We start from the raw sequence: 56,470 nt of genomic DNA, 5'->3' as shown, positions 1-56,470 counted from the left end.
GGCGCCAGGTCTCGGTCACCTCCATGGAGTGCCTCGGCGCGCAAAAATGCCCGCTCGCGGCCGAATGCTTCAGCGAGCTGGCACGGCAGAACGCCGCCGATGCCGACGTCGTGGTCACCAACCACGCCATGCTCGCCGTCAGTGCCTTCGAAGGCCTGGCGGTGCTGCCCGAGTACGACGTCGTCGTGGTGGATGAAGCACACGAACTTCAGGACCGCGTCACGGGCGCGGTCTCGGGCCAGCTCTCCGTGGCGATGGTGCACGCCGCCGCGTCCGGGGCCCGGAAGCACACGGGCATCACCGTGGATGCGCTGAACAATGCCGCCGCCCACCTGGAGCTCGCCATCGATGGCGTCCCCAGCGGGCTGATGCCCAACGGCCTGAACAGCGAGCAGCTGGACTGCATCGACCAGCTGCGCGACGCCTGCCGCGCCGCCCTTTCCGATTCCAAGGGGGACAGCTCCGTGTCGGCGGACGGCGGACGGCAGCTGGCCCGCTCGCGCCTCATGGTCATCCTGGAGCTCTGTGAACGCCTCCTGGCCGCGCGCGAAAACCGCGAAGTCGTGTGGTTCTCCCGCAACAGCAGCTTCGACCCGGCGCAGGGCTACTCCCAGCCGGACGAGAGCGCGCCGGCGTTGATCAATGTTGCCCCGCTGAGCGTCGCAGGGCGCTTGCGCGAGGGCCTGTTCGCGGACCACACCGTCATCCTGACCTCGGCCACACTGGCCATTGGCGCTGCCTTCGAACCCGCCGCCGGCGGCCTGGGCCTGGTTGGCAACGGCGCCCCGAGCTGGACCGGCGTCGACGTCGGCTCCCCGTTCGACTACCCGAAGCAGGGCATCCTCTACGTAGCCCGGCACCTGCCCAAACCCGGCCGCGGAACGTCCCCCGAGGCCCTGGACGAACTCGAGAAGCTGATCCGCGCCTCCGGCGGAGGCGCCCTGTGCCTGTTCTCCTCGCGGCGCGCCGCAGAGGAAGCAGCCGAGGCCATGCGGCCCCGGGTGGGCCTCAGCATCCTGTGCCAGGGGGAGTCGACCATGACGGCGCTCGTGCGGCAGTTTGCCGACGAACCTGACACGTGTTTGTTCGGAACCATGTCCCTCTGGCAGGGCGTCGACGTCCCTGGCGTGTCCTGCCGGCTGGTGGTCATCGACCGGATTCCCTTCCCGCGGCCGGACGACCCGCTGATGACGGCACGTTCGCGGGCCGTGGCCCAGGCCGGCGGCAATGGCTTCATGGCCGTCTCGGCCACGCACGCCGCCATCCGCCTCGCGCAGGGCGCCGGACGGCTGATCCGCTCGACCTCGGATAAGGGCGTGGTGGCAGTGCTGGATTCGCGGCTCTCCACGGAGCGTTACGGCGGCTTCCTGCGCGCCGCGCTGCCGCCGTTCTGGCCCACCACCGATTCATCGATTGCCATGGCAGCCCTGAAGCGCCTGGCGAAAGACTCCGCGAAAGCTTAAGTCCCAAACCGGGGCCGTCACCCTGCGCCGGAAATCCGCCGCGGGGTGGCCGCTCCGAACTGGCAGCATGCCCCGCATGGCTAAGGGGAGCGCAGTTTAGAGCGAGCGCAGTTTAGAGGGAGCGCAGTACCGATACGACCTTGCCCATGATGACGGCGTGGTCGCCCAGGATGGGCTCGTACTGGGTGTTTTGCGGCAACAGCCACGTGTGGCCGTCCCGCTGGCGGAAGGTCTTGACCGTGGCTTCGTCGTCCAGCAGGGCGGCGACGATATCGCCGTTCACGGCATCACCCTGGCGGCGGACAACCACCCAGTCGCCGTCGCAGATGGCGGCGTCGATCATCGAGTCGCCGGCCACCTTGAGCATGAAGAGTTCGCCATGGCCCACGAGTTGGCGGGGCAGCGGCATGACGTCCTCCACCACCTGGTCCGCGAGGATCGGCCCGCCGGCGGCGATGCGTCCGACGAACGGCACCATTGCCGTGTCAGTGGCGCTGGCGAGCTCGGTTACCGACAGGCCGCCGACGGCCCGCAAGGGGCTGGACTTCTCGATACCAGATATCGGTGTGGCCCCCTCGTCCAGGGTCAGCGGCATGAGCACTTCCATGGCCCGGGGCCGCTTCGGATCACGCCGCAGGTAGCCAAGCTTTTCCAGTTGGGAGAGCTGGTGGGTCACGCTCGACAGGCTGGCGAGACCGACGGTGTCTCCGATTTCGCGCATGGACGGCGGGTAGCCCTTGTCCGTGACGGACCGCTGGATGGTCTCCAGGATTTTCTTTTGCCGGACGGTGAGGCTCTTGGGGGCCCGGGCGGGCTGCGGGCTCCGTGGGGTGGCCCTGCCGCCGGTGGCTTGTGCTGCCATGTTCGCCAACGCCTTTCCGTTCCGCCCGGCTGCCGTGGCTGCTGTCACCGGGAACTTCCGGCCTGAAATGTCAGACCCTGCTGATCAACTACGAATGAATTCCCACTGGTAGTTCGAAAGTGGGAGTTCGAAAGTGGTTGTCCTGTCCCTCAAAAATAGGCCAGCCGCAGACCTTTTTCAAACATTTGTTCTAGCGAGTCTCGACATCGTTCGTTAGTAAGTGCTAAAACAGAACTAGCAAGATTCGAATATGTGTTCGATTCCGACGATCTGGGTTCGCAGGCAATGTTCGGTTCTATGTTCGAAGGTTCGGCCGGTTGGCGGCGAGTACGTGAGTACGCCGGGCGGCAACTTATGGTCCAGGAGGGCTCAGTTCATGTCAGTTTCAAGCGCGTTTGACGGCACTAACATTCAGGGCGTCACGACCCGCCACCGTGGTGTTGGTCCGGGTGGCGCAGCGGATCGCCGCAGCATCGGACACGGCAGCATCGGACAAGGCGGCCTCGCCCAAAGTGGTTCCAGTCACGGCAACGTGTACCCGCTCAACGCCAGGCGCCGCGGCTCCGCGCCGTCGCGGGCGCAGCAAGGAGCCGCCGCCGCGGTTTCCGGCGGCCGGACCAAGCAGCCGCCGCTTCGGCTCACCCGGCGCGGACGCTTCGTCTTTTTCGGCGTCCCCCTGATTCTGCTGGCGGCGTTCATCCTGTCCTTCAGCGGATTCCTCAACGCTCCCGCGAAAGCGGCAGATTCCGCAGACCAGCTCTCGGTGACGCCGACCGTATCCGTCACAGTCCAACCGGGGGAGTCCCTCTGGGCCATTGCCGGGTCGGTGGCCCCGGAGCGCGATCCCCGCGATGTTGTGGCCGATATCGTGCAGTTGAACAATCTGGACGCCGCGCGTGTGATGCCGGGCCAGCAACTGTTTGTTCCGTCCAAGTAGCCACCCCCGGGTGCCGTCGCGGGCGTCACAGTTTCAGCGCCCGTCCCGCTACCACTTAAACTGGTCACGTGACTGACCAGCTTGAGCGCCTCAACCGACTGCCCCTCCGAACCAATCTGCGTGGCCTGCGTCCGTATGGCGCGCCGCAGCTGGACGTCCCCATCCTGCTCAACGTCAACGAGAACACCCATGGGGTCCCGGCCGATGTCCGCGCCGCGATTACCGAAGCCGTGAGCGCCGCCGCTGCCGGGCTGAACCGCTATCCGGACCGCGAATTCACCGAATTGCGCGAAGCCCTCGCCGAATACCTTGGCCATGGGCTGGACGCGGAGAACATCTGGGCCGCGAATGGTTCCAACGAAGTCCTTCAGCAAATCCTCCAGGCCTTCGGAGGCCCTGGCCGGACGGCCCTCGGGTTCCCTCCCACGTATTCGATGTACCCGCTGCTGGCCTCCGGCACGGATACGGAGTACGTCGTCGGGGTCCGCGCGTCCGACTATGGGCTCAGCGCGGAATCGGCGGCACAGCAAGTCCGCGAGCTTCAGCCCAACATTGTCTTCCTCTGTTCCCCGAACAACCCGACCGGCACGGGGCTGGGCCTTGATGTGGTCGAGGCCGTTTATGAGGCCGGCGAGGCCAGCCAGACCATCGTGATCGTTGACGAGGCCTATCACGAGTTCGCCCACGACGGCACGCCCAGTGCCCTCACCCTGCTGCCTGGCCGGGAGCGGCTCATCGTCTCGCGCACCATGAGCAAGGCCTTCGCCCTCGCGGGTGCGCGGCTCGGCTACATGGCCGCGGCCCCGGAGGTCGCGGATGCCCTGCGCCTGGTGCGTCTCCCGTACCACCTCTCCGCCATCACCCAGGCTGCGGCCCTGGCTGCCCTGCGCCACCGGGAGGCGCTCATGGCGGACGTCGAGGACATCAAGCGCCAGCGCGACCGGATCGTGTCGGAACTGACGCGGTTGGGCTTGACCCCGGCCGCGTCTGATTCCAACTACGTGTTCTTCGGCGGCCTCGAGAACCCCCATGAGGTTTGGCAGCGCATGCTGGACGCCGGTGTCCTCATCCGCGACGTCGGTATTCCGGGGCACCTGCGCGTCACCGCCGGCACTGAGACAGAAACCACAGCCTTCCTGGAGGCACTTGAACTCATCCTGGCCGGCTCCGCAAAGCCGCAGGCCTAGACTTGGTGGGGAGCCCAATCGTCCCCGCCAGATTGCCCAACACCCTGCCTTCTTCCAAAGGACACATCTACATGAGCACCACCGGATCCACCGCCGCCGAGGGCCGGACCGCACGCATGGAACGGACCACCAGCGAGTCCTCGGTCCTGGTCGAGATCAACCTGGACGGCACCGGCGTTTCAGACATCAGCACGTCGGTCCCGTTCTACGACCACATGCTGACGGCCCTCAGCAAGCACTCCTTGATCGACATGACCGTCAAGGCCACCGGCGACACCCACATCGATGTCCACCACACTGTCGAGGACGTGGCCATCACTTTCGGCGAGGTTCTGCGGACCGCTCTGGGCAACAAAGCCGGGATCCGCCGCTTTGGCGAGGCGACCGTTCCCCTCGATGAGGCCCTCGCGCAAGCTGTCGTGGACGTCTCCGGCCGTCCCTACCTGGTCCACGCCGGCGAGCCGGCAGGCCAGGAATACCACCTGATCGGCGGCCACTTTACGGGCTCCCTGACCCGCCACGTCTTCGAGGCGATCACCCTTCACGCCGGGATCTGCCTGCACATGAACGTCACTGCCGGGCGTGACCCCCACCACATCGTCGAGGCCCAGTTCAAGGCCTTTGCCCGTGCCCTGCGCGCAGCCGTCGAGCCGGATCCCCGCGTCGAGGGCATCCCGTCGACAAAGGGTGCTTTGTGACCGGCCCGGTGCTCCGCGACGGGGCCATCATCGACCCCGCCGCCGCGGCCAAGCCGGTCTCCCCGCAGGGAAAGCCCACAGTTACGGTGCTGGACTACGGCTCCGGGAATGTCCGGTCCGCCGTCCGCGCGCTGGAGCGGGCCGGCGCCGAAGTCATCCTCAGCTCCAAGCCTGAGGATGTCCTCAATGCCGACGGCCTCGTCGTCCCCGGTGTCGGCGCCTTCGAAACCGTCATGCGCGAACTCAAGGCCGTTGACGCCATCCGCATGATCGGCCGCCGTGTCGCCGGAGGCCGCCCCGTGCTGGCCATCTGCGTCGGGCTCCAAGTGCTGTTCGAGGCCGGCGTCGAACACGGCACCGAAGCCGAGGGCATGGGGGAGTGGCCCGGCAAGGTGGAACTGTTGCCTGCCGACGTCGTGCCCCACATGGGCTGGAACACCGTCGCCGTCCCCGAAGGGTCCAGGCTCTTCGCCGGGGTTGAGGACGAGCGCTTCTACTTCGTGCACTCCTACGGTGTCCAGAAGTGGGACTTCGACGTCATCCAGCCGCGGATGGCTGCGCCGCTGGTGACCTGGTCCGACCACGGTGCCCCGTTCATCGCGGCCGTGGAAAACGGCCCGCTGTGTGCCACCCAGTTCCACCCGGAGAAGTCCGGCGACGCCGGCGCCCGGCTGCTGCGCAACTGGGTCCAAAGCCTGCGCCCCGCAGCCCCGGACCGTACCGCAGCCCCGGAAGGGACCGCCTAGATGTGGTCCCTGGTGCTCATGGGCGTGGCCGGCCTGCTGGTTGGCGGCGGGATCTCCTTCCGCCAGCAGAAAAGTCCGCTCTGGGTGCAGATCGTTTTCTACATCCTCGCCGGCATGTCACTGCTGGCCGCCTACCTCCTGACCCTGCCGGCGTCCTGACCGCCCCTCCCCACCCCCATCCCCAAGCTGAGGACTCCACGATGACCACCGAAACCCCGCTGCCCGTACTCGAGCTCCTGCCCGCCGTCGACGTCGTCAACGGACAGGCCGTCCGGCTCGTACAGGGCGAAGCCGGCAGCGAGACGAGCTACGGCACCCCGCTGGAGGCCGCCCTCAACTGGCAGCAGCAGGGGGCTGAGTGGGTGCATCTGGTCGACCTGGACGCCGCGTTCGGGCGCGGCTCCAACGCCGAGCTCCTGCGCGAGGTCGTCGGCCGGCTCGATATCAAGGTGGAGCTCTCCGGCGGCCTTCGCGACGACGAATCCCTTGAGAAGGCCCTCGACCTCGGCGTCGCACGCGTCAACCTGGGCACGGCGGCACTGGAAAACCCGGAATGGACGGCCCGGGTGATCGAGCGCTTCGGCGACAAGATTGCCGTCGGCCTGGATGTCCGCGGCACCACCCTCGCCGGCCGGGGCTGGACCAAGGAAGGCGGGGACCTCTGGGACGTGCTCGGCCGCCTCGAGGACGCCGGCTGCGCCCGGTACGTCGTGACCGATGTGACCAAGGACGGCACGCTCCAGGGCCCCAACGTCGAACTCCTGCGCCAGATGGTCGAGAAAACGGGCAAGCCGGTGGTCGCCTCCGGCGGCATTTCCAGCCTCGAGGATCTCAAGGTCCTGCGCTCCCTGGTGCCGCTCGGCGTCGAAGGCGCCATCGTCGGCAAGGCCCTCTACAACGGCAACTTCACCCTGCCCGAGGCCCTCGACGTCGCCGGCCGCCGCTAGCGGCGAAGGCGCCCATGACGCACTCCCACGACACCCACGACCCCAATAACCCCCACGAGACAGTGGAGGCAGGGACCGGGGCCGGTCCCATCCGGCATCTGCCCGGGCATATCGCGGCGGCCCTTGCCGGCGCCGGCGGGGCCACTGACTCCGCCGGCCAACCCTGGGCTGGGCGCAGCCTGTCCGGCAATGACGCCAAGATCCATAATTTCGACGACGACGACGGCACCGCCGACGCCGGCTATCTGGCGGCCTTGTCCGACCTCGCCGCGGGCACTGGCGACGAGGCGGCCGTGGTGGCCGCGCTGGCCACCGCCCGGGTGTTCGTGCCAATCCTCGCCCAGCTCGCCGAAGAGGGCGAGGCCGCGGCCGGGCCCAACGGGGATCCGCTGCACTCGGACAAGCAGGCCGACATGGCCCTGGTGACGCTCAAGGCGCCGGACGGACGGACGGCCATGCCGGTGTTCACCTCGGCAGCGTCACTGACGGCGTGGCACCCGGAGGCCAGGCCGGTCGCCGTGTACGCGGCCCGGGCCGCCTTGTCAGCGGTCGCGGAAGGGGCGGAGCTGCTCGTGCTCGATCCCGGCTCGGAAGTGACGTTCGTGGTCCGCCGGCCGGCAGTCTGGGCCCTCGCCCAGCAGCAGCCATGGACGCCGTCATACGCCGACCCCGATCTCGCGGGTGCACTCGGGGAAGGCGCGGTTGGCTTTCCGGCGGTCCGCCGTGTTGAAATTCATCCGGGGGGTGGAGTTGCCTCGGCCACGGCCGATGGCAGGCGGCTCCCCGGTGGGGGAGCCGGCCCGGAACTCCGTGTGGTCCTCTACCTTGAAGACGGTCTCGACGCCGCCGGCGTGCAGTCGATCGTCGCCGGCCTCAATAACGCCTGGGCCCGGAATGAAATCTTTGCCGAGCGGGTTGATTCGATCGAGGTCAAGCTGCAGCGTGCAGCACCATAGCTGACGGCCCAACGGGGGGACCTCCCGGTGCTGCCGTGGGCAGTACCAGAAGGATATAGTCCGTGAATTTCGCGCTTTACCGTCAGCTGCTGGCCATCCGGCCCATCAGGCGCCTCCTGCTGGTCGGCATGATCGCCCGCATACCGCACTCGGCGGCCGGCGTCCTGCTGACCCTGCACATCGTCCTGACCCTCGGCCAGGGCTACGCCGCCGCCGGAGCGGCCGCCGCCGTGATGACGATCGGTATCGCCGTCGGCGCGCCCTGGCGCGGACGCCGGGTCGACACCGTGGGGCTGCGAAAGGCGCTGATTCCGTCTGTGGTCTCCGAGGCCGTGATCTGGTCGATCGTGCCGCACGTGTCCTACGAGGCCCTGTTGCCCCTGGTCTTCATCGGGGGCCTGCTGACTCTGCCCATCTTCAGCGTGGTGCGGCAGTCGCTGGGCGTTCTGGCCCCCGGGGAACAGCGCCGGACTGCCTTTGCGCTCGACGCCATCGCCACCGAGCTGGTCTTCATGATCGGCCCGGCCGTCGGAGCCGTCGTCGCCACCAGCGGCCAGTCCGTCCTGGGCCTGACAGTCGTGGGAGTGGCCACATCCGTCTCCGGGCTCTTCCTCATGTGGTTCAACCCGCCCACCCGGAGTGCTTCCCCGGACGCCGGGCTTGAGGCGCAGGAGCTGGAGTGCGCGGAAGCCGCAGTGGTCGCCGCCGCGCCGGCCCACCTGCAGGAGGCAGCAGCCGAACTGGCACCCCTGGCGGCCGCCGCCGAGGAGCGCCGCCGGCGGGGATCCGGCCTGCGCCACAGGGTCATCCACAACTTCAGCTGGTTCACCGCCGCCGTAGCCGCCGTGTTTGCCGTCGGCGCCGGTGCCGGCATGGTCCTCAGCGGCACCGACGTCGGCATCGTCGCGGCGCTCCAGACCGGCGGCCACCAGGCCGAAATCGGCATCGTGTTCCTCTTCTGGTGCGCGGCCTCGGTGGTGGGCGGCGTCCTCTACGGTGCCATGCACCGGGCCGTTTCCCCGATCCTCCTGTTGCTGGGGATGTCAGCGCTGACGGTCCCGATGGCCTTCGCGACCGACGTCTGGACGCTCAGCCTGCTCGCGTTGCTGCCGGGTCTGCTGTGCGCGCCGGTGTTGTCCGCGGCCTCGGAAAAGGTGGCCGAACTGGTGGATGAAAGCCGGCGTGGCGAGGCGATGGGCTGGTACGGGTCATCGCTCACCGGCGGAGTGGCCCTGGGCGCGCCGCTTGCCGGGCTGTTCATTGACCTCATCGGCCCGTCGGCCGGCTTCGTCTCAGTGGGGTTGGCGGGCGTGGCCCTCTGCCTGGTGGGACTGGCCCTGCAACAGGTCCGGCGCAGCCGCCTGGCCCGCGTCTGAACGCGGGCCTGCCGCCATTGCGCCACTCCGGGCACGCGCCCGGGCTTTGTGAACGGCAAATCCTGCGGACGGAAAATAACGACGCCGGCGGGCGGACCTGGGTGGTCCGCCCGCCGGCGTTGTCCTGGCTGACGGGTGCTTAGTTGACGGGGCCGGTGTACTTCTCGCCCGGGCCCTTGCCCGGCGCGTCCGGGATGATCGATTCTTCGCGGAAGGCCAGCTGAAGCGAACGGAGTCCGTCGCGCAACGGTCCAGCGTGCTGTGAGCCGATTTCGGGCGCCGCTGCGGTCACCAGACCGGCGAGGGCGGTGATCAGCTTGCGGGCCTCGTCCAGGTCCTTGAGGTCCTGGGCATTTTCCTCGGCGGCGAGGCCGAGCTTTACCGCGGCGGCGCTCATCAGGTGCACGGCGGCCGTGGTGATGACCTCGATGGAGGGGACTTCCGAGATGTCGCGGATCTGCTGCGAGACGTCCGCCTGGGCTGCCGCGGGCTCGAAGACGTGGGAATTACTATCTGAAGTGCTCATGCTGGTAAGCTTGTCACAGACCGACTAAATGTCGTTATTCTCAAGCTTTTATAGAATGCAGTGTTCTGACTGGCAGTGCTTGTCACTGAAGTTGGCGCCCGGCGACGCATACGTGCGTTGAACGGGTGTCTTTCTGTAGAGTTGGCTTTAGTTTGCAAGCGGAGTTCTCTCCCACCCGCGTCAGCCGCGAAACTTCCTTCGGGAAGCCCCTCCTGTCCAGGAGTCAAGGTTGCCGGGTACCTGGTCGGGCACTACCTCGGACTCCGGTCCGCAGGAAGTGCATGTTGCCCCCTTGAGGGCGGCAGTTCCGATCTCGAGGCCTTCGATTGCTCCGGCAATTGGGGGCCTTCTCTTTTTGCCGGTGGAATACCCCTCACGAACACAGGAGCTTTAACATTAGCGAGCCAAGAATCAATGAGCGTATCCGCGTCCCCGAGGTGCGGCTGGTCGGCCCTGCAGGCGAACAAGTAGGAATTGTCCGTATTGAGGATGCCCTGCGTTTGGCTGCCGAGTCCGATCTTGATCTCGTTGAAGTTGCACCGCAGGCGAAGCCTCCGGTGTGCAAGCTGATGGACTTCGGCAAGTACAAGTACGAAGCCGCTGTCAAGGCACGCGAGGCCCGGAAGAACCAGACCAACACGGTCCTGAAGGAAATCCGTTTCCGCCTGAAGATCGACACCCACGACTACGAAACGAAGCGCGGACACGCGCTCCGGTTCCTCGGTGCCGGCGACAAGGTCAAGGCCATGATCCAGTTCCGCGGCCGCGAGCAGCAGCGCCCCGAGATGGGCATCCGCCTGCTCCAGCGCTTCGCCGACGACGTCGCCGAAGTTGGTGTGGTGGAGTCCAGCCCGCGCATCGATGGCCGCAACATGGTCATGGTGGTTGGCCCGCTGAAGAACAAAGCCGAAGCCAAGGCGGAGGCCCGCCGCGCAACGCAGCGCGCAGAAGCCAAGGCTGAGAACGAAGCCAAGGCTTCGGGACGCGTCGATGTCTCCGGTGGCAACGCCCCGCTGACCCAGACGCTGTCGGACCTCCTGCCGGAAGGCTACGTCGTATCGCCGGAGGCACCCGCAGCGGAGGCCCCCGTCGAAGAAGCCAAGGTTGAAGAGACCAAGGTCGAGGAAGCCAAGGTCGAAGAGACCAAGGTTGAAGAAGCCAAGGTTGAAGCGGCTCCGGTCGAAGAGACCAAGGCCGACGAGGCCCCCGCCCAGGACGTGCCGGCGGAAGCCGCACCGAAGGCAGCCGAGGAACCGGCAGCAGCGAAGGCTCCGGCGGCTCCGAAGGCGGCCGAGAAGCCGGCAGCAGCGAAGGCTCCGAAGGCGGCCGAGAAGCCGGCAGCAGCCAAGGCTCCCGCGGCTCCGAAGGCCGCTCCGGCCCCGGCAGCAGCGAAGGCTCCCGAGGAAAAGGCAGCCGCTCCGGCAGCAGCACCGAAGCCGGTTGCTGCTCCGAAGCCGGTACCCAGGCCCGCAGCGCCGAAGCCCGCCGCACGGCCGGCCGCCCCCCGGGCAGCCGCCAAGCCTGGCACCAAGAAGACCAACTAGTTCACGGCTGCCGGACAGCAATGTCCGGCAGCAGGCAACCAGCACGCCGCCCGCAGGGGTGGCTGCACGAAAGAGCTGCAGACTTTTCTGCGGATACGTAAGGAGATCGGTTCCCATGCCGAAGATGAAGACCCACAGCGGTGCTAAGAAGCGCTTCAAGCTGACCGGTACCGGCAAGCTGCGCCGCCAGCAGGCCAACCGCCGCCACTACCTCGAGCACAAGTCCTCCCGGCTGACCCGTCGCCTTGCCGGCGACAAGATCGTCTTCAAGGGCGACGCCAAGGTCATCCGGAAGATGCTCGGCATCTAAGTTCCAAGTTCTCTGACTGTTCGCCACCTGGCAGCAGTCAACTACCAAAAAGGCTTCTCAGGCCAGCCGGACCGTTCCGGCAGTAGACGCTTGGGATCAGAAATTTTCTAAGGAGTACGCACGTGGCACGTGTGAAGAGGGCGGTTAACGCCCACAAGAAGCGCCGGGTTATCCTCGAACGCGCAAAGGGTTACCGCGGACAGCGTTCACGCCTGTACCGCAAGGCAAAAGAGCAGCTGCTGCACTCGTTTGTGTACAGCTATGGTGACCGTAAGAAGAAGAAGGGCGACTTCCGCCGTCTTTGGATCCAGCGCATCAACGCTGCATCCCGCGCCAACGGCCTGACCTACAACCGCCTGATCCAGGGCCTGAAGGCCGCTGAGGTTGAGGTTGACCGCCGTATGCTGGCCGAGCTGGCCGTTTCCGACGCCAACGCCTTCGCCGCGCTGGTCAAGGTCGCCAAGGACTCGCTGCCTGCCGACACGTCCGCTCCGGCCGTCCAGGCTGAGGCTGCCCCGGCTCCCAAGGCTGCCAAGAAGGCTCCCGCGAAGAAGCCTGCTGCCAAGAAGGCCGCCGACGAGGCTGCAAAGTAGTTCCTCCCGCAGTTGAAAGACTGTCTCGTTCAAGAGCCGGCTGGAATAGCCACTAAGGTTCTTATATGAACGAAACCGGGCGCCCGCAAGACTTTCCACTCTCCAACCCCCGAGCTGATCGGATGAGGAAGGTGGCACAGCTTGCCGGGCGCCCGGCCCGTTTAAAGCGTCGCGAGTTCCTGGCCGAAGGCCCGCAGGCGGTCCGTGAGGCTTTGGTCCTGCACCGGAAGAGGATCGCCGCGGGGGAGCCCGGCATCGTCTATGAGGTGTACGCCACCGAGGCCTGCCTGGACCGCCACCCGGAGCTGGAGCAGCTGGCCGAGGGAACCCACGCGCACCTCGCAACCGACGAAGTGATCGCTGCGATGGCGGACACCGTCACCCCACAGGGCATCATTGCCGTCTGCGGCTTCCTGGACGTGAGCCTTGAGCACGTGCTCGACACCGGCCCGCGGCTGATTGCCGTCCTGTGCCAGGTCCGGGACCCCGGCAACGCAGGCACCGTGTTGCGGGCGGCCGACGCCGCCGGCGCCGACGCCGTCATCCTGACCGGCTCGAGCGTGGACATCTACAACCCCAAGGCCGTGCGGTCGACGGCGGGTTCCCTGTTCCATCTGCCCGTTGTCCTCGGCGCGGAGGTCGAGGAAGTCGTGGCCCGCTGCCGGGAGCGTGGCGTCGGCGTGCTGGCCGCGGACGGCAAGGGACAACTGGACCTGGACCGTCTCCAGGACGAGAACGCGGCCCGCCGCCTGGGGGCATCCGCCGCCGAATCGGTGTACGCGTTGGAACAGCCGACCGCCTGGCTCTTCGGCAACGAGGCCCAAGGCCTGTCCGAGGACGAGATCGCGCTGGCCGACCACCGGGTGGCCGTGCCGGTGTACGGGGAAGCGGAAAGCCTGAACCTCGGCACCGCAGCCACTGTCTGCCTGTACGCCAGCGCCCGCTCCCAGCAAACCCCCTAGCCGCTCAGCAGGAAACCAGCGGGTCCGGCAGGAATTCCTGTCCGAAAAACGCAGGCCAAACGAACGGCGGGGCCCACCGAATGGTGAGCCCCGCCGTCGTAGTGTCACTGTCGCCCCCACACAAAGTGTGCGGCCAGTGCCTTGAAGAATTAGGTGGTGGTCTTGTTGCGCCCTGTGATGGCGCCGTAGATGAACGCGGCCGCGAGGCCACCGACGATGGCCAGGAGCCAGGAACCGAGATTCCAGAATTCCATCTTGCCGCCGCCGAACAGCAGGTCCCCGATCCAGCCGCCAACAATCGCGCCGACGACGCCGAGCACGAGACTGGTAACCCAGCCGCCACCGACCCTGCCGGGCAAGAGTGCCTTGACGATTGCACCCACTATGAGTCCGAGAATGATCCAGCCAAGAAAGCCCATGTCTCCTCCTACATATTTTTCGGCATCCAAATTGTGAATACCGAATATGGCTTCAAGCTAACATAGGGCGGATTGCTTGTCAGCAGGGGACTACCCAATCGTTACGTGGCAGCGTTGGTCCCCGCCGCGGTTCGGCGCCGGCCCGGAAACCGGTACGGTATTCCTTGTGGGCGCTGGGTTCTTCCGGTGTTCGCATACACCCCGGAAGAACCCCATAAGGAGAAGCTCACGTGGCTGCAAATGGCGGTACCAAGGCGATTCTCGCGGCGCTGGCCGCAAACCTGACCATCGCCGTTTTGAAGTTCGTCGCCTACTTTCTGACGCTGTCCTCGTCCATGCTGGCCGAGGCGATTCACTCCCTCGCAGACTCCGGCAACCAGCTGCTGCTCCTGCTCGGCGGCAAACGCGCAAAGCGGGAAGCCAGCCCCGAGCACCCCTTCGGCTACGGCCGCGAGCGTTACATCTACGCCTTCATCGTTTCGATTGTGCTTTTCAGCGTCGGCGGCCTGTTCGCACTGTACGAGGCCTGGGGAAAAATCCAGCACCCGCACGCCATCGAAGGTGACTTCTGGTGGGTGCCGCTGGCCGTCCTGATCGGCGCGATCATTGCCGAGTCCTTCTCGTTCCGGACAGCGATCATCGAATCCAACCCCCTGCGTGGGAAGCAGAGCTGGGTTAAGTTCATCCGCAACGCCAAGCAGCCGGAACTCCCGGTGATCCTGCTCGAGGACTTCGGCGCCCTCGTGGGCCTGGTGTTCGCGCTCTTCGGCGTGGGCCTGACGCTCCTGACCGGGAACGGCATCTGGGACGCCCTCGGCACCGCGATGATCGGTCTGCTGCTCGTGGCGATCGCCGTGGTGCTGGCCATGGAAACCAAGTCCCTGCTGCTGGGCGAGTCGGCCACCCGCGATGACGTCGCCAAGATCCGCAGCGCGATCGAGGCCGGCGGCACCAGCATCATTCACCTCAAGACCATGCACCTTGGCCCCGAGGAGCTGCTGGTGGCGGCCAAGATCAGCATCGGCCGCTCGGACTCGGGCCAGGACATTGCGAAGGCGATTGATGACGCGGAGGTCCGGGTCCGGGAAGCCGTCCCGATTGCCCGGGTCATCTACCTGGAACCGGATGTGCAGCGCGTCAGCGCCCCCTGAGCCGCCCAGCCCACAGGGAGAACAGAAGCCCATAGGGAGAACGGCAGCCGCCAGATGGAACGGCAGCCCCTCAACAAAACAGCAGTCCTGCCCAGTGCATCACTGGACAGGACTGCTGTTCTATTTACAGCATCTGCACCCTGCTGCCGCGGCCTCTTCCTCTGCCGTTGGCGGGGTACCGCGGCCGCGCCTGTTCGGCCGCAGCTGTTCTGGCGGGTGGCGGGGTGGCTAGGAGGCCAGCGGCCGCCGGCGTTCCACTGCGCCGCTGAAGGCGGCGACCCCGAGACCCAGCACGGCCAGGACGGCGCCCACGAGCGCGGGGGCGACGTAGCCCCAGCCCCAGGCGATCACCAGGCCGCCCAGGAAGGCACCGAGCGCGTTGGCGACGTTGAGCGCAGCATGGTTCAGCGAGGAGGCCAGCGACGGTGCATCAGGGGACGCATCGAGCAGCCTGGTCTGCAGGGCGGGAACGAGCATGGACCCGGCGGCGCCAACGACGAACACCATGACCAGCGCGGACCAGGCCCAGTGGACGCCCACGGCATAAACCACGAGTGCCACCGCCGTGCCGGGCAGGACCCAGTAAATCGTGCCCATGACGGACTTGTCGGCGATCCGGCCGCCAACGATGTTGCCCACCACCATGCCCACGCCGTACAGGGCCACGACCAGCGGCAGCCAGGCCGCCGGGAGGCCGGCGACGGAGGTCATGGTGTGCGAAATGTAGGTGTAGGTCGCGAAGAACCCGCCGAAGCCGACGATGCCGACCAGGATGGCAAGCCACACCTGCAGCCGCTTGAGCGCGCCGAGCTCCCTGCGGAAGCTGGCATCGGCGTGCGGTTTCTGAAACGGGACGAACTTCCACAGCATGAACAGCGTAATGATGCCGATCAGGCCCACCAGCAGGAACAGCAGCCGCCACCCGTAGCTCTGGCCCAGCCAGGTGGCGAAGGGGACGCCAATGACGTTGGACACCGTCAGCCCGGCCATGACCATCGAAATGGCCCAGCCCCGCTTGGTCGGCGCCACCAGGGAGGCGGCAATCACGGCCGCAACCCCGAAGAAGGCGCCGTGGGGGAGTCCCGCGGCGAACCGGGACACCAGCATGGAGCCGTAGTCCGGGGCGAGGAAGGAACTGAGGTTGGCGATGCTGAAGAAAAGCATGAGCCCGAGGGCCAGATACTTCCGCGGGAGTTTGGCCCCGACCGCGGCCAGCACCGGCGCGCCAATCACGACGCCGAGGGCGTAGGCCGAAATCAGGTGACCTGCCTCGGGCGTGCTGATGTTCAGGCCCTGTTCGATCTCCTTGAGCAGGCCCATCATGGTGAATTCCGTGGTGCCGATGCCAAAGCCGCCCATCGCGAGGGCAATGATTGCCAAGGCAACGTGACGGGTGCCGGACTTGGTCGGCGCCGGGGCGTGTGTGGTGGTTGTCATTCGTCTTTTCGGAGAGATTTTCCGGGAGAGGCCGGATGGATCGGACAGATAAATATGCTTTTAAGAACCGGGAGGGGACGCCGAATATTCCGGAAGGTATCGTGGCGGCCGCCTCCACCATTGTCCCCTACCGGCCCCGGCCCCGCCCCGGCCTCCGGGCGCCGGACCCTGCGCCCGCCTTAGACTTGAGGGCGTGACTGGACTCATAGGCGTCGTTGGCGGCGCAGTAGTGGACTCCCTGGCCGACCCGGGCATGCTCCTTGTGGCCCGGCGCACAGCGCCGCCGCAGTTTGCCGGAATGTGGGAGTTCCCGGGCGGAAAAGTCGAACCAGGCGAGGCCGCCGAGGACGCCCTGCACCGCGAGCTCCGGGAAGAACTGGGCGTGCTGGTGCGGCTCGGGGCGGAGCTGCCCGCGGAAACCGCCGCGGGCTGGCCGCTCAACGCGAAGGCGGCGATGAGGGTCTGGTTCGCGGAGCTCGTGCAGGGAGAACCCCGGCCGCTGGAGGACCATGACGAATTGCGCTGGCTCGACCTCCGCAATCCGGCAGGGGTCCTGGACCTGCCGTGGATCCCGGCGGACCTCCCCATCGTCGAGGCCCTCCTGGCGGCTGTGCAGGCCACCGGGTCGCGCGGAGTGGAAGCGGGCCTGGGCCGCTGACCGGACTCGCCGCCGCGCTTCGGGAGCCCGCCTCTCGCCAAACGGTCAGGCATGTGCCTACTCTGATCCCAACCGAGAGGAGTGGCCCGTGCAGGTCGGTGTCGGACGAGAGCAGCGAGCCGGAGAACGCCGCGTCGCGGCCACACCGGAGACGGCCCGGCAGCTGACGGCGCTCGGGCTCCATCTCCTGGTCGAGAGCGGTGCCGGCACCGAAGCAGGCTTCGCCGACGCCGCCTTCAAGGAGGCCGGCGCGACGGTCATCTCCGAGCTCCCGTTGGAGGCCCTGGACGTCCTGCTGCATGTCCGCCCGCTCACCCCGGAGGCCGCGGCCCGGCTGCGGCCCGGCACCGTCACCATCGGGCTGGCATCGCCGTCCTCGGAGCTGCCGACCGTCCGGACACTCGCCGCTGCCGGGATCACCTCGTTCGCCCTGGAGCTGCTTCCGCGGATCTCCCGGGCGCAGTCCATGGATGCGCTCAGCTCCCAGTCCCTGGTCACGGGCTACCGCGCCGTGCTGGAAGCCGCCGTCCGCTACCCGCGGTTCTTCCCGCTCTACATGACCGCCGCCGGTACCATCCCGCCGGCGAGGGTGCTCGTCCTTGGGGCCGGCGTCGCCGGGCTGCAGGCGATCGGCACGGCAAAGCGGCTCGGCGCCCGGGTCTCGGCCAACGACATCCGGGCCGCCTCCGCCGAGGAAGTCGCCTCGATGGGCGGCACGTTCATCAACCTGGACATCGATGCGGCGGCAGACGGAACCGGAGGCTACGCCCGTGCCCTCGGTGAGGACCGGGCGCAACGCCAGCGCAGCCTCCTGGCCCCGCATGTCGCGGCGGCGGACGTCCTGATCACGACGGCGGCCATCCCCGGCCGGGCCGCTCCCTTGCTGGTGACCACCGCCATGGTGGCCGGCATGCGGGCAGGGTCTGTCGTCGTCGACCTCGCCGCGGAGTCCGGAGGCAACGTCGAAGGCGTGATCGCCGGTCAGGACGTGCAGGTGCCGGTCGACGGCGGATCGGTCACGCTCGTGGGTTTGCAGGACGCGGCATCCGCCATGCCCTCGGACGCGTCCCGGCTTTTCGCCCGGAACGTCAGCAACTTCCTCGCGCTCATGACCGACTGCGGCTCGGTGGCCCCGGACTTCGACGACGATGTGGTCGCCGGAACGTGCCTGACCCACGGCGGCACGGTGCGGCACGCCCCCACCGCGGAAGCATTGGAAAGGGAGGCGTGATGGGCCCCGTCGCGTTGCTGACCGTGGTGGTGCTCGCGGTGTTCGTTGGCTTCGAAGTCGTCTCCAAGGTCACCAGCAAACTGCACACACCGCTCATGTCCGGCGCCAACGCCATCCACGGCATCATCCTGGTCGGCGCCATCATCGTCGCCGGACAGGCCAGTGACCCGTGGGTCCTCGGCGTCGCGCTCCTGGCCGTCGTCCTGGCCACCGTCAACCTGGTGGGCGGCTTTGTGGTCACGGACCGGATGCTGGAGATGTTCAGCGCCCACAAACGGACACGCATCCCCGCCCCAAGCGGCGCCGCCAAGGCTGGCGGAACCGCGGGCGAAGGACACCCCGGTGAGGGGAGCTCCGCCGACGCGGCGGGGGAGTCCAAATGAGCCTCCTGAGCCCCGAATGGACAGCCCTGCTCTACCTTGTGGCCGCCGTCTGCTTCATCCTGGCACTCAAGGGCCTCAGCTCGCCACGAACTGCCCGCCGCGGCAACGCCATCGGCGCGGCCGGGGCGCTGCTCGCCGTCGTCACCGTCTTCCTCTCCGCGCGGCTGGAAAATGTTCCACTCATCCTCGCGGCCATCGCCGTGGGCTCCGCGATTGCCTTCCCCGTGGCGCGCCGGGTGCAGATGACCCAGATGCCCCAACTCGTGGCGCTCTTCAACGGCGTCGGGGGCGGGGCCGCGGCGCTCGTCGCCGTACTGGAACTTGGCCACCAGGAAGATCCCTGGGTCCGCCTGGCCGTGGTCTTCACCATGCTGGTGGGCGCCGTATCCTTCGCCGGCTCCGCAGTGACCGTGGGCAAGCTGCAGGAGCTCATCAGCACCCGTCCGCTGCTGTTTCCCGGGATGCCCTGGGTGATGGGGGCCGTCCTGCTGGGGGCGGTCATCTCAGGAGCTCTGGTGGTCCTGACCGGGTCGCTGGGCTGGTCGCTCGCATTGCTGGGCCTGGGCCTCGCCGCAGGGCTGCTCCTGGTGCTGCCCGTGGGCGGGGCGGACGTGCCGATCGTGATCTCCCTGCTGAATGCCTTCACGGGGCTGGCGGTGGCAGCGTCCGGCGTGGTCCTGGGCAATGTCCTGCTGCTGGTCGCCGGGACGCTCGTGGGCGCGAGCGGCACCATCCTGACCAAGGTCATGGCCTCGGCCATGGGGCGCGGAGTCGGCGGAATCATGTTCGGGGCGTTCAAGGGCGGCTCGACGGCGGGTTCGACCGCCCTGAGCGACCGGCCAGTGCGTTCCTCGTCCCCGGAGGACATTGCCGTCCAGCTCGGCTACGCCCAGCGGGTGGTGATCGTTCCCGGTTATGGGCTCGCCGTGGCCCAGGGCCAGCACACTGTGGCGGAGCTTGCCACGGCACTGGGCGCCCGCGGAGTGGACGTCGTGTTCGCCATCCATCCCGTGGCGGGACGCATGCCCGGCCACATGAACGTGCTGCTGGCAGAGGCCAACGTGCCGTACGAGTCACTGCGGGAGCTCGCGGAAGTCAATCCCGAATTCGCGACCACGGACATCGTTCTGGTAGTCGGGGCCAATGACGTCGTCAACCCGGCGGCCAAGTCCTCGCCGGGTTCGCCGATTTACGGGATGCCGATCCTGGAAGTGGTGCAGGCCCAACAGGTCGTGTTCCTGAAGCGGTCTATGCGCCCGGGGTTTGCCGGCATCGAGAATGAGCTCCTGCACGATCCCAAGACGACGCTCCTTTTCGGGGACGCCAAGGATTCGCTGGCCAGGGTGCTCGGCGCAGTCAAGGCGCTCTAGGCATCCTGCGCCCGGCGGCTCAGGGCATTTTCCGCTCCGGCTGACTGCGCAGGGGAGCACATGGCTCTGTGTGCTTGAGGTGGAGCTGGCTTCAAAACAGTGTGGGCTGGGCGGCGTCGGAACGGGCCGTGCCGGAACGGATGGCGCCGGCGTGGCGTGGGTTTGCGTGCCCCGCGGTGTCCGGGATGCTCCCGGCCGGGTACTGGGCTTCTTCCTCCCGGGCGTTGTCATGGTCGCTGCCCCCGTCCAGGTCCCGGTGGCTGAAGCCCTGCGAGCCGGAGAAGCCGTGCAGGTCCTTGAAATACCGGACCCGCCCTGCCAGCCAGGCGCGGTATTCCTTGGATGCGTACGACCCGCTGCCGTACAGGCGGCGGTACTTTCCCGCCAGGTGCGGATGTTCCCGGGCGATCCACTGCATGAACCATTCACGGGTGCCCGGCTTCAGGTACAGCGCACCGGCCGTGACCCCTGTGGCACCGGCCGCCGCGAGGGCCCCGAAGAGGGAGTCGAGGGCGTCGTCGCTGTCGGAGAGCCACGGCAGGATGGGCATGGCCATGACGCCGCAGGGCAGGCCCGCTTCCCGCAGACGGGAGATGAGCTTCAGCCGGGCACGTGGCCCAGGCGTGCCCGGTTCCACGGCTTCCGACAGCTGCTCGTTGGTCATGGCCAGCGAGATGCCCACGCCCACCGGCACCTGGGCCGCGGCATGCTTCAGCAGCGGGATGTCCCGGGCAAGGAGCGTGCCCTTGGTGAGGATGGACAGGGGAGTGCCGGAATCGGCGAGGGCACCGATGATGCCGGGCATGAGCTGGTAGCGGCCCTCGGCGCGCTGGTACGGGTCAGTGTTGGTGCCGAGGGCCACGTGCTCGTGCCGCCAGGAGGGCTTGGCCAGCTCCTTGCGCAGGATCTCGGCGGCGTTGATCTTGACCACCACCTGGCTGTCGAAGTCCAGTCCGGCGTCGAAGTCCAGATAGGTGTGGCTCTTGCGCGCGAAGCAGTAGACGCAGGCGTGGCTGCAGCCGCGGTAGGGGTTGACGGTCCAGTCGAACGGCATCCGCGAACCGGCGACCACCTTGTTGAGCACCGATTTGGCGGTGACCTCATGGAAGGTGATCCCGGCAAACTCCGGGGTGGAAACCGTCCGCACGAGTCCGGCCAGGGGCAGCAGGGCAGCCGTGGGCGAAGCGGCGGCCGGGGAATCGCCGCGCTCAAGTGCTTGTGCGTCCCATCTCATGCCTACATTCGAATATATGTTCGACTGAATGTCAAGGATGCTGACGGGCGAGGCGGCGGCCGGTTGCAGCATGGGGCGGCCTGCGCAGCTGCGGGATCGAGGCTTACGAAGCCAGCCGCTCACGGGCGTTGTGATCAGGGCCGGTTGGTTCAGTGGCGCGTTTGGTCTGGGTGACCTCGGCCCACACCGCATCGAGGGAGAGTCCGAGGACGCCGGCGATAGCGGCGATGGTCGGGAAGGCGGGGGTCGCTACGCGGCCCGTCTCGATCTTCCGGAGGGTTTCCGGTGAGACGCGTGCATCGAGCGCGATGTCGAGCATCGAGCGTCCCCCCCTGGCGCGGCGCAACAGGGCGCCGAGGCGCTGTCCGCGCTCGATCTCTGCGAATGTGAGGGGCAACCTGACCATGGCTTCGATTATACCGGGATAATATGACCGGTATAGTTATTGGACGCGTGAGAAAGGCGCCGCATGATCGAGATCCTGAATCCCACCGAACTTGCCCGGGCCAAAGAAGCAGGCGCCCTTGTCGCTGACATCCTGCAGACGCTGAAGAACCGCAGCACGGTCGGCGCGAACCTCCTGGACCTCGACCGATGGGCGCAGGCCATGATCGCCGAGGCTGGTGCGCAGTCCTGTTACGTCGACTACGAGCCGTCCTTCGGCCGCGGGCCGTTCGGACACTACATCTGCACGGCCGTCAACGACGCCGTGCTCCACGGACTCCCACGCGACTACACGCTGGCCGATGGCGACCTGCTGACACTCGACCTCGCCGTCTCCAAGCGGGGAGTCGCAGCAGACTCCGCCATCAGCTTCATCGTGGGCGGCTCAAAGCCCCCGGAAGGCGTCGCGATGATCAGCGCGACCGAGCGCGCGTTGAGCGCAGGGATAGCCGCTGCCCGGCCCGGAGCCAGGATCGGCGACATCTCCCATGCCATCGGCTCAGTCCTTGGCGAGGCGGGGTACCCGATCAACACCGAGTTCGGGGGCCATGGCATCGGATCGACCATGCACCAGGACCCGCACATTCCCAACACCGGACGGCCAGGCCGTGGCTACAAGCTGCGCCCCGGGCTGCTGCTCGCCCTGGAGCCATGGGTCATGGCCGACACCGCTGAACTCATCACCGACGCCGACGGGTGGACGCTCCGAAGTGCGACCGGCTGCCGGACTGCACACAGTGAGCACACGATCGCCATCACCAACGACGGGGCCGAAATCCTCACCCTGCCGACGCGGACAGACGCGTGAGGCCGGAGCGACACCTGCCCTGGCGGCCAAGTGTGGACGGGGCCGGGTTAAGGGTGCCGCGGGGGTGGCGCCTTGCCGGGCAGTGGAAGGGCGTTGTTAGGCTGGGGCGATGATTCTCCTGACCGGGTTCGAGCCATTTGGCGGCGATACGGCCAATCCGTCGTGGGCAGCGGCCCGTTCGGCGGCACGGCTGCTCCAATCCGAAGGGCTGGATGTCCAGGCGGTGGAATTGCCATGCGTCTTCGGCGAGTCGGCCAAGGTGCTGGCGGAGGCCCTCGAGCGTTTCACGCCGGAGCTTGTGCTGTGCGCCGGCCAGGCCGGCGGGAGGGCGCGCATCTCGCTGGAACGGGTGGCCATCAATTGTGACGACGCCCGGATTCCGGACAATGCCGGCAATCAGCCCGTGGACGAACCCGTAGTCCCGGGCGGACCGGCAGCCTATTTCACGTCGCTGCCCGTCAAGGCGGCGCTCGCGGCGTTGACCGCAGAGCAGATCCCGGCCGAAGTGTCCCAAAGTGCCGGGACCTATGTCTGCAACCACGTCTTCTACACGCTCATGCACGCCCTGCGGCTACGCCCGGGCACCAGGGGAGGCTTTGTCCACGTCCCCTACCAGGACACGCAGCTTCCGGCCGGAAGCAGTGCCCCCTCGCTGCCGGCCGCCCAGATGGCGGCGGCGCTCGCCGTCGTCGTGCGCACTGCGCTGGCGACGACGGCGGATCTCAAGCTCGCTGCCGGCGCAACCCACTAGCCCAGCCGGTCATCCGCCGCCCGAAGCGGTGGCGGCCGCCGTCGGCGACGCGAGACAACTACTCCAACAATTACTGGACAATCAGTCCAGCAGTTCCCAGACGACGCCGATCGTGGCGGTGACGCCCGACTCGCCGGCCTCGACAGTGAGTGAGGCTACCGCCGCTTCCCGCTGCATCTTCGCCACGGGGATCGGCGCCTGGAAGCCGGTGTGCTGAGTGAGGGACAGGACCCTGCCAAGCCCGGTTCCTGCGAGGGCGGCGTAATGCTCGGCGGTGGTGCGGGCGTCCTGCCAGGCGGCCTCCCGGGCCCGGGCTTCCACGGCCGAGGGGTCGGCGAAGCCGAGGGTCAGCCCGTTCAGCCGGACGGCGTCGCCGCCGGCAGCAACCGCCGCGGCAAGGATCTGCGAGGACGCGGACAACTCGCGGATCCTGACGGTGAGCGTGCTGGAGGCCAGATAGCCGGTCACGGTCTGGCCCTGGCCATCCTGCCAGTTCAGCTCGGCCCGGACGTTCAGCCCCGAGGTGGATAAGTCCGCGCTGTCCACGCCGTGCTGCCGGAGCTCCGACGTGATGGCGGCCGACCGCGTTCCGGCCTCGCCGTAGGCCTCGGCCACGGTCTCGCGGCGGCATTCAACGCCGATCGACACGGTCAGCAGGTCCGGCACCGCCTCGGCGCTGCCGGTTCCTGCAACGGAGATGCTTCGGGGGCTGTCTGTCATGTCAGGCCTCGTAACGTTCGGGGGCGGTGCCCATTCTGCGGTGCGTGCGTGGGATGGGTCCGGGCAGGCCGGGCCGGGGGTAGCCGCCCGCTTCCAGGCCGGCATGGCGCTCGAAGATGTTGGCGCTGCCCGGGTTGCCCGTGCGCCAGAGGGACCAGCCGGCGGCTATGAAGTACAGCGGAAGGAAGGGCAGCCCGAGGCACCAGGCGTATTGGGTGCTGTGGCGCTCTTCGTGGCCCAGTAGCACTGGATTGGCGCGGGCGGATTCCGGTCCGGCGCGGAAGAGGATCACGTTGCCCACGGTGAAGGCCGCAGCAAACGGCAACCGCCAGCGGTAGCGGCCCGCGATCAGCAATCCGCGCGGACCGGAGCTGACGGTTGTCCGCGCACAGGCTGCCAGCAGCAGGCCCAGCAGGGTGGAGCCGTTGAGCAGGTTGGCGATCTGGCGACGCCGTTGTCCGGGCGTCATGAGGCCATGGTAACCGGGGGTGTGCCCGGCAGTCAGGGGTCCGCCGGGATGTCCCGTGCCCTTGGAATCCCGGCGTTGGCGTGCCCAGGTGCAGCCGGCACCGCTGCGTCACGTGCGGGGCGGCCGTGCCATGCCGCCGACGGCCGTCTACTAGACTGGGGACAGTGACCACAAGCCTTGCCGAGAACCTGCGCCGTGCCCTGTGCCCGGCGCACGCTGTTGGCATGATCCGACTCGTAGCTAAGAACAGTAGATGACTGAAACTTTGCCGGACGCAGCCGTCCCGAATCCTCTGGATGAAGCCGCCATTACCGCCGCCGTAGACCAGGCCGTTGCCGCCATCGCCGCCGCCGCGACCCTCGATGAACTCAAGGCCGTGCGCCTCGCCCACACGGGCGAGAAGTCCGCCCTGAGCCTCGCCAACCGTGAGATCGGCGCGCTGCCCAAGGACCAGAAGGCCGCCGCCGGCAAGCTCATGGGCGCCTCGAGGGGACGGGTCAACAAGGCGCTCGCGGACCGCACGGTCGCGCTCGAGGCCGAGAACGACGCGCGGATCCTCGTCGAAGAGACCGTGGATGTCACGGCAGCGCCGCGCCGGCGCACGGCCGGTGCACGGCACCCGCTGTCCACGCTGCAGGACCGCGTGGCGGACATCTTTGTCGGCATGGGTTGGGAAATCGCCGAAGGGCCCGAGGTCGAGTCCGAATGGTTTAACTTCGATGCCCTGAACTTCAAGCCGGACCACCCCGCCCGCGACATGCAGGACACGTTCTTCGTGGAGCCGCCCGAGGCCCACCTGCTCATGCGCACGCACACCTCGCCGGTGCAGGTCCGCTCCATGCTGGAACGGGAGCTGCCCATCTATGTGCTGTGCCCGGGCAAGGTGTTCCGCACGGACGAGCTCGACGCGACGCACACCCCCGTGTTCCACCAGTTCGAGGGCCTGGCCATCGACAAGAACCTGAGCATGGCGGACCTCCGCGGCACCCTGGAGCACTTCGCACGCCAGATGTTCGGCGCGGAAGCCCAGATCCGGCTGCGGCCCAACTACTTCCCGTTCACCGAGCCCTCCGCGGAGCTGGACATCTGGCACCCGGGCGCCAAGGGCGGCCCCAGCTGGATCGAGTGGGGCGGCTGCGGCATGGTCAACGCCAACGTCCTGCGCGCGGCCGGGATCGACCCGGACATCTATTCAGGCTTTGCCTTCGGCATGGGCATCGAACGCACCCTCATGTTCCGCAACGAGGTTGGCGACATGCGCGACATGATTGAAGGCGACGTACGTTTCAGCGAGCACTTCGGGATGGAGATCTAACAGTGCGTATCCCACTTTCATGGCTGCGCGAATTCGCGCAGGTACCGGCCGAAGCGACGGCCGAAGACGTCATGGCCGAGCTCGTCAAGGTCGGGCTCGAAGAAGAAGCAGTCCACCGGCCCACGGACGCCGTCCAGGGTCCGATCGTGGTGGGCCAGGTGCTCAGCATCGTCAAGGAACCCCAGTCCAACGGCAAGACCATCAACTGGTGCCAGGTCCGGGTCGTCCCCGAGGGCAGTGAGCAGACCCTGACCGGCGCCGGCATCGATCCCTCCGGCGTGCAGGGCATCATCTGCGGCGCCCACAACTTCGTGGAAGGCGACAAGGTGGTGGTCACCCTCCCAGGCGCCGTGCTGCCGGGCGACTTCCGGATCTCCGCGCGCAAGACCTACGGGCACCTCTCTGCCGGCATGATCGCCTCCGTCCGCGAACTCGGCATCGGGGAGGACCACGACGGCATCCTGGTGCTGTCCCGGATCGGCCTCGACCCGGAACTGGGCACCGACGCGATGGAACTGCTCGGCCTCTACGACCAGGCCGCCGAAATCAACGTCACCCCTGACCGCAGCTACTGCTTCTCCATCCGCGGTGCGGCCCGTGAATACGCGCACGCCACCGGCACCGTGTTCACGGACCCGGTCTCCAAGGTCCAGGTTCCGCAGTCGCTCTCCGGCGGCTACGGCGTCAAGCTCAACGACGACGCCCCCATCTACGGCAAGCCCGGCTGCGACCGTTTCGTGGCACGCACCGTGCGCGGTGTCGATGCCACCCGGCCCACCCCGCCGTGGATGACCTCCCGTCTCCGGCTCGCCGGCATCCGGTCCATCTCCCTGCCGGTGGACATCTCCAACTACGTCATGCTCGAGCTCGGGCAGCCGAACCACTGCTATGACCTGGACAAGCTGGCCGGCGACATCGTGGTCCGGCGGGCCACTGCGGGGGAGAAGATCACCACCCTGGACGACAAGGAGCGCACGCTCGACGTCGAGGATCTGCTGATCACGGACGAATCCGGGCCCATCGGAATCGCCGGTGTCATGGGCGGTGCCCACACCGAAGTCTCGGACACCACCACGAACGTCCTGGTCGAGGCCGCGCACTTCGACGAGGTCTCGATCGCCCGTGCCCGGCGCCGGCACAAGCTGCCCTCCGAGGCGTCCAAGCGCTTCGAACGCGGCGTGGACTGGCAGGTGGCCGACGTGGCCGCCCAGCGTGTGGTGGACTTGCTGGTCGAACTCGCCGGCGGAACGGCCGACGAGGCCGGGACCGACGTCGGGACCGCGCCGGACGCCGTCACCATCGAACTGCCGGCAGAGTACGCGGCAGCCCGGATCGGGATCGACTTCACCGAGGAACAGATCCTGACCTCGCTCGAGGACCTCGGCGCCGTCGTTGCCAAGACCGGCAACGGCTACACGGTGACCGCCCCGAGCTGGCGCCAGGACCTCGAGACCAAGGACGACCTCACCGAGGAAATCGCCCGGCTGGTTGGCTACGACAAGATCCCGGCGACCCTGCCTGTGGCGCCCCCGGGCCGTGGCCTGACCCGCGTCCAGCAGCAGCGCCGCCGCCTGATCCAGGCCCTCGCCGACGCCGGACTCACCGAGGTGCTGGCGTATCCGTTCGTCTCGAAGGCCGCCAATGACACCTTTGGCGTCCCCGCCGAAGGTGCGGAGCGCAAGGCCCTCAAGCTGGCCAACCCGATCAGCGAGGAGCACGGCTTCCTGCGGACCTCCGTCCTGCCGGGCCTGATCGAGGTTGCCAAGCGCAACCACTCCCGCGGCTTCCGCGACCTCGCCCTTTTCGAGGCCGGGCTCGTGTTCCTGCCGGGCGAGAAGCTTGGCACCTCCGCGATTCCGCCGCTCGGCGTCAAGCCCGGCGACGACGTGCTCGATGCCCTGTACGACGGCGTCCCGGACCAGCCGCTGCACCTCGCCGCCGTGCTCACGGGGCACGACTCTCCCGCTGCCCCGGGCCACGCCCCGCGGGCCTGGGACTGGGCGGATGCGGTGGACATCGCCCGGATCGCCGGCGACGTGATCGGCGTCGAGCTCCTGGTCACGCAGGGCCGGCATCAGGCCTTCCACCCGGGCCGGGCGGCGCAGCTTGAACTGCGCACCGGCGAAGTGGTGGGCTACGCCGGCGAGCTGCACCCGAAGCTGCTGGCGGCGCACGACATGCCGGCCCGTTCCGTGGCACTGGAACTGAACGCCGACGCCCTCTTCGAGGCAGCCGCCGACGTGATCGTGGCCCGGCACATCTCGACGTACCCGGTGGCCACGCAGGACGTGGCCCTGGTGGTGGCGCAGGACGTCCCGGCCGGGGAGGTGCTGGCTGCGCTGCGTGAAGGCGCCGGCGAACTGCTCGAGGACGTCGCGTTGTTCGATGTCTACGCGGGCAAGGGCATCGAGGAAGGCAAGAAGTCGCTGGCGTTCAGCCTGCGCTTCCGCGCCGACGACCGCACCCTGACGGCGGACGAGGCCTCGGAGGCCCGTGAAGGTGCCGTGGCCGCCGCCCACGAACGATTCGGAGCGGTGCAGCGCTGAGGACTGCGCTGGTCACAGCGCAGACGTTTCTGAAAGGGGCGGGTCATGGCATCACACCTTGTTGTGGGTGCCTGCCCGCCCTTTCGCGTTCCCGGCGACCCCCGTGTTCCCAGGGACCTGGGGGCGACAGTGGACGCGGCACCAGCCCTTTACCCGGAACCGGAGCTGGAACGCGACTCCCGCTCCCTGCTGGACGGGGCCGAACTCGTCCGGGCCCGGGCCATGACCCCGCGGACCCGGGAGGACTTCCTGCACGGGCGGCTCGCGCAGCGCCGGTTCGCCGCCGGCCTGCTCGGCGTTCCGGCGTCGGACCTCACCGCGTGGTACAGCTGCCCTCGGTGCGGCACCGGCGCGGACATCTCACACGGCCGGCCCGGCTACCTGCTCCGGGGCCAGGCGGCGCCGCTGCTGCTGAGCCTGTCCCGTGCGGCCGGCTGGACGCTTCTGGCCGGGGTCGTGGACCCGGACCCGGGCGAGCACCTGGGCATCGACGTCGAGAATCCTGCCCGGGCGGACTTCGACGGGTTCGACGACGTCGTGTTGACCCCGGCGGAACAACGGCACCTCGCCGGGTTGGGCGGCATCGCGCTGCTGCAGGGCAGGGCGCGCCTGTGGGCGCGCAAGGAGGCCTGGCTCAAAATGCTGGGCACCGGGCTGCAGACGGCCCCGGACACCCTCGATGTGCTGGCGCCAACAGTGAACGGCCGCGCAGGGCTCCGGGACCTGCCGCCGGCAGAGACGGGCCTGCCCGCTGACCTCGTGGCAGCCGTCGCCCTGGCGGTCCTTCCCTAGTCAGGGCTCCGGCCCCTGATCAGATCTTGGGCGGCGTTGCCTGCGGGAGCGGCGGCAGGGCGTCGGCGAACAGCCAGGGGTGCAACAAGGCCTCTGCGTCCAGGCCCGTCGTGTGGGCGGCCGCGACGATGAAGTCGGCGGTGGTCACGGTGCCGTGCCGGAAGCGGTCCGTCCAGTCGTGCAGCAGAGCGAAGAACGCCAGGTCGCCGCAGCGTACCCGCAGGGCGTGCAGGGCCAGGGCGCCGCGTTTGTAGACCCGGTCGTCAAACATCAGTTCGGGGCCGGGGTCGCCCACCATCAGGTCCTGCGGGGCAGCGGCGAGCTTGCGCCAGGCGGCGCGCGCGCGGGCAGCCGCCGACATGATGCCGGCCTCTTCAGACCAGATCCATTCCGCGTAGCAGGCAAAGCCCTCGTGCAGCCAGATGTCCTTCCAGGTCGCAGTAGTCAGGGAGTTCCCGAACCACTGGTGGGCGAGTTCGTGGGCGATCATCCGCTGTGATTCCCAGTCCTGCCGCAGATGGTTGGGCCCCAGGATGGACAGTGTCTGCGCTTCCAGCGGGATTTCCAGGACGTCGTCGGTGACCACCACCGTGTACTCCGGGAACGGGTATGGCCCAAAGCAGTTCGTGAAGGTCCGCATCATGTCGGGCTGGCGGGCCAGGGCGGCCCGGGCGCCCGCCTGCAGCGACGCCGGCACGGCCACATACTGCGGAACGTGCCCTGAGGGCCGGTCGGCATTGAGCGTCAGGAGCCCGTAGCGGCCGATCTGGACCGTGGCCAGGTAGGTGGCCATGGGTTCGGCCTGCTCAAAGACCCAGGTCTCGCGGCTGGCCCTGCTGGTGCGGGAGAGCAGCACCCCGTTGCACACGGCCCGGTAGTTCGCGTCGGTGGTCACGGTGATGAGGTAACTCGCTTTGTCCCGCGGGTGGTCATTGCACGGAAACCAGGAGGCTGCCCCGTTGGGCTGCCCGGCGACCAGCACCCCATCGGAGAGCTCCTCCCAGCCCACTTCGCCCCACACGCCGCGGCGCGGCGCGGGGTACCCCTCATAGCGGATGTCCAGCGTGAAGGCCTCGGTGGCGAGCAGCGGGTTGTCGGGGTAGACAACGAGCTGCTCGGCCCGCTGCGTGAACCGGCGTACCCTGCGCCCGTTGAGCTGGATCTTCGTGGCCCGCAAGCCGGCCAGGTCCAGGACGATCGCCGACGTCGGGAGCTGCGTGATGGCGTGCAGGACGGCGTGCCCGGCAAGGCGGTTGCTGCTGACCCGGTAGTCCAGATCGAGTTCATACCGGGTGACGCGGTAGGCATTGGTCCCGTGGCCGGGCATATAGGGGTCCGGGGCGCCGGCCTCCGGGCTCGTGGCCCGGCTGATTTCGCGGCTGATTTCCCCGCTGATGTCCCCGCGGGCGGCGGCGCCGCTGCTGCTTGGTGCGCTGGTGCTCAATGGACGGACCTTCGGTTGTGGTGCTGGTTGACGTGCGCAGGCGCCGGGCCTAACGGGGCCCTGCGGGCGGTGCCGGCCCGTCCCAGGGGCTGACCGGATTGCCCATCCAGTACGTCCCGGCAGGGACGGTTTCGCCCCGCATGACGAGGGACGCCGGCCCCACCGTGCCGCCGCTGCCGATCCTGGCCTGCGGCAGGATGACGCCGTGCGGGCCCATGGTGGCTCCGTCATCGAGCGTAACAGTGTCGATGCTCATGACACGGTCATGGAACAGATGGGTCTGGACCACGCACCCGCGGTTGACGGTCGAATTCCTGCCGAGGGTGACGAGGTCCGCCTCCGGCAGCCAGTAGCTTTCGCACCAGGTCCCGGCACCGATTTTCGCGCCGAGTGCCCGCAGCCACCACACGAGAGCCGGTGTCCCCGTGGCGGCGCGCGCGAACCACGGGGCGCTGACCATCTCAATGAACGTGTCCACTACCTCGTTCCGCCAAATGAAGGAGCTCCACAGCGGGTGCTCGCCGGGGCGGATGCGGCCCACCAGCAGCCACTTGGCCACGACGGCGCTGCCCGCGGCCGTGGCCCCGGCGAGCAGGATCACCACCCCGCTCAGGAGAGCGGCGACTCCGTAGTTGAACAGGGCCGCCATCGCGTCGAACGCGAGCATGACACCGACGGCGATGACGACCGTCAGCATGACCGGGACGAACCGGCACAGCTCCCACAGGGCGCGCGCGACCTTCAGCTTCCGGGGCGGCTGGTAGGTCCGTGTGTCGTCCGAGGCGATGGCGGTGCGCCGCAGCCGCACCGGCGGGCTGCCGAGCCACGAGGTGCCGGACTTCGCCTTGGCCGGCGTCGCGGACAAGACCGCCACTAGGGAGTTCTTGGGCACGCTGCGCCCGGCCGCCGTCATGCCCGAGTTGCCCAGGAAAGACCGCTTGCCGATCTTGGCCGGGGCTATGTGCATCCAGCCGCCGTCGAGTTCGTAGGACGCCACCATCGTGTCGTCGGCCAGGAACGCGCCCTCGCCCACGGTGGTCATGCGCGGGATCAGCAGCACTGTCGAGGCCTCCACGTTGCGGCCGACCTTCGCACCGAGAAGCCGCAGCCAGACCGGCGTAAAGAGGCTGGCGTAGATCGGGAACAGCAGATCCCGGGCCAGATCCAGTACCCGCTCGGTCGCCCAGACCTGCCACCCGATCCGGCTCCGGACCCGGTAGTAGCCTTCAGCGAGGCCGACGCTGAGGAGCCTCGTCGTGGCCAGGATCAGCAGCAGGTTGGTCAGGAACCATGCCAGCGCCGCCAGCGGGATCGAGAGCGCTATGCCGGGCAGGGCCGCGGGCAGTGAGGAGCTGCCCTGGATGAACGCGAAGATCACCAAGCCCGCGACGGCGGCGGAGACGTAGGGGATGAGCGCCAGCATGGCGGAGGCGGCGGCGAAACCGGCGAACCACAACCGGCCCATCAGCCGGTGCTCGTCCGGGGAGTCCGGCCACGAGTGCCGGGCCTTGCCACGGCGCTCGGCCGGCGACCCGGCCACGAGCTGTCCCGCCTTGACTTTGCCGATCACAGCGGAACCCGGCTCCACCTGCGCCCCGGCACCCACCGTGGCTCCCGGCATCAGCGTGCTGCGGGCCCCCACGCTTGCGCCGGGGCCAATCCGGATGGCGCCGATGTGGACACGGTCGCCGTCGATCCACCAGCCGGACAGATCGACTTCGGGCTCGATATTGGACCCTGTGCCGAGGGTCAGCATCCCGGTGACGGGCGGCAGCGAGTGCAGCTGGACGTTCTCGCCGATCTTCGCCCCGAGCGCTTTCGCGTAGTAGGGCACCCAGGGCGCGCTGGCGAGGCTGATGGCGCCGGCCAGGTCCTGGATCTGTTCCGCGAGCCAGAGCCGGAGGTGCACCCGCCCGGACCGGGGATAGGTGCCAGGCACCACGTTGCGCAGCAGGATGCGGGCGGCGGCGACGGAGAGCAGCATCCGCCCGGCGGGACTGACGAAGACCAGCCAGGAAGCTCCCACCCACCACCATGAGATCGTTGGCGCGGCGCTGAATCCGGCGACGGCGGCCAGCAGGTTGTTGGCTGCCATCAGGTAGGTCAGCCAGCGCATGCCGACCAGGATGTGCAAGGGAACGCCCAGGAGCGTCTGGAAGGCCTGTGACTTCCGCGCGGTGGGCCGGACGGTGCGCTCCTGGGCGGCGACGGCACCACCCTCCGGCAGCGACTGCCGGGCCTCGTCCACCAGGGCGCCCACCCGGGGTGTCGCGTAGATATCGGCCACCGTGATGGTGGGATAGCGGACGCGGAGGGCGGACACGAGCTGCGCGGCGGCCAGCGAGCCGCCGCCGTAGGCGAAGAAGTCGGCATCGAGGCTGGTGACCGGGCTTCCCAGCACGGCGCTCCACTGCTCCACGATCCACTGCGCGTCCTCCGGCAGGTTCAGCGGGGCACCTTCGGCCTCCGCCGCTCCGGTTCCACTGAGCGGCCAGGGCAGGGCGTGGCGGTCCACTTTGCCGCTGGTCTTGGTCGGCAGCGAATCGACGAGCGTCAGCAGCGGAATGAGGGGCGCGGGCAGGCGTTCGCCCAGCAGTTCACGGGCGGCCGCGAGGTCGATGTCCCGGCCCGCGACGGCGGCAAGGTAGCCGACCAGGATCTGGTTGCCGGCCGCGGTGGTCTGCACGGCGGCGGCGGCGCCGGCGATATCCGGCAGGGACTGCAGGGCGGCGTCGATTTCGCCGAGCTCGATCCGGCGGCCGCCGAGCTTGACCTGCTCATCGGCGCGGCCCTGGAAAATGAGGCCTTCTGCTTCGTACCTGACGAGGTCGCCGGAGCGGTAGGCGCGCGGCCAGCCCAGGGACGGCATGGGGGCATATTTTTCCGCGTCCTTGACCGGGTCAAGGTACCGGGCCAGCCCGACGCCGCCGATGATCAGTTCGCCCACCGCGCCTTCGGCGACGGGCAGCGAATCGGCGTCGACGACGGCGAGGTCCCAGCCGTCCAGCGGCAGGCCGATCCGGATGGGGCCGGGCGCGCCGAGCTGCGCGGCGCACGCGACCACGGTAGCCTCGGTGGGCCCGTAGGTGTTCCATACTTCGCGTCCTTCGACGGCGAGCCGTTCGGCAAGGTCGGGCGGGCACGCCTCCCCGCCGAAGATCAGCAGCCGGACACTTTCCAGCGACTCCACGGGCCAGAGAGCGGCCAGTGTGGGGACAGTGGAGACCACGGTGATGCCGTGGCTGATGAGCCAGGGGCCGAGGTCCATCCCGGTCCGTACCAGCGCCCGGGGTGCCGGAACCAGGCAGGCGCCGTGGCGCCACGCGAGCCACATTTCCTCGCAGGAGGCATCGAAGGCAACGGACAGGCCGGCCAGCACCCGGTCCTGCGGGCCCACCGGATCGGCCTGCAGGAAGATGCGGGCCTCGGCGTCCACGAACGCGGCGGCCGAGCGGTGCTGGACCGCGACGCCCTTGGGGGTGCCGGTGGAGCCGGAGGTGAAAATGACCCACGCGTCGTCGTCGGGGCCCGGCGGCCTCGCGGCGGGGAACGGGCGGGGGCGGTTGCTGTCCGTGACAATCTTCCCGCCGGCGCGGAGGATGCCGGCCACCCTCGCCTCCCCGAAGACCAGTTTGGCCCGTTCGTCGGGATCGTCGGCGTCTACGGGGACATAGGCCGCACCGACCAGCAGCACCGCCAGGATCGAGACGTAGAGTTCGTTGGTGCCCGACGGGATCCGGACGCCGATCTTGTCGCCGGCACCCAGCCCGGCGAGGTGCAGTTTCCGGGCGGTGGCCCGGACCTCGTCCATGAGCTGGGCGTAACTGAGCGAACGGTGGCCGTCGTCGAGCGCCGAAGCGTCCGGGTACCGGGCGGCAGTATCCCGGACGATGTCTATCAGCGTGCGCTCCGGCGGGGCGGAGAGGGCGCCCGGCAGCTGGGGCTCGTGGACGGTGGGACGGGGAGCGGGAAGACTCTGCACCGCACCGGCGTCGGGGGCTTCACTGGGGGTCAGTCGTTGCTCGGTCACTGGCGCATTGTCCCTGCAGGAGATGAACGGATGGTGTTGCCGTACGGCTTGGGGGACCGTGCAGCTTAGGGGACGAGGATGACTTTGCCGGTGGTGCGGCGCTGTTCAAGGTCCTCGTGGGCACGGGCTGCCTCGCCGAGAGGATAGCGTGCGCCGATCCTGACCTTGAGGCTGCCGTCGGCAGCGGCGGCAAAGACTTCGTCGGAGCGCCAGCGGCGTTCCCGGGCGTCGCGCAGGTAATGGCCCATAGTGGGCCGCGTGAGGTACAGCGAGCCGCCGGCGTTGAGCCGCTGCGGGTCGAACGGCGGGACCGGGCCGGACGCTGCGCCGAAGAGCACCAGCATGCCCCGGATGCGCAGGGACGCCAGGGAGGCGTCGAAAGTGTCTTTCCCGACGCCGTCGTACACCACATCCGCGCCCGTGCCGTTGGTCAGATCCCGGACCCGGTCGGCCAAACCGTCGTAGCGCAGCACGTGGTCGGCGCCGGCTTCGCGGGCCAGCTGCTCTTTCGCGTCAGTCGAAACGGTGGTGATGACGTTGGCGCCCCTGGCCTTGAGCAACTGGATCATCAGGAGCCCCACACCGCCGGCGCCGGCGTGAAGCAGCACGGTGTGGCCGGACTCGACCTTGAAGGTGGAGTTGATCAGGTAGTGGGCCGTCACGCCCTGCAACGGCAGCGCCGCGGCGGTGAAATCATCCAGACCGTCGGGAACCGGGAGGGCCTTGTCCTCATCGACAAGTGCGTAGCCGGCGTAGCAGTCAGCGCCCTCGGCCGTGGCCACCCGGTCACCGGGAGCAAACCCGGTGACGGCGTCGCCGACCTCCTCCACGGTGCCCGCGGCCTCGGAGCCGGGCGTGAAGGGGTAGCTGACCTTGTAGACGCCGCTGCGCTTGTAGGTGTCAATGAAGTTCACGCCCGCGGCCGCGACCTTGACCAGCAGCTGGCCAGGCCCGGGAACGGGCCGGGCTGTCTTGTCGAGTTCGAGGACCTCGGGGCCGCCGGCCTGGCGGGCGACGATTGCGTGCATCATGTGGCTCCTTTTCCGGGCGGGGAATTCTGTCCCGGTCCCTGGGTCCATCCTAGGGACACCGGGGGTAACCATGAAGGGGCCTTCCGTAACCAGCCGTCACGTGATGTTTGGGCCGACGTTGCCAGGAGGTGGCAGGTCCTGCGCGGCCGCCGGCGGTCCGTCCTTTAGTAGCGGCGGGTTACCGTTGCCATCGGGCATTCGAAGTGGCGGCCGGCGGCGAGTCCGACGTCGTTGAGGTAGCGGACAATGATGGCGTACGACTGCATCAGCGTGGTTTCCGTGTACGGGACCTGGTGCCTGGCGCAGTACTCGCGGACGATCTTGGCGGCCTGGTGCAGCTGCGGGCGGGCCATGTCCGGGAAGAGGTGGTGTTCGGCCTGGCGGTTGAGGCCGCCGAGCAGGATGTCCATGAAGCGGCCGCCCGAGATGTTCCGGGACGTCAGGACCTGGCGGCTGAAGAAGTCCACCCGGCTGTCGGCCGGCAGCACCGGCATGCCCTTGTGGTTCGGCGCGAAGGACGCGCCCATGTAGAAGCCGAACACGGCCAGTTGGACGCCGATGAAGGCGAACGCCATGCCCAGCGGCAGGAAGGTGAACGCGAGGACCGGCAGGAGGCTGAGCCGGACCGCGAGGATCGGGATTTCGACCCAGCGGTGCGTGACCTTGGCCCGGCGGACGATGAATTTCACGGAATCGATCTGCAGTCCCAGGCCCACCAGGAACAGGAGCGGGAAGAAGAACCAGCCCTGCTTGCGGGTCAGGAACGCGAGGCGTCCCTGGCGGTCGGCTACGGCTTCGGGGTGGAAGGCGATGGGGCCGGGCGCGATGTCCGGGTCCTTGGAGATGACGTTCGGGTGGTTGTGGTGCGCGCCGTGCTTCTGCTCCCACCAGGAGTAGCTGATCCCGGCCACGGAGGTGGCGAGCAGGCGTGCTGCCCAGTCGTTGGCACGGCGGGACGCGAAGATCTGCCGGTGCCCGGCCTCGTGGGCCAGGAAACTCAACTGCGTGCAGATGATGCCCAGGGCGGCGGCGATCAGGAGCTGGAACCAGCTGTCACCGATCAGCGCGAACCCGAACCAGGTGGCGGCCATCAGGAGCACCAGGCTGGCGAACACCGTGATGTAGAATCCGACGCGCCGTTCGAGGAGGCCGGCCGTCTTCACACTCTTGAGGAGTTCCGAGTAGCTCAGGACGACGGCGTTGGGCTGCCGGACCCGCGATGGCGGCCGCGCCGGCGTTTCGGCGGGAAGGGTGGAAGTGGCGGTCATAGGGCGCTTGCCTCGTCACGGTTACGGGCAACGCTGCAGCTGACATTCGCAGCTGCACGGTCTGGATCACCCTTTACCAAGCATACGCCCCGGGTTTCCGCGGCGGGCCGTTCGGGAGCTTTGGACACACGCCCATCGATGCATAAATATCGGCATCTATGCATACTCTTGCTGTATAGTCGTGCTTATGACTATTTCTGTTGCCGTTTCCGGGGCTAGCGGCTATGCCGGCGGCGAGGTCCTGCGGCTCCTCGCCGGTCATCCCGACGTCACCATCGGCGCCATCACGGCCCACAGCAACGCCGGTTCCAGACTAGGGGAATTGCAGCCGCATCTCCATGGCCTCACGGACCGGATTCTCGAAGACACCACCGTGGATAACCTGGCCGGGCACGACGTCGTTTTCCTGGCGCTTCCGCACGGGGCATCCGCGGAGATCGCGGCGCAGCTGCCCGCCGGGACCCTGGTCATCGACGCCGGCGCGGACCACCGCCTCGAGGACCCGGCGGCCTGGGAGAAGTTCTACGGGTCGGCCCACGCCGGAACCTGGCCCTACGGCCTCCCGGAACTGCCCGGCCAGCGCGATGCCCTCCGCGACGCCACCCGGATCGCCGTCCCCGGCTGCTACCCGACCTCGGCCCTGCTGGCCCTCACTCCCGGCTTCAGCAACCAGTTGCTGGAGGGCGACGACGTCGTGATCGTCTCCGCCTCCGGCACCTCAGGGGCCGGCAAAGCTGCCAAGGTCAACCTGATCGGCGCCGAAGTCATGGGCTCCATGAGCCCCTACGGGGTCGGCGGGGGACACCGGCACACCCCCGAGATCGAACAGGGACTCTCGAAAGCGCTGGGGGCCCCGGTCACCGTCTCCTTCACGCCCACGCTGGCGCCGATGAGCCGCGGCATCCTCACCACGGCGACCGCCAGGGTGCGGCAGCAGCCAGGCCGCAGAGTCACTGCCGCAGACCTGCGTGCCGCCTGGGCCGAAGCCTACGACGACGAACCGTTCGTGCACCTGCTCCCCGAGGGGCAGTGGCCCTCCACGAAATCGGTCCAGGGATCTAACCACACGGTCATGCAGCTCGCCTTCGATGAGCACACCGGCCGCGTGATCGTGTGCTGCGCCATCGACAACCTCACCAAGGGGACCGCCGGCGGGGCCGTGCAGTCCATGAACCTAGCCCTCGGCCTGGCGGAAACCGCCGGCCTCAACCTCCAGGGAGTCGCACCGTGAGCATCACCGCACCGCAGGGATTCCGCGCCGCCGGCGTGACGGCCGGGCTCAAGGCTTCCGGCAAGCCGGATGTGGCCCTCGTGGTCAACGACGGCCCGTCCAAGGCCGCCGCGGCGGTCTTCACGTCCAACCGCGTCGCCGCGGCCCCCGTCCACTGGTCCCGCGAAGTGGTCAAGGACGGCCGCGTGGATGCCGTGATCCTCAACTCCGGCGGCGCCAACGCCTGCACCGGGCCCCAGGGGTTCCAGAACACGCACACCACCGCGGAGAAGACCGCCGAGGCCCTCGGCGTCTCTGCCACCGACGTCGTGGTCTGCTCCACCGGACTGATTGGCGAGCAGCTCCCCATGGAGAAAATCCTGGCCGGGATCGGTTCCGCCACCGCAGCCCTGGCCGCGGACGGCGGCCCCGCGGCGGCCACCGCGATCATGACCACGGATTCGGTGTCCAAGCAGTCCGTCTTCACCGGCACGGCCGCGGACGGCACGCAGTTCACCATCGGCGGCATGGCCAAGGGCGCCGGCATGCTGGCCCCGGGCCTGGCCACCATGCTGGTGGTCCTCACCACGGACGCCGACGTCCCGCCGGACGTGCTCGACGCCGAACTCCGCAACGCCACGCGGCTCACCTTCGACCGGGCGGACTCGGACGGCTGCATGTCCACCAACGACACCGTGGTGCTGCTCGCCTCCGGCGCCTCCGGTGCCGCGCCGTCCGCCGCCGACTTCGGCGCCGGCCTGACCCAGGTCTGCGCCGAGCTGGCCCGGAAACTGATCGGCGACGCCGAGGGCGCCAGCCACGACATCGCGATCCGGACGTTCAACGCCGCGAGCGAGCGGGACGCCGAAATCGTCAGCCGCGCCGTCGCCCGCTCCAACCTGTTCAAGACCGCGATCTTCGGCAAGGACCCCAACTGGGGCCGCGTGCTGTCCGCCGTCGGCACCACCGACGCGGCCTTCGAACCGGACCGGCTGAACGTGTCCATGAACGGTGTGCAGATCTGCCGCAACGGCAGCATAGGCGATGACCGGAACCTCGTGGACCTCGAACCGCGCGAGGTCCTGGTCGAAATCGACCTGCAGGCCGGTACGGCCGAGGCCACGATCCTCACCAACGACCTCACCCACGACTACGTCCACGAAAACAGCGCCTACTCCAGCTGACCTCCCCGGAGGGATGAACAGCAGGGATGAACAGTAGGGATGAACAGTAGGGATGAACAGCAGGGATGAACAGAGGACGAACAGCATGAACACCCAGACACGCGAGACCACCTCCCAGTCCGACGCCCGGGACAAAGCCGCCACGCTGATCGAGGCGCTGCCCTGGATCCAGCGCTTTGCCGGCAGCACCATGGTGATCAAGTACGGCGGCAATGCCATGGTCAACGACGAGCTCCGCCGCGCCTTCGCCGAGGACGTCGTGTTCCTGCACCACGTCGGCATCCACCCCGTGGTGGTGCATGGCGGCGGCCCGCAGATCAACGCCATGCTCAGCCGGCTCGGGATCGAATCCGAATTCAAGGGCGGGCTGCGTGTCACCACGCCCGAGGCCATGGACGTGGTCCGGATGGTCCTCACCGGCCAGGTGGGACGCGAACTCGTGGGCCTAATCAACTCCCACGGCCCGTACGCCGTCGGGATGTCCGGCGAAGACGGCGGCCTGCTCCGCGCCGTCCGCACCGGCACCGTGGTGGACGGCGAAGAGGTGGACCTGGGCCTGGTGGGCGAGGTGGTCGGGGTGAACCCGGAAGGCATTGTGGACATCCTCGCGGCCGGCCGGATTCCTGTGATCTCCACCGTCGCCCCGGAAATCCACGACGACGGATCCACCACCGGTCAGGTACTTAATGTGAACGCGGACACGGCGGCGGCCGCGGTCGCGTCGGCCCTGGGCGCCTCCAAGCTGGTCATCCTGACCGATGTCGAAGGCCTCTACGCCAACTGGCCGGACAGGTCATCGCTCATTTCGTCGCTGACGGCGTCGGAGCTGCGCGAGATGCTGCCGCGCCTTGAGTCCGGCATGATCCCGAAGATGGCGGCGTGCCTGAAGGCCATTGACGACGGCGTCGAGCGCGCCCACATCGTGGACGGCCGCCTGCCGCACTCGATGCTCCTGGAAACCTTTACGACCGCCGGCATCGGCACCCAGGTCGTCCCCGACGAGGAAGTGAACGCATAGTGAGCAGCACTGAACTGAGCCATTCCGCTGAAGGCCGCAGCAGCGATGGGGGGCCGGGTGTGGTCGGGCACCGCGGAGCGGGCGGGGCCCCCATCGCTGCGGAGACCGCCGCAACCACAATCGTTTCCAGCCGCAGCGGAGCCGAGTGGCTGTCCCGCTACTCGTCCTCGCTGCTGGGCGTCTTCGGCACCCCGCAGCGGGTCCTGGTCCGCGGCGCCGGCTGCCTCGTGTGGGACGCCGACGGCAAGGAATACCTGGACCTGCTCGGCGGCATCGCGGTGAACGCCCTCGGCCACGCCCACCCGTTCGTGACCTCGGTGATCTCCAGCCAGCTGGCCACCCTGGGCCATGTCTCGAACTTCTTCACGAGCCCCACCCAGATCGCCCTGGCCGAGAAGCTGCTGGAACTGTCCAAGGCCCCGGCCGGCTCCAAGGTGTTCTTCGCCAACTCCGGCACCGAAGCCGTCGAGGCGGCCTTCAAGCTGGCGCGCCGTAACAGTGGCGCCAGCCAGTCCGCGGCCGCGGAGAATACTGTCGCGGGAAAAACAGCGAAGCCGCGCACCAAGATCATCGCGCTCGAAGGCGCCTTCCACGGGCGCACCATGGGCGCCCTCGCGCTGACCTCCAAGGAGGCCTACCGGGCGCCATTCGCGCCGCTGCCCGGCGGCGTCGTGCATGTCCCGTTCGGTGACATCGAGGCGCTCCGCGCCGCCATTGATGAGACCACCGCCGCCGTCTTCCTCGAACCGATCCAGGGCGAGGCCGGCGTCCGGCCGCTGCCTGCCGGCTACCTCAAGGCGGCCCGCGAGGCCACGAGCGCGGCCGGCGCCCTGCTGATCCTCGACGAGGTCCAGACCGGCATCGGCCGCACTGGCAAGTGGCTGGCCAGCGAGGACGCCGGGATCGTGCCCGACGCCGTGACCCTCGCCAAGGGCCTGGGCGGCGGCTTCCCGGTCGGCGCGCTCGTCACGTTCGGCCCGGAAACGTCTGCTCTGCTGACCGCCGGCCAGCACGGGACGACCTTCGGCGGCAACCCGGTGGCCACCGCCGCCGCCCTCGCCACCCTGCACGTCCTGGAAAACCAGGACATCCTGGCCCACGTCCGGAACCTGGGGGAGCATCTGCGCGCCCGCCTCGCCGGAATCGCCGGCGTGACCGAGGTCCGCGGCGAGGGGCTGCTGATCGGCTTCGACCTCGACGCCGACGTCGCCCCGGGCGTCGTGGCCGCCGGCCTCGACGCCGGGTTCATCGTCAACAGCCCGGGCCCGCGCACCATCCGGCTGGCGCCCCCGCTGATCCTGACCACCGAGCAGGCAGACCTTTTCCTGGCCGCCCTGCCCGCATTGCTCGAGACCGCCAAGACCAACGCTGCAAAGGACGCCAAGTGACCGCCGCCGTGACCGCCTCAGTGCCCACCCGCCACTTCCTCAAGGACACGGACCTCAGCCCGGCCGAGCAGACCGAGGTCCTCGAGCTCGCCGTCCGGATGAAGGCCGCGCCCTACAGCGTGCAGCCCTTCGCCGCAGACGGCAACGGCCGCCGGACGGTGGCCGTCATCTTCGACAAGACCTCCACCCGGACCAGGGTCTCCTTCGCCACCGGCATCGCGGACATGGGCGGCAACGCGCTCATCATCAACCCCGGCGAGGCGCAGATCGGGCACAAAGAATCGGTCGAGGACACTGCCAAGGTGCTCGAACGCATGGTCTCCACCATTGTGTGGCGCACCGGCGCGCATGCCGGGCTCGTCGCCATGGCCGAGAACTCCCGCGTTCCGGTCATCAACGCCCTGTGCGATGACTACCACCCATGCCAGCTCCTGGCCGATCTGCTGACCGTCAAGGAGCACAAGGGCTCGCTCCAGGGCCTGACCATGGCCTACCTGGGCGACTCGGCCAACAACATGGCCAACTCCTACCTGCTGGCCGGCGTGACGGCGGGCATGAACGTCCGCATCGCCGGACCGGAGGGCTACCTGCCGTCGCCGGAGATCATCGCCGCCGCCGAGGACCGTGCCGCGGAGACCGGCGGCTCGGTGCTGGTGACGGTGGACCCCGCCGAAGCGCTCCTGGGCGCCGACGTCGTCGCGACCGACACGTGGGTGTCCATGGGCCAGGAGGCGGAGAAGGAAGCGCGGATGAAGCTGTTCCGCGCCTATTCCGTGGATGCCGACGCGATGAAGCTCGCGGCGCCGGACGCCGTCGTGCTGCACTGCCTCCCGGCCTACCGGGGCTACGAGATCGCCGCGGACGTCATTGACGGCCCGCAGTCGGTGGTCTGGGACGAGGCCGAAAACCGGCTGCACGCGCAGAAGGCACTCATGGCCTGGCTCATGCACCGCTCCGGTCTGGCAGTGGTTGACGGTCTGGCGCCAGTCGGTGCGCTCGCGCCACTCGATGGGCCGGCACCGGTGGGCGGACCGGCCTGATGTCCGTCCAGCCAGCCTCTCCTGGGGCCAGCCCGGCCACCAAGACAGCCCGGCAGGCGCGGATCACGGCGATTCTCACGGGCGAATCTGTCCGTTCCCAGGCCGAGCTCGCGGCGCTGCTCGCGGACGACGGCGTCCAGGTCACCCAGGCCACGCTGTCACGAGACCTCGTGGAACTCGGCGCCGTCCGGGTCCGCGGCAAGGACGGCGTGCTGGTCTACGCCGTCCCGGGGGAGGGCGGCGAGCGGGCGGCCAAGAGCGGCGTCACGCAGGAAATCCTCGACGCCCGGCTGACCCGGTTGTGCGGGGAACTGCTCGTCACCGCCGAGGCCTCCGCCAACCTCGTGGTGCTTCGGACCCCGCCTGGTGCCGCGAACTTCCTGGCCCTCGCCATCGACCACTCCGTAATGCCCTCGATTCTGGGCACCATCGCTGGGGACGACACCGTCTTGCTTGTCACCCGGGACCCCCTGGGCGGCGCGGACATCGCCGCACGCTTCCTGCAGTTCGCCGAGGAAGCCGGCCAATAAGCAACACCATGAGCCCTTCACAGGACCGGGCACCCGGGTGTGTGACAGGCTTGCAACAGAGCTTTTCCCAGACTTAATGCATCACCAAACAACTAAGGAGCATTTCCGTGACTGAGCGTATTGTTCTGGCCTACTCCGGTGGCCTGGATACTTCCGTAGCCATCGGCTGGATCGGTGAAGCCACCGGCGCCGAGGTCATCGCCGTGGCGGTCGACGTCGGACAGGGCGGCGAATCGCTGGAGACCATCCGCCAGCGCGCGCTGGGCTGCGGCGCCGTCGAGGCCTACGTCGCCGACGCCAGCGACGAGTTCGCCAACGAGTACTGCGTGCCCACGCTGAAGGCCAACGCCCTCTACCAGGGCCACTACCCGCTGGTCTCCGCCATCTCCCGTCCGGTGATCGTCAAGCACCTGGTCAAGGCCGCCCGCGAATTCGGCGCCACCACCGTCGCCCACGGCTGCACCGGCAAGGGCAACGACCAGGTCCGCTTCGAAGTCGGCATCCAGACCCTCGGCCCGGACCTTAAGTGCATCGCCCCGGTCCGTGACCTCGCCCTGACCCGCGACAAGGCCATCGCCTTCGCCGAGGAAAAGGGACTGCCGATCGAGACCACCAAGAAGAACCCGTACTCGATCGACCAGAACGTCTGGGGCCGCGCCGTCGAAACCGGCTACCTCGAGGACATCTGGAACGCCCCCACCAAGGACATCTACGACTACACCGCCACCCCGGAATTCCCGCCGGCACCGGATGAGGTCACCATCTCCTTCGAAGCCGGCGTGCCGGTCGCGATCGACGGCGTCAAGGTCACCCCGCTGCAGGCCATCAAGGAACTCAACCGCCGCGCCGGTGCCCAGGGCGTGGGCCGGATCGACGTCGTCGAGGACCGCCTCGTGGGCATAAAGTCCCGCGAGATCTACGAGGCACCGGGCGCCATGGCGCTCATCACCGCGCACAAGCACCTCGAAGACATCACGATCGAGCGCGAGCAGGCCCGCTTCAAGGCGACCGTCGGCCAGCGCTGGGCCGAGCTGGTCTACGACGGCCAGTGGTTCTCGCCGCTCAAGCGCTCCCTCGACGCCTTCATCGAGGACACCCAGAAATACGTCTCCGGCGACATCCGCATGGTGCTGCACGGCGGCCAGGCGATCGTCAACGGACGCCGCTCCGAGACCTCGCTCTACGACTTCGACCTTGCCACGTACGACACCGGCGACACGTTCGACCAGTCGATGGCGCGCGGATTCATCGAGCTGTGGGGCATGTCCGCCAAGGTTGCCTCCGGCCGCGACATCCGCGTCGCAGGAGAGTAGCCCCTGTGGCTGAGCAAAAGTCTGAGGCTACAAATACGGGAGCGCTGTGGGGCGGCCGGTTCGCCGGCGGCCCAGCGGACGCCCTCGCCGCGCTGAGCAAGTCCACGCACTTCGACTGGCGGCTGGCCCGCTACGACATCGCCGGGTCCAAGGCGCACGCCCGCGTGCTGCACAAGGCCGGGCTGCTGGACGACGCCGAACTGGACGGCATGCTGGCCGCCCTGACGCAGCTGGATGAGGACGTCGCCTCCGGAGCCTACCTGCCGGCCGAGTCCGATGAGGACGTGCACGGTTCGCTCGAGCGTGGCCTGATCGAGCGCGCCGGTACCCAGCTTGGCGGCAAGCTCCGCGCTGGCCGGTCCCGCAACGACCAGGTGGCCACCCTGGGACGGATGTTCCTGCGCGACCACGCCCGGATCATCGCCCGCGGCGTGCTCGCCACGATTGACGCTCTCGTGGACCAGGCCAAGGCGCACAAGGGCGTGGCCATGCCCGGCCGCACCCACCTGCAGCACGCCCAGCCGGTACTGCTCAGCCACCACCTGCTGGCCCACGCATGGGCGCTGCTGCGCGATGTGCAGCGGCTGGCCGACTGGGATAAGCGCGCCGGGGTTTCGCCCTACGGCTCCGGTGCCCTGGCGGGCTCCTCGCTCGGCCTGGACCCCGAGGCCGTCGCCGCGGACCTGGGCTTCTTCTCGGCGACGCACAACTCGATCGACGGCACCGCCTCCCGCGACGTCTTCGCCGAGTTCGCCTGGATCACGGCCATGATCGGCGTGGACCTGTCCCGGGTCTCGGAGGAAGTGATCCTGTGGGCCACGAAGGAATTCTCCTTCGTCACCCTGCACGATTCCTACTCCACAGGCTCCTCGATCATGCCGCAGAAGAAGAACCCGGACGTGGCCGAACTCGCTCGCGGCAAGGCCGGCCGGTTGATCGGCAACCTGACCGGGCTGCTGGCCACCCTGAAGGGCCTGCCGCTCGCGTACAACCGCGACCTGCAGGAGGACAAGGAACCGGTCTTCGACGCCGCGGACACCCTGGAGGTCCTGCTCCCGGCAGTCTCCGGGATGATCGCGACGCTGAAGTTCAACACCGAACGGATGGAAGCGCTGGCTCCCCAGGGTTTCGCCCTGGCGACGGACATCGCCGAATGGCTGGTCCGCCAGGGTGTGCCGTTCCGCGAGGCACACGAGCTCTCCGGCGCCGCGGTCAAGCAGGCCGAAAGCCGCGGCGTCGAGCTCTGGGACCTCACGGACGAGGAATACGCCGCCATCTCGGAGCACCTGACGCCGGAGGTCCGCACGGTCCTGTCCACCGAGGGTTCGCTCAACAGCCGGAACTCGCAGGGCGGCACCGCACCGGCCGCCGTCGAACGCCAGCTGCTGGCCCTCGAGGGTGAGCTCGCCGGTGCGCGCGAGTACGCGGGCTAGTCAGCACACGCGAGAGGGGCCACGCGGGCAGGGTTCCCTGGCCGAGCTTGCGAGGCTAGGGTGCCGGTGGGGAGTTCCGGCAGCGTCTCGGCCGACGCTCCTGCATTGCCTGCAGGAGCGTCGGCGGATTTCTTGCCAAAAGTGAGGGAGCGTTGTGCGTTTGCGGCCGAAAACTCCCCGCTAGCATTGCGACATGAGCGAATCGTTCCGCCAACTGCTGCGTGCCCTGCCCGACTTCCCGGAAGTGCTCCCGGACTTCGACCCTGCGGCGGCGCCCGCGGACCCCGCGGAGCTGTTCCGGCTGTGGCTGGACGAGGCCCTGGCGGCCGGGGTGCCCCAGCCCAATGCGTGCAGCCTGGCCACCGCCGATGAGCACGGCCGGCCGTCGTCGCGGATGCTGATCCTGAAGGACATCGACGCCGACGGCTGGCACTTCGCAACCTCCAGGGAGTCCCGCAAGGGCAAGGAACTCACGGCCAACCCGCATGCGGCGCTGAACTTCTTCTGGCAACAGCAGGGCCGCCAGGTCCGCGTGGCCGGGGACGTCGTGGAGCTGTCCGCGGAAGCCTCGGCCGCCGACTGGCGGGCCCGGCCCGGCGCCGACGGCAGCGAAAATGCAAACAATGAAAACACAGACTGGCAGCTCTACGCCCTCCGGCCGCGCGAAATCGAATTCTGGCAGGCCCGGCACGACCGCCGGCACATCCGGCACCGCTACGCGCCCCGCTGACCGGGCAACGCTCAGTTAATCCGACTTAATCGGGTGGCTCGGTTTAGGATGGGCGCCATGACCTCAATCACACCAGAGAACCTTCGGGCAGAACTGCACCGCGCCGCCGGAGTCGTGGCCGGAATCGCCGCGAAACTGACGGAACAGGACATCAAAGCGCCGTCGGAACTGCCCGGCTGGAGCCGCGGGCACGTGCTGGCCCACATCTGCGGGATCGCCAACGCAATGGGCCGGCAGCTCGAATATGCCGCCCGCGGTGAGGGCGTCGAACTCTATGACGGCGGCTTCGAGGGGCGCAACCGCGCCATCGAGATGGCGGCCGGCCACAGCCTCGGGCAGCACCGGGCCGACCTCGACGCGGCGTTGGACCGGGCCCTGCGCGCCTTCGACTCCCTCGACGCGGCCGGCTGGCGTGAGCCCATCACCTACCGCGGAGGAGTCGTGTTCGACGGCGGCCTGGCACTGTGGCGCGAACTCGTCATCCATGCCGCCGATCTCGGCACCGGCCACGGACCGGAAACCTGGAGCCGCCCGTTCTGCGGGCACCTTTTCGATTTCCTCTCCGCCCGGGTACCCGAGGGCCAGCGCTTCGTGCTGCAGCCACTTGGCCTGCCCGCGGTGGCCATCGGGAGCGGCGGAACCTCGACCGTGATCAACGGCATGCTCACGGACATCGCCGCGTGGCTCGCCGGCCGCAACCCCACCCTCGGCAGCCTGCGCGCCACCGCCGCGGCCGACGGCGTCGACCTTCCGAAGCTGCTGCCCTGGCCTGCCGGCGTTCCGGTCAACAACTAAGCCCGCCCGGGTCCGGCAGGCCGTCCCTCGCACACGGTGCGCCCGTCAACAACTGAGCACGCCTGGGTCCGGCAGGCTATGGAATAGGGCCTAGGCCCGTGCCGTCGCGAGGGCTGCTTCGCGCTCCCGGTCCAACAGGCTGCCCTTGACGGCCAGCCCCCAGCGGAAGCCGCCCAAGGTCCCGTCGGTGCGGATGACGCGGTGGCAGGGAACAAACAGTGCCGCCGCGTTGAAGGCACAGGCACTGGCCGCCGCCCGGACGGCCTTGGCGTTGCCGGACAGCTCCGCGTACTCCGTGTAGGTCACCGGGCGCCCCGGCGCGACCGTGCGCAGCACGTCCCAGGCATGACTGCGGAACGGACCGGACTTCTGCAGCACCGGCACCCCCATGGCCGGCTCCGGATCGCCGGCATAGAACGCCTCCACGGCTTCGGAGATCCCGCCGAGCCCGGTGACGGTCTCGAATTCGGCCGGAAGCAGGTCAGCGTGGATCTGGCCGGTCAGCTCGCCGGGAACGGCGGTCCAGCCCGACGACAAGACAGCCCCGTCCCGGGCAATGATGGTGAACGGACCGTCCGGGGTGGACATGGTCAACAGCTGGGCTTTCATGGTTTCGCTTCCTTCGGAGTCTGCTTGTGGTTCTGCGTTGGAGCCTGCCTCGGCGGCAGGGACGGCTTGCGCGCCGCGGCCTGGGCAGCCGCTGCTGCGCGCCACAGGTGCATGGTGGCGTAGGAGCGCCAGGGGCTGACCTCACGGAAATCCGGGGTAAGGGTGGCGCCGTCGGGGGTCTCGGCGAGTGAACGGATGCCGTTGCGGACCGCGGCGTCGTTGGCCAGGAACACATCCGGCGCGCCGATGACCCGCATCGCGACGTATCCCACGGTCCACGGCCCGACGCCGGCCAGGGGCAGGAGTTTGGCCTCCAGCCCCTGCACGTCATCGCCGTAGCCGAAGTCGAGGTCGCCCGAGGCCATCGCCGCCGCGGCGCCCCGGACAGCATCGATCCGCCGCTGCGGGCCTCGGAGCAGTTCGAAGCCGGTCCCGGCGATCTGCTCGGCCGTCGGGAAAAGCCGGTGGAGGCCGTCGTCGGGCACCAGGCTCGCGCTTCCGACCGCGGAAAGCTGGACCAGGGCGGTCCGCGCGGCGGCCACGGTGATCTGTTGGCCGATCATCGCCCGGATCAGCAGCTCCTGCGGATCAACGGCGCCGGGCATCCGCATGCCCGGCGTGCGCGCCACCGCGGCGGCCAGCCGGGAGTCGGCCTCGAGGGCGGCATCGATGGCGACCGGATCGGCGTCCAGGTCCAGCAGCCGGCGGACCCTGCTCAGCAGGGCGGCCAGATCCCGGAGGTCGACGGCGCCGATGGTCAGCACGAGCGGACGCCCGGGCGCGCCGGCGTCGTAATCCACGCGGAAGCGGGCATCGCCGTGCGTCAGCCGCAGGGTCCGGGCGTAGGAAGTGGAGGTACCTTCCTCGATCCCGGGGATGGCGCGGACTGCCAAAAAATCAAAGACGCCCGGGTCGAACGGTTCGCGGTACGGAAGGTTGAGTGTGAGCGCTGTGGTCGCCGCGGGGGAGCGGTGATGCCTGGCTGTGGCCCGGAGCGCGGAAGGCGTCATCGCAAAGACCTCGCCGATGGTCTCGTTGAACTGGCGCACGCTGCTGAATCCGGCGGCGAAGGCGATGTCCGAGACTTTCATGGCGGTGGAGACCAGCAGGGTGCGGGCGGTCTGGGCGCGGCTCGCCCGTGCCAGGGACAGTGGGCCGGCGCCGAGTTCGTGGCTGAGGATCCGATTGAGCTGGCGCGAGGAGTATCCGAGCCGGGCCGCGAGCCCCTCGACGCCGTCGCGGTTGATCACGCCGTCATTGATGAGCCGCATGGCCCGGCCGGCGATATCGGAGCGCACGTTCCAGGCCGGCGTACCCGGCACGGCCTCGGGCAGGCAGCGTTTGCACGCACGGTAGCCGGCGTCGTGCGCCGCGGCGGACGTTTCATAGAACGTGACATTGTCCGCCTTGGGCGTCCGCGCGGGGCACGAGGGCCGGCAATAGATGCCGGTGGTCCGGACAGCTGTGTAGAACTGCCCGTCGAATCGGGTGTCCCGGGCATCGATTGCCCGGTAGCGCTGCCAGAAGTCCATCACCCCATCCTGCCAGCTTCGCGGAGCAGCTGCTAGCGGAATTCGGACACTGCCGTCCTCTCCTTCGGCGGTGTTTGTTAAAGTCTGAGCATGACTTCCAGCCCGCTTCCTGCCCAGTCCGGCGCGGCCGAGATCGTCCGCGAGCTGCTCTCGGCCGATGCCCGGCACGTGGCGCCGCTGATCCTCGGCGCGGTGCTGACGCACGACGGGCCCGGCGGATCCGTCTCGGTTCGGATTACCGAAGTGGAGGCATACCTGGGCCCGCATGATTCGCACCACCCTGACCCCGGGTCCCACACCTTTCGCGGCCAAACGGCCCGCAACGCCCCGATGTTCGGTCCGGCCGGCCACCTCTACGTGTATTTCACGTACGGGATGCACCATTGCGCCAATATCGTGTGCGGGCCCGAGGGCGTGGCATCGGCGCTCCTGCTGCGGGCCGGCGAAGTGGTCGCGGGACATGAGCTGGCGAGGGCCAGACGGCCGACGTCGAAATCGGATGTCGACCTCGCGAGCGGGCCGGCCCGGCTGGCCACCGCGCTGGGACTGACGACGGCGGACAGCGGGCGGGATGCCCTCGCGCCGCCGTTCCGGCTGGAACCGGCCGCGTACCCGCCGGAGGGGGTCGCCGCGGGCATCAGCTCCGGTCCGCGCGTCGGCGTCTCCGGCGACGGCGGCAGCCACGAGTACCCCTGGCGGTTCTGGCTCAGCGGCGACCCGACCGTCTCCCGCTACAAGGCGGCAAAGCCGGCAAAGGCGCCAAGCGCCCGCGGCGCGTGAGGTAGCGGGCACTGTGTGCGCCCCGTTCCCGCGCCCTGATGCAGGCACGTGCGGTGGGGGATGATGGAGCAGTATGGGCGAGGGAAAGCGCGGAAAACCGGGCAGCGAGCTGGAGCGGCTCCAGATCTTCGCGGAGCTGGCCACCGAGTACTTCCGGATGGTGGAACTGTTCACCCCCGATGGCGGGCAGGTCGCGGCGGACTCCGTCGAAGCAGAGCGCCGGCACTGGATTGAGCTCTTCCGCGCGGCCCTGCTGCGCAAATTCATCGTTCCCGAAGAACACGTTTCGCTCAAACTCGTGGTGCGGGCGCTGCGCCTGTGCAACTACTCGGCGGACTCCCGGCTAGCCCAAGGCGCAGCGGAAGCGGCCGGGATGTTCACCAACGGCATGATCCGGGACCGCGAGGCGCTGATGGCCGAAATCGCCCTGGCCGACCATGACTTGTTCGAGGACGTCCTCTATGGACGGCTCCTTCACGGTGACGCCGACAGGTTCCGCCGGTCCGGATGGGCCGGGGACTACGCCCGGCTGAGCCGCGTGGCAGCCGGGCGGTTCGACGCCGAACGCGCGCTCCGAAAAGCGCTGGACATCGTCTCCTACGGGCTTGCCAACGAACTCCTTCGCCCGCCGGAACCGGACGCCGTGCCTCCAGATGCCGTGCCTCCAGATGCCGGGCCTCCCGTTCATCCGGACGCCTTGCCTCCGGCGGCAGGGGATTAGGGGTTCCAGGTTGCTGCGAAGCTGCCCAGCGAGTAGCCGGCGCCGACGGCGAAGGGGGCGAGCCGGCGCCGCAGGTCCTCGCGCACGTGCGGCCACTCCTGCGAGAGGATCGAGAAGACGGCGGTGTCCGCGCGTCCCCCGCCTGGCGCCGCGCGGTGGCCGCGGAGGACCCCCTCGAATTGTGCGCCGAGGCGTTCGATCGCCGTCGCGCTCCGGGTGTTGCGGGCGTCGCAGCGGAAAGCCACCCGGTCCACTTCCAGTACCTCATAGGCGTAGGCGAGGAGCATGTGCTTGCTCGCCGGATTGACGTGGCTGCCCCAGAACTGCCGCCCGTAGAATGTTCCGCCGATTTCCAGGCGTTGCTGGTCCGGAACGTAGTCGCGGAGGGACGTCGTGCCCAGCAGGGCCCCTGTGCGCCCGTCCGTCACGGCGAACGGGATGGTGGCGGGATCCTCCAGCCGTGACCGGAACAGCGCCGCCAGCTCGCGGGCAGTCCCCGGCATCGGCGCCGCCATGCCTGCCCACATGCCGGCGTCCACAAAATCGAAGAGGCCTGCCGCATGGTGCGGGGCCAGCGGAACCAGCCGAATCCCATGGCCGAAGAGGACGATTTCGTGTCTCATTCGAGCATTCAATCACCGGCGGGATGGACGGAAGTGGCGAATCCGGCACCGACAGCGTGAACGTTGGATGGCCGGCGGGTTGCCGCGGAGCTGGCGGGCCGGGAGGCCGGGGCCCGGGAGGCTTCCCGCTACCAGCCAGTAAGGTGGATGGGTGAATCAAAGCGACCCGAACCAGACGACGACTGCAATGCCGGTGGATGAGCTGATCAAGAGCCTGTGCGCCACCATCCCGGACTATCCCAAACCAGGGGTCAGCTTCAAGGACCTGACCCCGGTGTTCGCCGACGGCGCCGCCTTCGGGGCCGTCGTCGATGCCCTGGTGGGACCTTTCCAGGGCCAGTTCGACGCCGTCGCCGGAGTGGAGGCCCGCGGCTTCCTGCTCGCGGCGGCCGCCGCCTACGCCACCGGGACCGGGGTCATCACGGTCCGCAAGGCCGGCAAGCTTCCGCGCGAGGTGTTCTCCGAGGACTACGCCCTGGAGTACGGCACCGCCACCCTTGAGCTGCACACCACGGACCTGGCGCCGGGGAGCCGGGTGCTGATCCTCGACGACGTGCTCGCGACGGGCGGCACGCTCGGCGCCGCGGCGCGGCTGTTCGAGCGGTGCGGGATCCACGTGGCCGGCATCGGTGTGGTCATGGAACTCGACGATCTTGGCGGCCGCACGGCCCTGACCGGCCACAACGTCCGGTCCCTGTTGCGGATCTAGCGGGCCTGCCGGGCTGGACCATCCGGGACGTGTCGGTAGAATTCCCTGACGAAGACTGCCTAGGCATTGTTCGGCGACATGCAACAGCCGTGCCGCCGAAATGGCTGTAGAATGGTGGGTCTGTCTTTTTCGATAGGGGAACGTTCGATGCACGACGCTGATTTGGCCCATGAACGCGACTATGTGGCCGGACTTTACGCCCGGCTCGATGAGTTGCGGGCGGAGAAGCGCACCCAGCTGGCCCAGGTGCGCCGGGCCGGTGCCGTGGGCACCATGCAGAACGTTTCCGAACGTGATGCCTTCGCCGCCCTCTACGAGGACCGCCTCGCCCAGCTCGACGCCGTCGATGACCGGCTTGTGTTCGGCCGCCTGGACCTGGACTCCGGGGAGGCCCAGTACATCGGCCGCATCGGCTTGACCACCGAGGACCTGCAGCGGCTCATGGTGGACTGGCGTGCGCCCGAGGCCGGCCATTTCTACCAGGCCACGGCATTCGACCGGCAGGGCGTCCGCCGCCGCCGCCACCTGATCCTGCAGGGCCGCGAGGTCAAGGCAATCGAGGATGACGTGCTCGACGCCGGCATGCTCGCCGACAACGATTCGCTCCAGGGCGAGGGTGCCCTGCTGGCTGCCCTGAACTCCAAGCGGACGGGCCGGATGTCAGACATCGTCGGCACCATCCAGTCCGAGCAGGACCGGATCATCCGTTCCTCCATCTCCGGCGCCCTCGTGGTCCAGGGTGGCCCGGGCACGGGCAAGACCGCTGTCGCCCTGCACCGCGCCGCGTACCTGCTCTACACGCACCGGGACCGGCTCAAGAGCGCCGGCGTCCTGCTGGTGGGGCCGACGTCGTCCTTCATGAAGTACATCGAACGCGTGCTGCCCTCGCTCGGCGAGACCGGCGTCGTCATGGCGAGCCTGGGCCGGCTGATGCCCGGCATCACCGCCGTTGCCGAGCCGGACTCCGCCGTCGCCGCCATCAAGGGCCGGCTCGACATGGCCGAGGTGGTCGCCAACGCCGTGGCCAACCGGCAGCGCATTCCGGCCGGAAACCGGACCCTTGAGGTGGACGGCCGCAAACTGGTCCTCACACCCAGGCAGGTCCGCCGCGCCAAGGAGAGGGCGCGCGCCACGGGCAAACCGCACAACGAGGCCCGCGTCTCCTTCGTCAAGATCCTGCTCCGCGAATTGACCGAGCAGATGACGGAGCTGGTGGAGGCAGGCAACATCGGCAACAACGCCGACCGCTCCTACCTGGCGGAGGATGTCCGCTCGGCCCGGGATGTCCGGATCGCCCTGAACCTGTGCTGGATGCCGATGACCCCGGAGAAACTCGTGGGGGAGCTGCTCAGCAAGCCGGCCATCCTCGAGGCATGCACCCCGAACCTCAGCCCGGAAGAACGCGCGCTGCTGCTCCGCCCGGCCGATTCGCCCTGGACCGAGTCCGACGTTCCGCTGCTGGACGAGGCTGCCGAATTGCTCGGCGAGCTTGATGCCGCCGCCGGGCGCGGCCTGGCGCAGCAGGAACAAGACCGGGCCCGCGACCTGGCCAACGCCAAGCAGACCCTGGTCAACATGGAAACCGCCGGTGTGGACGTCCTTGTCACGGCCGAAGACCTGGTGGACCAGAACCAGGAGCGTGAGACGCGGCTGACCGCGGCAGAGCGTGCCACCACGGACCGTTCCTGGGCCTTCGGGCACATTGTCGTGGACGAAGCGCAGGAGCTGTCACCCATGCAGTGGCGGCTGCTGGTCCGCCGCTGCCCGCTGAAGTCCTTCACGATCGTGGGCGACATCGCGCAGACCAGTTCTGTTGCCGGCGCCAACTCCTGGCACAGCGCCCTGGGCCCCATGTTCGGCGACCGCTGGCAGCTCGAGGAGCTGACCGTCAACTACCGCACCCCGTCCCAGATCGCCGAGGCCGCAGCCCGCATGGCGACCGCGGCCGGACTGGTGGTTTCGGCGCCCAAGGCCGTGCGGGAAGGGCGCTGGTCCCCGGTCATCGACAAAGTCGGCCAGGGCCAGATCGTCAACAAGCTCGTCGAGGTGCTTCCGGAGGAACTGGACGCCATCGAGGGCGGCCTGCTGGCAGTCATCGCCGACGGCGGCCTTCTCCCCGAGGCCAGCGCGGCACTGCGGGCCGTGTACGGCCACCGGGTCGGGACGGGCGCCGGGAGTTACGCGCAGGACATCGTGGTGATCAGTCCCCGCGAGGCGAAGGGGCTGGAATTCGACGGCGTCGTGGTCCTGGAACCGACCGACATGCTCAACCACGAGCACGGCCGGGTGGGTGACCTGTACGTGGCCATGACCCGGCCCACCCAGCGCCTGCGGCTCATCGCCGCCGCCGGAGTCCCGGCAGGCATCGAGGAGTAGGCCCGGGCCGGCAGGCGTCACCTGCGCTGCGGCCCGGTTGATCCTGCTAACTTAGATTCCGTGTCCCAGCTAAATATTCTCGATGCCCAGCAGAACGATCCCAGCTTTGCCAATATCTGGCAGGAGCTGAAATGGCGCGGCCTTGTCCACGTCTCCACGGATGAGGCGGAGCTCGAAAAGCTCCTCGCCGGCGACCCCGTGACGTATTACTGCGGCTTCGATCCGACCGCGCCGAGCCTGCACCTGGGCAACCTGGTCCAGCTGCTGCTCATGCGCCGGATCCAGCTGGCCGGCCACAAGCCGCTCGGACTCGTGGGCGGCTCCACGGGCTTGATCGGTGATCCGCGTCCGACGGCGGAACGCACCCTGAACACCAAGGACACCGTGTCCGAGTGGGTGGGCTACCTTCAGGCCCAGGTCCGTCGGTTCCTGAGCTTCGAGGGCGACAACGCGGCCCGGATGGTCAACAACCTGGACTGGACGGCGCCCCTGAGCGCCATCGACTTCCTGCGCGAGATCGGCAAGCACTACCGTGTCGGCACCATGCTCCGCAAGGACGCCGTTGCCTCCCGCCTCAGTTCCGACGAAGGCATCAGCTACACGGAGTTCAGCTACCAGATCCTGCAGGGCATGGACTACCTTCAGTTGTTCCGCGACTACGGTTGCATGCTGCAGACCGGCGGCTCGGATCAGTGGGGCAACCTCACCAGTGGCACCGAGCTCATCCGCAAGGTTGAGGGCAAGCACGTCCACGCCCTGGGAACGCCGCTCATCACCAACTCTGACGGCACCAAGTTCGGCAAGAGCGAGGGCAACGCGATCTGGCTGGATCCAACCATGTGCAGCCCGTACGCGTTTTACCAGTTCTGGCTCAACACGGCGGACGCCGACGTCGCGGACCGACTCAAAGTGTTCACCTTCCTGAGCCGCGCCGAGATTGAGGAACTGGAGCTCGCGATCGCCGAACGGCCCTTCGCCCGCGAGGGCCAGCGAAAGCTGGCCTACGAGGTGACTTCGCTCGTCCATGGCGTGGACGCCACGGAGAAGGTCATTGCGGCTTCCGCCGCGGTGTTCGGCAACGGCGACCTCTCCGTACTGGACGAAGCGACACTGAAGGCGGCGACCTCCGAGCTGCCCTCCGCCACGGTTGACGCCGGCGCCCTGGGCATCATCGAGCTGCTGGTCGCCTCCGGTCTGTCTGAGAGCAAGTCCGCCGCCCGCCGCACTGTGGGGGAGGGCGGCGCCTACGTCAACAATGCGAAGGTATCTGACCCGGACGCCGTTATTGCGGCCAGCGAGTTGCTGCACGGGCGCTACCTGCTTCTGCGCCGGGGCAAGAAGAACCTGGCAACAGTGGAAGTCGCCGCGCCCTGACCAGCACGGGATCCTGACTGGTACCGGATCCTGACTGGTACCGAAAACGCACCTGCACGCTCCTTCCCGGCCGATTTGCACGGCCGGGGAGGAGCGTGTATTGTTTTCTGAGTTGCCGCCGTTGAGTGGTGACAAACCCCCACAAATGAGAAGCAATTCTTCATGCGCTAGGCGCACATAATGAAAATTGCTTCAATTCTGCTGGGCGGATTCGCTCCGCAAAGCGAAATTCCGATGAAAATCGCGAATTTGCAAAGTGGAAATGAATGAAATAAGCTGTAAACATCGCAGCGAAGAAAAGCGGAATAAAGAATTCATGGAAATGAATTGTTTCGGCAAGTATTCGAATGTGTCTGTTGTTTGAGAACTCAATAGTGTGCCAAGTTTGTTGATACCAATTTATTGTATTGAATTGGTTGAATTTGCCGGGCCCGCCACCCCGTGGTGTGGTCTGGTGTTATTTGGCTGGTTTCAAATTTTGTGCAGCGTGTGTATCC

At 68.3% G+C, this 56,470-nt stretch carries 53 protein-coding genes (1 of these 53 cut by a window edge); 38 read left to right on the top strand and 15 right to left on the bottom strand.

The window, feature by feature from the left end; all coding sequences use genetic code 11:
- Positions 1-1,463, top strand: the 3' portion of a protein-coding gene (locus tag AC1DKN_RS17360) for an ATP-dependent DNA helicase (protein WP_476872016.1). Its footprint begins 673 nt before the window's first position; 1,463 of the gene's 2,136 nt are visible here — the last part of the coding sequence; its start codon lies off the left edge, out of view; its stop codon occupies positions 1,461-1,463.
- Between the two features lie 112 nt (positions 1,464-1,575).
- On the opposite strand, the gene lexA is transcribed toward AC1DKN_RS17360, so the two are convergent.
- Positions 1,576-2,325 (bottom strand): transcriptional repressor LexA, encoded by a 750-nt coding sequence (gene lexA / locus AC1DKN_RS17355; protein ID WP_230008558.1) that lies wholly within the window; start codon positions 2,323-2,325, stop codon positions 1,576-1,578.
- Positions 2,326-2,857: 532 nt separating this feature from the next.
- On the opposite strand from lexA, the gene AC1DKN_RS17350 reads away from it, so the two are divergent.
- From AC1DKN_RS17350 to AC1DKN_RS17315, 8 genes are all read left to right on the top strand, one after another.
- Positions 2,858-3,262 (top strand): LysM peptidoglycan-binding domain-containing protein, encoded by a 405-nt coding sequence (locus AC1DKN_RS17350; protein ID WP_374208258.1) that lies wholly within the window; start codon positions 2,858-2,860, stop codon positions 3,260-3,262.
- Between the two features lie 68 nt (positions 3,263-3,330).
- Positions 3,331-4,449: a histidinol-phosphate transaminase gene (locus AC1DKN_RS17345; protein ID WP_476872015.1), complete on the top strand. Its 1,119-nt coding sequence runs from the start codon at positions 3,331-3,333 to the stop codon at positions 4,447-4,449.
- A 71-nt stretch (positions 4,450-4,520) separates the two neighbouring features.
- Complete coding sequence (hisB, locus tag AC1DKN_RS17340; protein ID WP_476849457.1) at positions 4,521-5,147, top strand: imidazoleglycerol-phosphate dehydratase HisB; 627 nt, start codon at positions 4,521-4,523, stop codon at positions 5,145-5,147.
- On the top strand, positions 5,144-5,893 hold the full coding sequence (hisH, locus tag AC1DKN_RS17335) for an imidazole glycerol phosphate synthase subunit HisH (RefSeq protein ID WP_476849458.1): 750 nt from the start codon (positions 5,144-5,146) through the stop codon (positions 5,891-5,893). The genes hisB and hisH overlap by 4 nt, the downstream gene beginning before the upstream one ends.
- Positions 5,894-6,052, top strand: coding sequence for a hypothetical protein (locus tag AC1DKN_RS17330; protein WP_164468561.1), 159 nt, complete (start codon positions 5,894-5,896; stop codon positions 6,050-6,052).
- 41 nt (positions 6,053-6,093) lie between these two features.
- Positions 6,094-6,840: a bifunctional 1-(5-phosphoribosyl)-5-((5-phosphoribosylamino)methylideneamino)imidazole-4-carboxamide isomerase/phosphoribosylanthranilate isomerase PriA gene (gene priA, locus AC1DKN_RS17325; protein WP_079551296.1), complete on the top strand. Its 747-nt coding sequence runs from the start codon at positions 6,094-6,096 to the stop codon at positions 6,838-6,840.
- Positions 6,841-6,854: 14 nt separating this feature from the next.
- Positions 6,855-7,796, top strand: coding sequence for an SseB family protein (locus AC1DKN_RS17320; protein WP_476872014.1), 942 nt, complete (start codon positions 6,855-6,857; stop codon positions 7,794-7,796).
- Positions 7,797-7,858: 62 nt separating this feature from the next.
- Positions 7,859-9,172, top strand: coding sequence for an MFS transporter (locus AC1DKN_RS17315; protein WP_028277241.1), 1,314 nt, complete (start codon positions 7,859-7,861; stop codon positions 9,170-9,172).
- A gap of 139 nt (positions 9,173-9,311) precedes the next feature.
- On the opposite strand, the gene AC1DKN_RS17310 is transcribed toward AC1DKN_RS17315, so the two are convergent.
- On the bottom strand, positions 9,312-9,698 hold the full coding sequence (locus AC1DKN_RS17310) for a DUF1844 domain-containing protein (protein ID WP_230010214.1): 387 nt from the start codon (positions 9,696-9,698) through the stop codon (positions 9,312-9,314).
- A gap of 437 nt (positions 9,699-10,135) precedes the next feature.
- On the opposite strand from AC1DKN_RS17310, the gene infC reads away from it, so the two are divergent.
- The 4 genes from infC to AC1DKN_RS17290 all read left to right on the top strand — a co-directional run bounded on the left by infC (position 10,136) and on the right by AC1DKN_RS17290 (position 13,107).
- Entirely contained in the window at positions 10,136-11,242 is a 1,107-nt protein-coding gene (infC, locus tag AC1DKN_RS17305) for a translation initiation factor IF-3 (protein WP_476872013.1), read from the top strand.
- Positions 11,243-11,357: 115 nt separating this feature from the next.
- On the top strand, positions 11,358-11,552 hold the full coding sequence (gene rpmI, locus AC1DKN_RS17300) for a 50S ribosomal protein L35 (protein WP_003798720.1): 195 nt from the start codon (positions 11,358-11,360) through the stop codon (positions 11,550-11,552).
- A gap of 122 nt (positions 11,553-11,674) precedes the next feature.
- On the top strand, positions 11,675-12,145 hold the full coding sequence (gene rplT / locus AC1DKN_RS17295) for a 50S ribosomal protein L20 (protein WP_028277244.1): 471 nt from the start codon (positions 11,675-11,677) through the stop codon (positions 12,143-12,145).
- A 65-nt stretch (positions 12,146-12,210) separates the two neighbouring features.
- Positions 12,211-13,107: a TrmH family RNA methyltransferase gene (locus AC1DKN_RS17290; RefSeq protein ID WP_223917207.1), complete on the top strand. Its 897-nt coding sequence runs from the start codon at positions 12,211-12,213 to the stop codon at positions 13,105-13,107.
- A 149-nt stretch (positions 13,108-13,256) separates the two neighbouring features.
- Here the strand turns inward: AC1DKN_RS17290 and AC1DKN_RS17285 are convergent, their stop codons facing one another.
- Positions 13,257-13,526: a GlsB/YeaQ/YmgE family stress response membrane protein gene (locus tag AC1DKN_RS17285; RefSeq protein WP_230010760.1), complete on the bottom strand. Its 270-nt coding sequence runs from the start codon at positions 13,524-13,526 to the stop codon at positions 13,257-13,259.
- Between the two features lie 230 nt (positions 13,527-13,756).
- Here AC1DKN_RS17285 and AC1DKN_RS17280 point away from each other — a divergent pair, with 230 nt between their 5' ends.
- A complete protein-coding gene (locus AC1DKN_RS17280) occupies positions 13,757-14,677 on the top strand; it encodes a cation diffusion facilitator family transporter (protein ID WP_079551287.1) in 921 nt (306 codons plus the stop codon).
- 228 nt (positions 14,678-14,905) lie between these two features.
- On the opposite strand, the gene AC1DKN_RS17275 is transcribed toward AC1DKN_RS17280, so the two are convergent.
- Positions 14,906-16,114, bottom strand: coding sequence for an MFS transporter (locus AC1DKN_RS17275; protein ID WP_223917209.1), 1,209 nt, complete (start codon positions 16,112-16,114; stop codon positions 14,906-14,908).
- A gap of 193 nt (positions 16,115-16,307) precedes the next feature.
- On the opposite strand from AC1DKN_RS17275, the gene AC1DKN_RS17270 reads away from it, so the two are divergent.
- From AC1DKN_RS17270 to AC1DKN_RS17255, 4 genes are all read left to right on the top strand, one after another.
- The gene (locus AC1DKN_RS17270; RefSeq protein WP_476872012.1) at positions 16,308-16,772 is read left to right on the top strand and encodes a (deoxy)nucleoside triphosphate pyrophosphohydrolase; all 465 of its coding nucleotides are present in this window, start codon (positions 16,308-16,310) and stop codon (positions 16,770-16,772) included.
- A gap of 88 nt (positions 16,773-16,860) precedes the next feature.
- Positions 16,861-18,003, top strand: coding sequence for a Re/Si-specific NAD(P)(+) transhydrogenase subunit alpha (locus tag AC1DKN_RS17265; protein WP_476872011.1), 1,143 nt, complete (start codon positions 16,861-16,863; stop codon positions 18,001-18,003).
- Positions 18,003-18,386, top strand: coding sequence for an NAD(P) transhydrogenase subunit alpha part 2 (locus tag AC1DKN_RS17260; protein WP_476856516.1), 384 nt, complete (start codon positions 18,003-18,005; stop codon positions 18,384-18,386). Before AC1DKN_RS17265 ends, AC1DKN_RS17260 begins: the two co-directional genes overlap by 1 nt.
- Complete coding sequence (locus tag AC1DKN_RS17255; protein ID WP_223917215.1) at positions 18,383-19,756, top strand: NAD(P)(+) transhydrogenase (Re/Si-specific) subunit beta; 1,374 nt, start codon at positions 18,383-18,385, stop codon at positions 19,754-19,756. Before AC1DKN_RS17260 ends, AC1DKN_RS17255 begins: the two co-directional genes overlap by 4 nt.
- 91 nt (positions 19,757-19,847) lie before the next feature.
- Here AC1DKN_RS17255 and AC1DKN_RS17250 read toward each other — a convergent pair whose 3' ends face one another.
- Positions 19,848-20,990 carry an Rv2578c family radical SAM protein gene (locus AC1DKN_RS17250; RefSeq protein ID WP_476872010.1) on the bottom strand — a complete coding sequence of 381 codons (1,143 nt, stop codon included), beginning with the start codon at positions 20,988-20,990 and terminating at the stop codon, positions 19,848-19,850.
- A gap of 103 nt (positions 20,991-21,093) precedes the next feature.
- Complete coding sequence (locus tag AC1DKN_RS17245) at positions 21,094-21,396, bottom strand: helix-turn-helix domain-containing protein (RefSeq protein ID WP_476872009.1); 303 nt, start codon at positions 21,394-21,396, stop codon at positions 21,094-21,096.
- Positions 21,397-21,459: 63 nt separating this feature from the next.
- Between AC1DKN_RS17245 and map the strand changes: the two genes are divergently transcribed.
- Together map and pcp are read left to right on the top strand one after the other, a co-directional pair.
- Complete coding sequence (map, locus tag AC1DKN_RS17240; protein WP_476872008.1) at positions 21,460-22,242, top strand: type I methionyl aminopeptidase; 783 nt, start codon at positions 21,460-21,462, stop codon at positions 22,240-22,242.
- A 109-nt stretch (positions 22,243-22,351) separates the two neighbouring features.
- Positions 22,352-22,993 (top strand): pyroglutamyl-peptidase I, encoded by a 642-nt coding sequence (gene pcp, locus AC1DKN_RS17235; RefSeq protein ID WP_476859027.1) that lies wholly within the window; start codon positions 22,352-22,354, stop codon positions 22,991-22,993.
- Between the two features lie 81 nt (positions 22,994-23,074).
- Here the strand turns inward: pcp and AC1DKN_RS17230 are convergent, their stop codons facing one another.
- Positions 23,075-23,713, bottom strand: coding sequence for an SIMPL domain-containing protein (locus tag AC1DKN_RS17230; protein ID WP_476872007.1), 639 nt, complete (start codon positions 23,711-23,713; stop codon positions 23,075-23,077).
- 1 nt (position 23,714) lies between these two features.
- A complete protein-coding gene (locus AC1DKN_RS17225) occupies positions 23,715-24,182 on the bottom strand; it encodes a hypothetical protein (RefSeq protein WP_476872006.1) in 468 nt (155 codons plus the stop codon).
- A 253-nt stretch (positions 24,183-24,435) separates the two neighbouring features.
- On the opposite strand from AC1DKN_RS17225, the gene pheS reads away from it, so the two are divergent.
- The 3 genes from pheS to AC1DKN_RS17210 are packed head-to-tail and all read left to right on the top strand — an operon-like array spanning position 24,436 to position 28,835.
- Positions 24,436-25,497, top strand: a complete 1,062-nt coding sequence (pheS, locus tag AC1DKN_RS17220; RefSeq protein WP_028277258.1) for a phenylalanine--tRNA ligase subunit alpha — start codon at positions 24,436-24,438, stop codon at positions 25,495-25,497.
- Positions 25,498-25,499: 2 nt separating this feature from the next.
- Positions 25,500-28,043, top strand: coding sequence for a phenylalanine--tRNA ligase subunit beta (pheT, locus tag AC1DKN_RS17215; RefSeq protein ID WP_476856413.1), 2,544 nt, complete (start codon positions 25,500-25,502; stop codon positions 28,041-28,043).
- A 45-nt stretch (positions 28,044-28,088) separates the two neighbouring features.
- Positions 28,089-28,835 carry a 4'-phosphopantetheinyl transferase family protein gene (locus AC1DKN_RS17210; protein WP_476872005.1) on the top strand — a complete coding sequence of 249 codons (747 nt, stop codon included), beginning with the start codon at positions 28,089-28,091 and terminating at the stop codon, positions 28,833-28,835.
- Between the two features lie 19 nt (positions 28,836-28,854).
- Here AC1DKN_RS17210 and AC1DKN_RS17205 read toward each other — a convergent pair whose 3' ends face one another.
- The 4 genes from AC1DKN_RS17205 to AC1DKN_RS17190 form a co-directional block, all read right to left on the bottom strand.
- Entirely contained in the window at positions 28,855-30,279 is a 1,425-nt protein-coding gene (locus AC1DKN_RS17205; RefSeq protein WP_476872004.1) for a M1 family metallopeptidase, read from the bottom strand.
- Between the two features lie 49 nt (positions 30,280-30,328).
- Entirely contained in the window at positions 30,329-34,261 is a 3,933-nt protein-coding gene (locus AC1DKN_RS17200) for a Pls/PosA family non-ribosomal peptide synthetase (protein ID WP_476872032.1), read from the bottom strand.
- A 113-nt stretch (positions 34,262-34,374) separates the two neighbouring features.
- The gene (locus tag AC1DKN_RS17195; protein ID WP_476849474.1) at positions 34,375-35,340 is read right to left on the bottom strand and encodes a quinone oxidoreductase family protein; all 966 of its coding nucleotides are present in this window, start codon (positions 35,338-35,340) and stop codon (positions 34,375-34,377) included.
- 164 nt (positions 35,341-35,504) lie between these two features.
- Positions 35,505-36,608 (bottom strand): fatty acid desaturase family protein, encoded by a 1,104-nt coding sequence (locus AC1DKN_RS17190; RefSeq protein ID WP_476872003.1) that lies wholly within the window; start codon positions 36,606-36,608, stop codon positions 35,505-35,507.
- A 187-nt stretch (positions 36,609-36,795) separates the two neighbouring features.
- On the opposite strand from AC1DKN_RS17190, the gene argC reads away from it, so the two are divergent.
- The 10 genes from argC to AC1DKN_RS17140 all read left to right on the top strand — a co-directional run bounded on the left by argC (position 36,796) and on the right by AC1DKN_RS17140 (position 47,249).
- Entirely contained in the window at positions 36,796-37,839 is a 1,044-nt protein-coding gene (argC, locus tag AC1DKN_RS17185; RefSeq protein WP_476872002.1) for an N-acetyl-gamma-glutamyl-phosphate reductase, read from the top strand.
- A complete protein-coding gene (gene argJ, locus AC1DKN_RS17180; RefSeq protein WP_476872001.1) occupies positions 37,836-39,002 on the top strand; it encodes a bifunctional glutamate N-acetyltransferase/amino-acid acetyltransferase ArgJ in 1,167 nt (388 codons plus the stop codon). Before argC ends, argJ begins: the two co-directional genes overlap by 4 nt.
- A gap of 85 nt (positions 39,003-39,087) precedes the next feature.
- The gene (argB, locus tag AC1DKN_RS17175; RefSeq protein WP_223917243.1) at positions 39,088-40,020 is read left to right on the top strand and encodes an acetylglutamate kinase; all 933 of its coding nucleotides are present in this window, start codon (positions 39,088-39,090) and stop codon (positions 40,018-40,020) included.
- A gap of 92 nt (positions 40,021-40,112) precedes the next feature.
- A complete protein-coding gene (locus AC1DKN_RS17170; RefSeq protein ID WP_476872031.1) occupies positions 40,113-41,408 on the top strand; it encodes an acetylornithine transaminase in 1,296 nt (431 codons plus the stop codon).
- Complete coding sequence (gene argF, locus AC1DKN_RS17165) at positions 41,405-42,448, top strand: ornithine carbamoyltransferase (protein ID WP_476859017.1); 1,044 nt, start codon at positions 41,405-41,407, stop codon at positions 42,446-42,448. The genes AC1DKN_RS17170 and argF overlap by 4 nt, the downstream gene beginning before the upstream one ends.
- Positions 42,448-42,978 carry an arginine repressor gene (locus AC1DKN_RS17160; protein ID WP_079551248.1) on the top strand — a complete coding sequence of 177 codons (531 nt, stop codon included), beginning with the start codon at positions 42,448-42,450 and terminating at the stop codon, positions 42,976-42,978. The genes argF and AC1DKN_RS17160 overlap by 1 nt, the downstream gene beginning before the upstream one ends.
- A 107-nt stretch (positions 42,979-43,085) precedes the next feature.
- A complete protein-coding gene (locus tag AC1DKN_RS17155; protein ID WP_028277269.1) occupies positions 43,086-44,291 on the top strand; it encodes an argininosuccinate synthase in 1,206 nt (401 codons plus the stop codon).
- A 5-nt stretch (positions 44,292-44,296) separates the two neighbouring features.
- Complete coding sequence (argH, locus tag AC1DKN_RS17150; RefSeq protein WP_476856405.1) at positions 44,297-45,724, top strand: argininosuccinate lyase; 1,428 nt, start codon at positions 44,297-44,299, stop codon at positions 45,722-45,724.
- 193 nt (positions 45,725-45,917) lie between these two features.
- Positions 45,918-46,454: a pyridoxine/pyridoxamine 5'-phosphate oxidase gene (locus AC1DKN_RS17145; RefSeq protein WP_476859015.1), complete on the top strand. Its 537-nt coding sequence runs from the start codon at positions 45,918-45,920 to the stop codon at positions 46,452-46,454.
- Between the two features lie 57 nt (positions 46,455-46,511).
- Positions 46,512-47,249, top strand: coding sequence for a maleylpyruvate isomerase family mycothiol-dependent enzyme (locus AC1DKN_RS17140; protein ID WP_476872000.1), 738 nt, complete (start codon positions 46,512-46,514; stop codon positions 47,247-47,249).
- Between the two features lie 90 nt (positions 47,250-47,339).
- Here the strand turns inward: AC1DKN_RS17140 and AC1DKN_RS17135 are convergent, their stop codons facing one another.
- Together AC1DKN_RS17135 and AC1DKN_RS17130 are read right to left on the bottom strand one after the other, a co-directional pair.
- The gene (locus tag AC1DKN_RS17135; protein ID WP_230010645.1) at positions 47,340-47,858 is read right to left on the bottom strand and encodes a methylated-DNA--[protein]-cysteine S-methyltransferase; all 519 of its coding nucleotides are present in this window, start codon (positions 47,856-47,858) and stop codon (positions 47,340-47,342) included.
- Positions 47,855-49,390, bottom strand: coding sequence for an AlkA N-terminal domain-containing protein (locus AC1DKN_RS17130; protein WP_476871999.1), 1,536 nt, complete (start codon positions 49,388-49,390; stop codon positions 47,855-47,857). The genes AC1DKN_RS17135 and AC1DKN_RS17130 overlap by 4 nt, the downstream gene beginning before the upstream one ends.
- Before the next feature lie 90 nt (positions 49,391-49,480).
- On the opposite strand from AC1DKN_RS17130, the gene AC1DKN_RS17125 reads away from it, so the two are divergent.
- Together AC1DKN_RS17125 and AC1DKN_RS17120 are read left to right on the top strand one after the other, a co-directional pair.
- Positions 49,481-50,170 carry a DNA-3-methyladenine glycosylase gene (locus tag AC1DKN_RS17125; RefSeq protein ID WP_476871998.1) on the top strand — a complete coding sequence of 230 codons (690 nt, stop codon included), beginning with the start codon at positions 49,481-49,483 and terminating at the stop codon, positions 50,168-50,170.
- A gap of 73 nt (positions 50,171-50,243) precedes the next feature.
- Positions 50,244-50,891, top strand: a complete 648-nt coding sequence (locus AC1DKN_RS17120; RefSeq protein ID WP_476871997.1) for a hypothetical protein — start codon at positions 50,244-50,246, stop codon at positions 50,889-50,891.
- Here AC1DKN_RS17120 and AC1DKN_RS17115 read toward each other — a convergent pair.
- On the bottom strand, positions 50,888-51,514 hold the full coding sequence (locus AC1DKN_RS17115) for a GNAT family N-acetyltransferase (RefSeq protein ID WP_476871996.1): 627 nt from the start codon (positions 51,512-51,514) through the stop codon (positions 50,888-50,890). The genes AC1DKN_RS17120 and AC1DKN_RS17115 overlap by 4 nt on opposite strands.
- A gap of 187 nt (positions 51,515-51,701) precedes the next feature.
- Here AC1DKN_RS17115 and AC1DKN_RS17110 point away from each other — a divergent pair, with 187 nt between their 5' ends.
- From AC1DKN_RS17110 to tyrS, 3 genes are all read left to right on the top strand, one after another.
- Positions 51,702-52,223: an adenine phosphoribosyltransferase gene (locus tag AC1DKN_RS17110; RefSeq protein ID WP_243181808.1), complete on the top strand. Its 522-nt coding sequence runs from the start codon at positions 51,702-51,704 to the stop codon at positions 52,221-52,223.
- 147 nt (positions 52,224-52,370) lie between these two features.
- Positions 52,371-54,599, top strand: coding sequence for a HelD family protein (locus AC1DKN_RS17105; protein ID WP_476849486.1), 2,229 nt, complete (start codon positions 52,371-52,373; stop codon positions 54,597-54,599).
- A gap of 60 nt (positions 54,600-54,659) precedes the next feature.
- The gene (gene tyrS, locus AC1DKN_RS17100) at positions 54,660-55,973 is read left to right on the top strand and encodes a tyrosine--tRNA ligase (RefSeq protein ID WP_230007239.1); all 1,314 of its coding nucleotides are present in this window, start codon (positions 54,660-54,662) and stop codon (positions 55,971-55,973) included.
- Positions 55,974-56,470: the final 497 nt, after the last annotated feature.

It is taken from the genome of Arthrobacter sp. 01N444 (assembly GCF_056399305.1).
Note: the sequence above shows the minus strand (reverse complement) of the source record. Positions and strands in the feature narration are given on the sequence as shown.

Coding starts and splice junctions, on each gene's coding strand:
- AC1DKN_RS17290 (WP_223917207.1), top strand. CDS start 12,211: ATGAACGAAACCGGGCGCCCGCAAGACTTTCCACTCTCCAACCCCCGA.
- AC1DKN_RS17120 (WP_476871997.1), top strand. CDS start 50,244: ATGGGCGAGGGAAAGCGCGGAAAACCGGGCAGCGAGCTGGAGCGGCTC.
- AC1DKN_RS17190 (WP_476872003.1), bottom strand. CDS start 36,608: ATGACCGCCACTTCCACCCTTCCCGCCGAAACGCCGGCGCGGCCGCCA.
- argC (WP_476872002.1), top strand. CDS start 36,796: ATGACTATTTCTGTTGCCGTTTCCGGGGCTAGCGGCTATGCCGGCGGC.
- hisB (WP_476849457.1), top strand. CDS start 4,521: ATGAGCACCACCGGATCCACCGCCGCCGAGGGCCGGACCGCACGCATG.
- AC1DKN_RS17245 (WP_476872009.1), bottom strand. CDS start 21,396: ATGGTCAGGTTGCCCCTCACATTCGCAGAGATCGAGCGCGGACAGCGC.
- AC1DKN_RS17160 (WP_079551248.1), top strand. CDS start 42,448: ATGTCCGTCCAGCCAGCCTCTCCTGGGGCCAGCCCGGCCACCAAGACA.
- AC1DKN_RS17135 (WP_230010645.1), bottom strand. CDS start 47,858: ATGAAAGCCCAGCTGTTGACCATGTCCACCCCGGACGGTCCGTTCACC.
- AC1DKN_RS17130 (WP_476871999.1), bottom strand. CDS start 49,390: ATGGACTTCTGGCAGCGCTACCGGGCAATCGATGCCCGGGACACCCGA.
- AC1DKN_RS17210 (WP_476872005.1), top strand. CDS start 28,089: ATGGCATCACACCTTGTTGTGGGTGCCTGCCCGCCCTTTCGCGTTCCC.
- rpmI (WP_003798720.1), top strand. CDS start 11,358: ATGCCGAAGATGAAGACCCACAGCGGTGCTAAGAAGCGCTTCAAGCTG.
- pcp (WP_476859027.1), top strand. CDS start 22,352: ATGATTCTCCTGACCGGGTTCGAGCCATTTGGCGGCGATACGGCCAAT.
- AC1DKN_RS17255 (WP_223917215.1), top strand. CDS start 18,383: ATGAGCCTCCTGAGCCCCGAATGGACAGCCCTGCTCTACCTTGTGGCC.
- AC1DKN_RS17250 (WP_476872010.1), bottom strand. CDS start 20,990: ATGAGATGGGACGCACAAGCACTTGAGCGCGGCGATTCCCCGGCCGCC.
- AC1DKN_RS17110 (WP_243181808.1), top strand. CDS start 51,702: ATGCCGGTGGATGAGCTGATCAAGAGCCTGTGCGCCACCATCCCGGAC.
- AC1DKN_RS17275 (WP_223917209.1), bottom strand. CDS start 16,114: ATGACAACCACCACACACGCCCCGGCGCCGACCAAGTCCGGCACCCGT.
- lexA (WP_230008558.1), bottom strand. CDS start 2,325: ATGGCAGCACAAGCCACCGGCGGCAGGGCCACCCCACGGAGCCCGCAG.
- AC1DKN_RS17195 (WP_476849474.1), bottom strand. CDS start 35,340: ATGATGCACGCAATCGTCGCCCGCCAGGCCGGCGGCCCCGAGGTCCTC.
- argB (WP_223917243.1), top strand. CDS start 39,088: ATGAACACCCAGACACGCGAGACCACCTCCCAGTCCGACGCCCGGGAC.
- AC1DKN_RS17115 (WP_476871996.1), bottom strand. CDS start 51,514: ATGAGACACGAAATCGTCCTCTTCGGCCATGGGATTCGGCTGGTTCCG.
- AC1DKN_RS17125 (WP_476871998.1), top strand. CDS start 49,481: ATGACTTCCAGCCCGCTTCCTGCCCAGTCCGGCGCGGCCGAGATCGTC.
- map (WP_476872008.1), top strand. CDS start 21,460: ATGATCGAGATCCTGAATCCCACCGAACTTGCCCGGGCCAAAGAAGCA.
- AC1DKN_RS17330 (WP_164468561.1), top strand. CDS start 5,894: ATGTGGTCCCTGGTGCTCATGGGCGTGGCCGGCCTGCTGGTTGGCGGC.
- AC1DKN_RS17140 (WP_476872000.1), top strand. CDS start 46,512: ATGACCTCAATCACACCAGAGAACCTTCGGGCAGAACTGCACCGCGCC.
- AC1DKN_RS17230 (WP_476872007.1), bottom strand. CDS start 23,713: ATGACAGACAGCCCCCGAAGCATCTCCGTTGCAGGAACCGGCAGCGCC.
- AC1DKN_RS17285 (WP_230010760.1), bottom strand. CDS start 13,526: ATGGGCTTTCTTGGCTGGATCATTCTCGGACTCATAGTGGGTGCAATC.
- AC1DKN_RS17105 (WP_476849486.1), top strand. CDS start 52,371: ATGCACGACGCTGATTTGGCCCATGAACGCGACTATGTGGCCGGACTT.
- AC1DKN_RS17145 (WP_476859015.1), top strand. CDS start 45,918: ATGAGCGAATCGTTCCGCCAACTGCTGCGTGCCCTGCCCGACTTCCCG.
- AC1DKN_RS17320 (WP_476872014.1), top strand. CDS start 6,855: ATGACGCACTCCCACGACACCCACGACCCCAATAACCCCCACGAGACA.
- AC1DKN_RS17260 (WP_476856516.1), top strand. CDS start 18,003: ATGGGCCCCGTCGCGTTGCTGACCGTGGTGGTGCTCGCGGTGTTCGTT.
- pheS (WP_028277258.1), top strand. CDS start 24,436: ATGACTGAAACTTTGCCGGACGCAGCCGTCCCGAATCCTCTGGATGAA.
- AC1DKN_RS17225 (WP_476872006.1), bottom strand. CDS start 24,182: ATGACGCCCGGACAACGGCGTCGCCAGATCGCCAACCTGCTCAACGGC.
- priA (WP_079551296.1), top strand. CDS start 6,094: ATGACCACCGAAACCCCGCTGCCCGTACTCGAGCTCCTGCCCGCCGTC.
- AC1DKN_RS17310 (WP_230010214.1), bottom strand. CDS start 9,698: ATGAGCACTTCAGATAGTAATTCCCACGTCTTCGAGCCCGCGGCAGCC.